General features: G+C 73.3%; 52 protein-coding genes and 2 pseudogenes. 26 read left to right on the forward strand and 28 right to left on the reverse strand.

Going from position 1 to position 49,899, the window contains the following annotated elements:
- Window positions 1-89: 89 nt before the first annotated feature.
- The 5 genes from IF89_RS0125025 to rpmB form a co-directional block, all read right to left on the reverse strand.
- On the reverse strand, window positions 90-698 hold the full coding sequence (locus IF89_RS0125025) for a phosphatase PAP2 family protein (protein ID WP_324605358.1): 609 nt from the start codon (window positions 696-698) through the stop codon (window positions 90-92).
- Between the two features lie 41 nt (window positions 699-739).
- On the reverse strand, window positions 740-1,780 hold the full coding sequence (locus tag IF89_RS0125030; RefSeq protein ID WP_030772329.1) for a YihY/virulence factor BrkB family protein: 1,041 nt from the start codon (window positions 1,778-1,780) through the stop codon (window positions 740-742).
- A 75-nt stretch (window positions 1,781-1,855) separates the two neighbouring features.
- Window positions 1,856-3,976 (reverse strand): SpoIIE family protein phosphatase, encoded by a 2,121-nt coding sequence (locus IF89_RS0125035; RefSeq protein WP_030772331.1) that lies wholly within the window; start codon window positions 3,974-3,976, stop codon window positions 1,856-1,858.
- A gap of 220 nt (window positions 3,977-4,196) precedes the next feature.
- Complete coding sequence (rpsN, locus tag IF89_RS0125040) at window positions 4,197-4,502, reverse strand: 30S ribosomal protein S14 (protein ID WP_030772334.1); 306 nt, start codon at window positions 4,500-4,502, stop codon at window positions 4,197-4,199.
- Window positions 4,502-4,738: a 50S ribosomal protein L28 gene (gene rpmB, locus IF89_RS0125045; protein WP_030772337.1), complete on the reverse strand. Its 237-nt coding sequence runs from the start codon at window positions 4,736-4,738 to the stop codon at window positions 4,502-4,504. The genes rpsN and rpmB overlap by 1 nt, the downstream gene beginning before the upstream one ends.
- A gap of 66 nt (window positions 4,739-4,804) precedes the next feature.
- Between rpmB and rpmG the strand changes: the two genes are divergently transcribed.
- From rpmG to rpsR, 4 genes are all read left to right on the forward strand, one after another.
- The gene (rpmG, locus tag IF89_RS0125050) at window positions 4,805-4,969 is read left to right on the forward strand and encodes a 50S ribosomal protein L33 (RefSeq protein WP_030772340.1); all 165 of its coding nucleotides are present in this window, start codon (window positions 4,805-4,807) and stop codon (window positions 4,967-4,969) included.
- Between the two features lie 40 nt (window positions 4,970-5,009).
- Window positions 5,010-5,258 (forward strand): type B 50S ribosomal protein L31, encoded by a 249-nt coding sequence (locus IF89_RS0125055; protein WP_030772343.1) that lies wholly within the window; start codon window positions 5,010-5,012, stop codon window positions 5,256-5,258.
- Window positions 5,255-6,397 carry a CobW family GTP-binding protein gene (locus tag IF89_RS0125060; RefSeq protein ID WP_030772346.1) on the forward strand — a complete coding sequence of 381 codons (1,143 nt, stop codon included), beginning with the start codon at window positions 5,255-5,257 and terminating at the stop codon, window positions 6,395-6,397. Before IF89_RS0125055 ends, IF89_RS0125060 begins: the two co-directional genes overlap by 4 nt.
- Window positions 6,398-6,508: 111 nt before the next feature.
- Window positions 6,509-6,748, forward strand: coding sequence for a 30S ribosomal protein S18 (rpsR, locus tag IF89_RS0125065; protein ID WP_030772349.1), 240 nt, complete (start codon window positions 6,509-6,511; stop codon window positions 6,746-6,748).
- 374 nt (window positions 6,749-7,122) lie between these two features.
- Here rpsR and IF89_RS0125070 read toward each other — a convergent pair whose 3' ends face one another.
- Entirely contained in the window at window positions 7,123-7,539 is a 417-nt protein-coding gene (locus IF89_RS0125070) for a hypothetical protein (RefSeq protein WP_030772353.1), read from the reverse strand.
- A gap of 334 nt (window positions 7,540-7,873) precedes the next feature.
- On the opposite strand from IF89_RS0125070, the gene IF89_RS0125075 reads away from it, so the two are divergent.
- The 4 genes from IF89_RS0125075 (at window position 7,874) to IF89_RS0125090 (ending at window position 13,097) form a co-directional block, all read left to right on the forward strand.
- A complete protein-coding gene (locus IF89_RS0125075; protein ID WP_051807576.1) occupies window positions 7,874-10,504 on the forward strand; it encodes a helix-turn-helix domain-containing protein in 2,631 nt (876 codons plus the stop codon).
- A gap of 189 nt (window positions 10,505-10,693) precedes the next feature.
- On the forward strand, window positions 10,694-11,830 hold the full coding sequence (locus IF89_RS0125080) for an alpha/beta hydrolase (RefSeq protein ID WP_030772358.1): 1,137 nt from the start codon (window positions 10,694-10,696) through the stop codon (window positions 11,828-11,830).
- A 93-nt stretch (window positions 11,831-11,923) separates the two neighbouring features.
- Window positions 11,924-12,604, forward strand: a complete 681-nt coding sequence (locus IF89_RS0125085) for a DUF6585 family protein (protein ID WP_030772362.1) — start codon at window positions 11,924-11,926, stop codon at window positions 12,602-12,604.
- A 151-nt stretch (window positions 12,605-12,755) separates the two neighbouring features.
- Window positions 12,756-13,097: a HopJ type III effector protein gene (locus IF89_RS0125090; protein ID WP_030772365.1), complete on the forward strand. Its 342-nt coding sequence runs from the start codon at window positions 12,756-12,758 to the stop codon at window positions 13,095-13,097.
- Between the two features lie 49 nt (window positions 13,098-13,146).
- Here the strand turns inward: IF89_RS0125090 and IF89_RS46120 are convergent, their stop codons facing one another.
- Together IF89_RS46120 and IF89_RS0125100 are read right to left on the reverse strand one after the other, a co-directional pair.
- Complete coding sequence (locus IF89_RS46120) at window positions 13,147-13,299, reverse strand: hypothetical protein (protein ID WP_158717921.1); 153 nt, start codon at window positions 13,297-13,299, stop codon at window positions 13,147-13,149.
- Between the two features lie 195 nt (window positions 13,300-13,494).
- The gene (locus IF89_RS0125100) at window positions 13,495-13,944 is read right to left on the reverse strand and encodes an SRPBCC family protein (protein ID WP_030772367.1); all 450 of its coding nucleotides are present in this window, start codon (window positions 13,942-13,944) and stop codon (window positions 13,495-13,497) included.
- Between the two features lie 291 nt (window positions 13,945-14,235).
- Here IF89_RS0125100 and IF89_RS0125105 point away from each other — a divergent pair, with 291 nt between their 5' ends.
- Window positions 14,236-14,685 carry an iron chaperone gene (locus IF89_RS0125105; RefSeq protein ID WP_030772370.1) on the forward strand — a complete coding sequence of 150 codons (450 nt, stop codon included), beginning with the start codon at window positions 14,236-14,238 and terminating at the stop codon, window positions 14,683-14,685.
- A gap of 1,876 nt (window positions 14,686-16,561) precedes the next feature.
- Here IF89_RS0125105 and IF89_RS47835 read toward each other — a convergent pair.
- On the reverse strand, window positions 16,562-17,482 hold the full coding sequence (locus IF89_RS47835) for a LuxR C-terminal-related transcriptional regulator (protein ID WP_234327862.1): 921 nt from the start codon (window positions 17,480-17,482) through the stop codon (window positions 16,562-16,564).
- Between the two features lie 172 nt (window positions 17,483-17,654).
- Here IF89_RS47835 and IF89_RS47840 point away from each other — a divergent pair.
- The 3 genes and pseudogenes from IF89_RS47840 to bla form a co-directional block, all read left to right on the forward strand.
- Window positions 17,655-18,017 (forward strand): annotated as a pseudogene (locus IF89_RS47840) (VOC family protein); the annotation flags it as partial.
- Entirely contained in the window at window positions 18,006-18,479 is a 474-nt protein-coding gene (locus IF89_RS0125115) for a pyridoxamine 5'-phosphate oxidase family protein (protein ID WP_030772373.1), read from the forward strand. The pseudogene IF89_RS47840 and the gene IF89_RS0125115, both read left to right, overlap by 12 nt.
- Window positions 18,480-18,686: 207 nt before the next feature.
- Complete coding sequence (gene bla / locus IF89_RS0125120) at window positions 18,687-19,637, forward strand: class A beta-lactamase (RefSeq protein ID WP_030772376.1); 951 nt, start codon at window positions 18,687-18,689, stop codon at window positions 19,635-19,637.
- A 116-nt stretch (window positions 19,638-19,753) separates the two neighbouring features.
- Here bla and IF89_RS0125125 read toward each other — a convergent pair whose 3' ends face one another.
- Both IF89_RS0125125 and IF89_RS0125130 read right to left on the reverse strand, forming a co-directional pair.
- Complete coding sequence (locus tag IF89_RS0125125; protein ID WP_030772378.1) at window positions 19,754-20,080, reverse strand: GYD domain-containing protein; 327 nt, start codon at window positions 20,078-20,080, stop codon at window positions 19,754-19,756.
- A 174-nt stretch (window positions 20,081-20,254) separates the two neighbouring features.
- The gene (locus IF89_RS0125130) at window positions 20,255-21,070 is read right to left on the reverse strand and encodes an alpha/beta fold hydrolase (RefSeq protein ID WP_051807579.1); all 816 of its coding nucleotides are present in this window, start codon (window positions 21,068-21,070) and stop codon (window positions 20,255-20,257) included.
- A gap of 377 nt (window positions 21,071-21,447) precedes the next feature.
- On the opposite strand from IF89_RS0125130, the gene IF89_RS46125 reads away from it, so the two are divergent.
- Window positions 21,448-21,849 (forward strand): SsgA family sporulation/cell division regulator, encoded by a 402-nt coding sequence (locus IF89_RS46125; RefSeq protein WP_158717922.1) that lies wholly within the window; start codon window positions 21,448-21,450, stop codon window positions 21,847-21,849.
- A gap of 18 nt (window positions 21,850-21,867) precedes the next feature.
- Window positions 21,868-22,218, forward strand: coding sequence for a hypothetical protein (locus IF89_RS0125140; RefSeq protein WP_030772388.1), 351 nt, complete (start codon window positions 21,868-21,870; stop codon window positions 22,216-22,218).
- A 19-nt stretch (window positions 22,219-22,237) separates the two neighbouring features.
- On the opposite strand, the gene IF89_RS38280 is transcribed toward IF89_RS0125140, so the two are convergent.
- Window positions 22,238-23,191 carry a helix-turn-helix transcriptional regulator gene (locus IF89_RS38280; protein WP_158717923.1) on the reverse strand — a complete coding sequence of 318 codons (954 nt, stop codon included), beginning with the start codon at window positions 23,189-23,191 and terminating at the stop codon, window positions 22,238-22,240.
- A 170-nt stretch (window positions 23,192-23,361) separates the two neighbouring features.
- Here IF89_RS38280 and IF89_RS0125150 point away from each other — a divergent pair, with 170 nt between their 5' ends.
- The gene (locus IF89_RS0125150; RefSeq protein ID WP_030772392.1) at window positions 23,362-24,627 is read left to right on the forward strand and encodes a cation:proton antiporter; all 1,266 of its coding nucleotides are present in this window, start codon (window positions 23,362-23,364) and stop codon (window positions 24,625-24,627) included.
- 98 nt (window positions 24,628-24,725) lie between these two features.
- On the opposite strand, the gene IF89_RS0125155 is transcribed toward IF89_RS0125150, so the two are convergent.
- The 3 genes from IF89_RS0125155 to IF89_RS0125165 form a co-directional block, all read right to left on the reverse strand.
- Window positions 24,726-25,133: a hypothetical protein gene (locus IF89_RS0125155; protein WP_030772396.1), complete on the reverse strand. Its 408-nt coding sequence runs from the start codon at window positions 25,131-25,133 to the stop codon at window positions 24,726-24,728.
- 151 nt (window positions 25,134-25,284) lie between these two features.
- Window positions 25,285-25,701, reverse strand: coding sequence for a hypothetical protein (locus tag IF89_RS0125160; RefSeq protein WP_030772399.1), 417 nt, complete (start codon window positions 25,699-25,701; stop codon window positions 25,285-25,287).
- A gap of 86 nt (window positions 25,702-25,787) precedes the next feature.
- The gene (locus tag IF89_RS0125165) at window positions 25,788-26,045 is read right to left on the reverse strand and encodes a hypothetical protein (RefSeq protein WP_030772401.1); all 258 of its coding nucleotides are present in this window, start codon (window positions 26,043-26,045) and stop codon (window positions 25,788-25,790) included.
- A 283-nt stretch (window positions 26,046-26,328) separates the two neighbouring features.
- Between IF89_RS0125165 and IF89_RS38285 the strand changes: the two are divergent.
- The 3 genes and pseudogenes from IF89_RS38285 to IF89_RS0125180 all read left to right on the forward strand — a co-directional run bounded on the left by IF89_RS38285 (window position 26,329) and on the right by IF89_RS0125180 (window position 29,091).
- A pseudogene (locus tag IF89_RS38285) lies at window positions 26,329-27,161 on the forward strand (S1 family peptidase).
- A 95-nt stretch (window positions 27,162-27,256) separates the two neighbouring features.
- Window positions 27,257-28,234, forward strand: coding sequence for a GlxA family transcriptional regulator (locus tag IF89_RS0125175; RefSeq protein ID WP_030772405.1), 978 nt, complete (start codon window positions 27,257-27,259; stop codon window positions 28,232-28,234).
- 77 nt (window positions 28,235-28,311) lie between these two features.
- Window positions 28,312-29,091: an MBL fold metallo-hydrolase gene (locus IF89_RS0125180; protein ID WP_043194371.1), complete on the forward strand. Its 780-nt coding sequence runs from the start codon at window positions 28,312-28,314 to the stop codon at window positions 29,089-29,091.
- A 221-nt stretch (window positions 29,092-29,312) separates the two neighbouring features.
- Here the strand turns inward: IF89_RS0125180 and IF89_RS0125185 are convergent, their stop codons facing one another.
- Both IF89_RS0125185 and IF89_RS0125190 read right to left on the reverse strand, forming a co-directional pair.
- Window positions 29,313-30,131 carry a barstar family protein gene (locus IF89_RS0125185; protein ID WP_030772411.1) on the reverse strand — a complete coding sequence of 273 codons (819 nt, stop codon included), beginning with the start codon at window positions 30,129-30,131 and terminating at the stop codon, window positions 29,313-29,315.
- A 122-nt stretch (window positions 30,132-30,253) separates the two neighbouring features.
- Entirely contained in the window at window positions 30,254-30,487 is a 234-nt protein-coding gene (locus IF89_RS0125190; RefSeq protein ID WP_030772427.1) for a DUF6479 family protein, read from the reverse strand.
- A 150-nt stretch (window positions 30,488-30,637) separates the two neighbouring features.
- On the opposite strand from IF89_RS0125190, the gene IF89_RS0125195 reads away from it, so the two are divergent.
- Window positions 30,638-30,976 carry a hypothetical protein gene (locus IF89_RS0125195; protein WP_030772430.1) on the forward strand — a complete coding sequence of 113 codons (339 nt, stop codon included), beginning with the start codon at window positions 30,638-30,640 and terminating at the stop codon, window positions 30,974-30,976.
- A 67-nt stretch (window positions 30,977-31,043) separates the two neighbouring features.
- On the opposite strand, the gene IF89_RS0125200 is transcribed toward IF89_RS0125195, so the two are convergent.
- Together IF89_RS0125200 and IF89_RS0125205 are read right to left on the reverse strand one after the other, a co-directional pair.
- A complete protein-coding gene (locus IF89_RS0125200; RefSeq protein ID WP_030772432.1) occupies window positions 31,044-31,424 on the reverse strand; it encodes a hypothetical protein in 381 nt (126 codons plus the stop codon).
- An 85-nt stretch (window positions 31,425-31,509) separates the two neighbouring features.
- Entirely contained in the window at window positions 31,510-32,412 is a 903-nt protein-coding gene (locus tag IF89_RS0125205) for a C40 family peptidase (RefSeq protein WP_030772433.1), read from the reverse strand.
- A 301-nt stretch (window positions 32,413-32,713) separates the two neighbouring features.
- Here IF89_RS0125205 and IF89_RS40985 point away from each other — a divergent pair, with 301 nt between their 5' ends.
- On the forward strand, window positions 32,714-33,922 hold the full coding sequence (locus tag IF89_RS40985; RefSeq protein WP_051807599.1) for a rhomboid-like protein: 1,209 nt from the start codon (window positions 32,714-32,716) through the stop codon (window positions 33,920-33,922).
- A gap of 60 nt (window positions 33,923-33,982) precedes the next feature.
- On the opposite strand, the gene IF89_RS0125215 is transcribed toward IF89_RS40985, so the two are convergent.
- The 4 genes from IF89_RS0125215 to IF89_RS0125235 form a co-directional block, all read right to left on the reverse strand.
- Entirely contained in the window at window positions 33,983-34,489 is a 507-nt protein-coding gene (locus tag IF89_RS0125215; RefSeq protein WP_030772437.1) for a hypothetical protein, read from the reverse strand.
- A gap of 1,413 nt (window positions 34,490-35,902) precedes the next feature.
- Window positions 35,903-36,643 (reverse strand): ferritin-like domain-containing protein, encoded by a 741-nt coding sequence (locus tag IF89_RS0125225; RefSeq protein WP_051807600.1) that lies wholly within the window; start codon window positions 36,641-36,643, stop codon window positions 35,903-35,905.
- Window positions 36,644-36,826: 183 nt separating this feature from the next.
- The gene (locus IF89_RS0125230) at window positions 36,827-38,023 is read right to left on the reverse strand and encodes an acyltransferase family protein (RefSeq protein ID WP_078628493.1); all 1,197 of its coding nucleotides are present in this window, start codon (window positions 38,021-38,023) and stop codon (window positions 36,827-36,829) included.
- Window positions 38,024-38,127: 104 nt separating this feature from the next.
- The gene (locus tag IF89_RS0125235; protein WP_030772447.1) at window positions 38,128-38,805 is read right to left on the reverse strand and encodes a deoxynucleoside kinase; all 678 of its coding nucleotides are present in this window, start codon (window positions 38,803-38,805) and stop codon (window positions 38,128-38,130) included.
- A 467-nt stretch (window positions 38,806-39,272) separates the two neighbouring features.
- Between IF89_RS0125235 and IF89_RS0125240 the strand changes: the two genes are divergently transcribed.
- Complete coding sequence (locus IF89_RS0125240; protein ID WP_043194372.1) at window positions 39,273-40,742, forward strand: amino acid permease; 1,470 nt, start codon at window positions 39,273-39,275, stop codon at window positions 40,740-40,742.
- A gap of 104 nt (window positions 40,743-40,846) precedes the next feature.
- On the opposite strand, the gene IF89_RS0125245 is transcribed toward IF89_RS0125240, so the two are convergent.
- From IF89_RS0125245 to IF89_RS0125255, 3 genes are all read right to left on the reverse strand, one after another.
- Window positions 40,847-41,293 carry a DUF2267 domain-containing protein gene (locus IF89_RS0125245; protein WP_030772452.1) on the reverse strand — a complete coding sequence of 149 codons (447 nt, stop codon included), beginning with the start codon at window positions 41,291-41,293 and terminating at the stop codon, window positions 40,847-40,849.
- A 103-nt stretch (window positions 41,294-41,396) separates the two neighbouring features.
- A complete protein-coding gene (locus IF89_RS0125250; protein WP_030772455.1) occupies window positions 41,397-41,792 on the reverse strand; it encodes a DUF2267 domain-containing protein in 396 nt (131 codons plus the stop codon).
- 134 nt (window positions 41,793-41,926) lie between these two features.
- Entirely contained in the window at window positions 41,927-42,361 is a 435-nt protein-coding gene (locus IF89_RS0125255; RefSeq protein WP_030772458.1) for an Hsp20/alpha crystallin family protein, read from the reverse strand.
- A gap of 162 nt (window positions 42,362-42,523) precedes the next feature.
- Here IF89_RS0125255 and IF89_RS0125260 point away from each other — a divergent pair, with 162 nt between their 5' ends.
- Complete coding sequence (locus IF89_RS0125260) at window positions 42,524-43,186, forward strand: hypothetical protein (protein WP_030772462.1); 663 nt, start codon at window positions 42,524-42,526, stop codon at window positions 43,184-43,186.
- Window positions 43,187-43,239: 53 nt separating this feature from the next.
- A complete protein-coding gene (locus tag IF89_RS40990) occupies window positions 43,240-43,689 on the forward strand; it encodes an STAS domain-containing protein (protein ID WP_051807604.1) in 450 nt (149 codons plus the stop codon).
- Between the two features lie 15 nt (window positions 43,690-43,704).
- On the opposite strand, the gene IF89_RS0125270 is transcribed toward IF89_RS40990, so the two are convergent.
- On the reverse strand, window positions 43,705-44,490 hold the full coding sequence (locus tag IF89_RS0125270; RefSeq protein ID WP_030772466.1) for a helix-turn-helix domain-containing protein: 786 nt from the start codon (window positions 44,488-44,490) through the stop codon (window positions 43,705-43,707).
- A gap of 230 nt (window positions 44,491-44,720) precedes the next feature.
- Here IF89_RS0125270 and IF89_RS0125275 point away from each other — a divergent pair, with 230 nt between their 5' ends.
- The 3 genes from IF89_RS0125275 to IF89_RS0125285 all read left to right on the forward strand — a co-directional run bounded on the left by IF89_RS0125275 (window position 44,721) and on the right by IF89_RS0125285 (window position 48,744).
- On the forward strand, window positions 44,721-45,392 hold the full coding sequence (locus IF89_RS0125275) for a DUF4097 family beta strand repeat-containing protein (protein WP_030772470.1): 672 nt from the start codon (window positions 44,721-44,723) through the stop codon (window positions 45,390-45,392).
- Between the two features lie 368 nt (window positions 45,393-45,760).
- Window positions 45,761-48,058, forward strand: a complete 2,298-nt coding sequence (locus tag IF89_RS0125280; protein WP_043194373.1) for a molybdopterin-dependent oxidoreductase — start codon at window positions 45,761-45,763, stop codon at window positions 48,056-48,058.
- A gap of 134 nt (window positions 48,059-48,192) precedes the next feature.
- On the forward strand, window positions 48,193-48,744 hold the full coding sequence (locus tag IF89_RS0125285; protein ID WP_030772476.1) for an EF-hand domain-containing protein: 552 nt from the start codon (window positions 48,193-48,195) through the stop codon (window positions 48,742-48,744).
- 99 nt (window positions 48,745-48,843) lie between these two features.
- Here IF89_RS0125285 and IF89_RS47845 read toward each other — a convergent pair whose 3' ends face one another.
- The gene (locus tag IF89_RS47845; RefSeq protein ID WP_030772478.1) at window positions 48,844-49,314 is read right to left on the reverse strand and encodes an NUDIX domain-containing protein; all 471 of its coding nucleotides are present in this window, start codon (window positions 49,312-49,314) and stop codon (window positions 48,844-48,846) included.
- Window positions 49,315-49,899 lie beyond the last annotated feature (585 nt).

Raw genomic sequence — 49,899 nt, forward strand, 5'->3', positions numbered from 1 at the left:
GGCCCGGCCTGCCGGTCCTCTTCTTGCTTCCCGCTCCTGCGTCGGCGCGCATACCCCCCGAGCAGCCGATCACCCGCCCGGCCGCCGGGTCATCGCAGACGGCGCAGGAACGGACGGGGCGGGAGCAGGCGGGGCAGGAGCAGGCGGGGCAGGAGCAGGCGGCGCAGGAGCAGGCGGGGCGCGGCCCGGACCAGGGCGGCCGCGGTCAGGCCGATGGCTGCGCCGGCTGCGACGTCGGAGGGGTAGTGCGCGCCGCTGTGGACCCGCTCGATCGCCACCATCACGGCCGGTACGCAGCATGCGGCGGCGGCCCCCGGCCGGGTGGGCGCGACGGCCGCGGTGAACGCCACGGCTGCGGCGGTGTGGCCGGAGGGGAAGGAGGAGCTGTCGGGGCGGTCCTGCACGTCGGGGTGCGGGATCCACTCCTTGGGGGGCCGGCGTCGCTCGACGAGGGGTTTCGCCACCCCGTTGGCCAGCAGCTCGGCGACCGCCATGGCCGTGATCCCGGTGGCGGCCGCCTTGCGGCCGCGCCGGCCCCCGCCGGCCGCCATGAGCACCGCGGCCGCCCACCACAGTTTGGTGTGCTCGGCCGCCTCCTCGACCGGCGGGAGGAGGCGCCGCGCCCAGGCGGAGTCCCATGCGGCCATTCGCCGGACCAGCCGGTGATCGCGGCTGCGCAGCAGGGCCAGGACGTCCATGCTCCGCACACCTCCTCGTCCCGTGCCGTGGTGCGCCCGGCTCATTCCAGGCGGCGGCGGTCCTCGTCGCTCCACTTACGGGTGTCCCGGGGTTCGACGTAGGGTTCCTCGTCCTCGGGGTGGCCGCCGGCGATGGCGCGCTGGCGGACCATTTCGGCGTCGAACTCCAGGCCGAGGAGGATGGCGAGGTTGGTGATCCACAACCAGATCAGGAAGACGATGACGCCGGCGAGGGTGCCGTACGTCTTGTTGTACGAGCCGAAGTTCGCGACGTAGAACGCGAAGCCGGCCGAGGCGATCAGCCAGATCAGCAGCGCCAGGAAGCTCCCGGGGGTGATCCACTTGAAGCCGCGGCCCTTGGCGTTCGGTGCCGCCCAGTACAGGATCGCGATCATGATCGTGACGAGCAGGACCAGGACGGGCCACTTCGCGATCGACCACACCGTCATGGCGGTGTCCCCGACGCCGAGAGCGGCGCCCGCCTGCCGGGCCAGGCCGCCGGTGAACACCACGATCAGGGCGCTGACCACGGCCAGGACCATCAGGGTGATGGTCAGGGCCAGGCGCAGGGGCAGGATCTTCCACACCGGGCGGCCCTCGGGCATGTCGTAGACGGCGTTGGAGGTGCGGATGAAGGCGGCGACGTATCCGGAGGCCGACCAGATGGCGACGGCCAGGCCGACGATCGCCACGAGGGATCCGATGCCGGCGTTGCCCTGGAGCTGCTGGACCGCCTGGGTGATCACGTCGCGCGCGGAGCCGGGTGTCAGCTTCTGCAGGTTGGCCAGTACCTGTTCGGTCGCTGATTTCCCGGCGATGCCCAGCAGGGAGACCAGCACCAGCAGGGCCGGGAAGAGTGCCAGCACCCCGTAGTAGGTCAGGGCTGCGGCCCGGTCGGCGAGCTCGTCGTCCTGGAACTCCTTCAGCGTGCCGCGCAGCACCGCCGTCCACGACCGTTTCGGCATCTGCGAGAGCCGGTCCGGGGCCCGCTCCTCGACCTGTTCGTCGGGGCCCACGCGGTCGGGTCCGGGCGGGGCGGGCTGCGGGGCGGCGCCGTGCTCTGGTTTCGGGGCGTGTGTCATACCCAGCGGCTTTCCTCTCACGGGGGTCTCATGCACCGCCCCACGCCGCTGTCGTTGGTGCCGGCGCTCCCGTGGTCAGTCGGTGTCGGGGCGCGTGGCGGGGGCCGCGGGGGGAGTCTGTTCGGTCCAGATGGTCTTGCCGTGATCGCCGTGGCGCACGCCCCAGCCGTCGGCGAGTTCGCCGACGATGAAGAGGCCGCGGCCGCCCTCGTCGGCCGGGCCGGCGTGGCGCAGGTGCGGGGCGGCGACGCCGGCGTCGCGGATTTCGCAGGCGAGGGTGCGGTCGTCGTTGATGAGTCGCAGCTCCAGAGGGGGTTTGCCGTAGCGGACGGCGTTGGCGACCAGCTCGCTGACGATGAGTTCGGTGGTGAAGGCCGTCTCCTCCGGCACGTTCCAGATGCTGAGCTGTCGGCGCACATGGCGGCGGGCGGCCGCCGCGGCCGTGGGCGCGGCCTGCAGCTGCCAGGTGGCGACGTTCTCGGCGGGGAAGGCGCGCGTACGGGCGAACAGGACGGCGGCGGGTGTGGCGCGGTTCTCGGCAGGGAGGGCGTAGAGGACGTCGTCGCGCAGGGCGGCGAGGGACCGGCCGGCCCGGGTGGCGAGGGGGCCGGTGCCGGGGAGACGGCCGATCGCTTCCAGGGCGGGGACCGGGCGGGTGGAGAGGATCACCAGGCTCTCGTCGGGGACGTCGAAGCGGGAGGCGGCGAAGGGGGTGCGCTCCGGCCTGCCCAGCGGCGGACCGGAGGAGAGTTCCCGGACGCGGGCGCTGCCGTCCGGCAGGACCAGGGTGAGGGCCGGGGAGCCGGCGCCCGCGACGGTGAGGGTCCTGTTGAGCGGGTCGTGGACGGCGTAGGCGCAGGCGGCTGCGAGCGCCTGGTGGTGCAGGGGGTCGGAGGGCGGCAGGCCGGCGCGCTCGGCGGCCAGGGAGGCGACGGTGGCGTGCAGTCGTGCCAGGAGTTCGTCGGGGTGCAGGTCGAAGGCGGACAGGGAGTTGATGACGGTGCGCAGCTGCCCCATGAGGGTGGCGGTGTGGATGCCGCTGCCGGCGACCGTGCCGACGACCAGTGCGGTGCGGGCTCCGGACAGGGCGATGGTGTCGTACCACTGGCCGACTCCTTCGGCGGGTACGAGGAGGTGCTCGGTCTCCAGCGCGGTGCGGGAGAGGGGGCGTCGTGGGAGCAGGCTGCGCTGGACCGTCGCGGCGATGGTGTGTTCTCGGGTGTAGCGGCGGGCGTTGTCGATGCACAGGGCCGTATGGTCGGCCAGTTGCAGCACGAGGTCGGCGTCGGACTCGTCGTAGGGGGCCGGCTGCCGCGTGCGGTACAGGCTGATCAGCCCCAGTACGGTGCCGCGTACGGTCAGGGGGGCGGTGATGAGGGTGTGGGCGCCCGACCGGCGGATCGCCTCGGTCCGCTCGGGGGCGGCTGCGAGCCAGGGCAGGTCGCCGTCCAGTGCCACCACCCGGGGCCGCAGGTCCGAGAGCGCCTGGGTGTACGGGGTGGGGAAGGGAAGGCCGCGTACGTCGCCGAGGGGGTGGGCCTGCGGCTCCTTCGCTTCCCCGTCGCCGCTGCTGCGGAACGCGGCGCGGCGCAGGGGCACGCCGGGGGCGAGGGGGGACGGCGGGGGCTCCTCGCCGCGCACCACGGCGTCCACCACTTCGACGACCGCGACGTCGGCGAAGGCCGGTACGAGGGTGTCGACCAGTTCCTGGCAGGTGGTCACCACGTCGAGGGACCGTCCCACTCCCTGGCGTACGGCGTTCAGGACCGCCGCGCGGGCCCGTCCCCTCTCGCGTTCGCTGACGTCCACCACGGTGAGGGCGACGCCCAGGACCTCTCCGCCCGGTGTCTGGAGACGGAAGACGGACACCTCGTAGAAGTGCCCCCGGCCGGGGTCGGCGCTGGTGTGGGCCTGCACGACGTGGCCGACGACGGGGTGGCCGGTGTCCAGCACCCCGCGGACGAGGGACGCGACGGCGGCCGCGTCGGTGAGGAGCGGGAGGTAGACCTCCTGGAAAGGGCGCCCCACCAGGTCCTGGGTCCGCAACGCCCGCATGGCGGGCGTGGCGGAGTTGACCCGTACGATGCGCAGCTCGGTGTCCAGGACGTGCAGGCCGATCGGGGACTGGCCGAAGAGGGCCTCCAGCAGGGCCGCCTCCGGGCCGTCCACGGCCCCGGTCGAGTCACCCCGGCCCATCGTCACCCTCCTCCGTCGCCCCGGATCCGCCGCCGGTGGGGCCGTCGACGGGCACCGACCGCTCCCGCTCGTCCCCACATGTAGACCAGCCCGCCGGTACGGGCCCCGCGCCACGCCGGGCGGGGCCCGTACCGGTGGCCGGCGCCCGCCCGCACGCGGGCGCCGACGGCCGGGTGCGGGTGTGCCCGGGCGTCCGGCGCCGCTGTGCCCGGGCCGGCTGCTACCAGGACGACTTGGTGACTCCGGGGAGGAATCCGGCGTGGGCCTGCTGCCGCATCCTCATCCGGGACAGGCCGAATGTCCGCAGGTGTCCGCGGGGCCGCCCGTCGACGCTGTCGCGGTTGCGCACCCTGGTCGCGCTGGCGTTGCGCGGTTGCCTGCGCAGCTGCGCCGTGGCCGCCTGCCGTTCGGCCGCGGTGGAGGACGGCTTGCGGAGGGTTTCCTTCAGCTCCGCCCGCCGGGCGGCGTGGCGCTCGACGGTGGCCTTGCGCTTCTCGTTCTGCGCGATCTTGCTCGCTCTGGCCATCAGACCTTCTGTCCCCGTGCGCGGATGCGTGCCACGGCGGCCTCGATGCCGATGGTGTCGATGGTCTTGACGGCCCGGGCGCTGAGCGTGAGGCGGACGTGTCGGCCCTCGCTGGGCAGCCAGTACCTCTTGCTCTGGATGTTGGGGTCGAAGCGGCGGGGGGTGCGCCGGTGCGAGTGGGAGATGGTGTTGCCGAATCCCGGCTGGGCGCCGGTCAGTTGGCAGCGTGCGGCCACGAGCCTGCCTGCCTCTCCACCGCCGGGGCGGTATTGGTAATGGAAATCATTCCCATATAGTACGGCATGGCACGCAACGAAGTACGCCCCGTCATCAAGCTCCGCTCCACCGCGGGCACCGGCTACACCTACGTCACCCGCAAGAACCGCCGCAACGACCCGGACCGGATGGTGCTGCGGAAGTTCGACCCGGTGATCCGCCGGCACGTCGACTTCCGCGAAGAGCGCTGAACCGCACCCCATCGGCCACTCCCAGAAGGACAGCAGCACCATGAAGCCCGCAATCCACCCCGCGTACGGCCCCGTCGTCTTCCGCGACAAGGCCGCCGACTTCGCCTTCCTCACCCGCTCCACCGCCACCAGCGAGAAGACGATCGAGTGGGAGGACGGCCGCACCTACCCCGTGATCGACGTGGAGATCTCCTCGCAGAGCCACCCCTTCTACACCGGCACCGCCCGCGTCCTGGACACCGCCGGCCGCGTGGAGCGCTTCCAGCGCCGCTACGGGAGCAAGCCGTGACCCTGCCCGTCGCCCTCGTCGGCGGGCTCCACGGCGACGCCCGCAGGGAGGTCGTGGAGCAGCTGCTGCGCTCCGTACCCGGCAGCGTCGTGCTCCACCACGACCTGGCCGCCGCACGCGACGGCACGGTGCTGCGCGTGGTCCGCGACGCCTGCGGCGAGCTCTCCCGCGACGAGGCCCCGCTCGTCAACGACTGCGCCTGCTGCGCCCTGCGCGAGGACCTGGTCCCCGAGCTGGAACGACTGGCCGGCAGCGCCATGACGCGCCTGGCCGTCGTGGAGCTGTGGGACTCCGTCGAGCCCAGGGCGATGGCCGAGGTCGTCGCCGCGCACGGCAGGGGGGTGTTCGACCTCACCGCCGTGATCACCGCGGTGGACCCCGCCCTCGTACTCCCCTGCCTCGCCGACGGGAACGACCTGGCCGACGTCGGGCTCGCGGCGGCCGCCACCGACCGGCGCACGGTCGCCGACACCTGGGCCCGGCAGCTCGAATACGCCCCCGTCCTCGCCCTCGTCGACAGCGAGGGCGCCGACGCCGAGGACCGCGCCCTGCTCTCCCAGCTCCATCCGACCGCCCGCCACGTGCCGGCCGGGTCCGGAGAACTGGCCCGGGTCGTGTTCGCCGGCTTCGACGTGGAGACGGCAGCGGCGGCGCAGCACCCCGCGTGCGCCCTGCTGCCGCAGGAGGCGCAGGAGGCGGGAGTGACGACCTTCGTCTGGCACCGCCGCCGGCCGTTCCACCCCGAGCGCCTCTACGACGCCCTGGAGGACCTGTGCTGTGCCGCTGCCCGCAGCCGGGGCCGGTTCTGGCTCGCCGACCGTCCCGACACCCTGCTGGCCTGGGACGCCGCCGGCGGAGCCCTGGGCGTGGAGAACGCCGGCCCCTGGCTGGCCTCCTTGCCTGACGCCGCCTGGGAGATGGTGCCGCCGATGCGCAGGGCAGCCGCCGCCCTCGACTGGCATCCCGAACACGGCGACTGCTGCCAGCACCTGGTCTTCACCTCCCCCGGCCTCGACCGCGACGGGCTGGAACGGCTCCTGGACTCCTGCCTGCTCACCGACGCCGAGTACGCCGCAGGGCGCGCGGCATGGCGCCGCCTGCCGGCCGCCTTCGACGCCCTCCTCGACCCCGTCTCCTGACCCCGCCCGGCCCCGCCGGCCCATCCCCGTCTCCCGAACCGGCCCGCGCCCCGCCGGCCCGACCCCGCCCTTCCGCCCCGCGTACGTCCACCCCGGCCCCGAGGAGTTCCCATGGCCCGTCGTCCAACCCCCCACAAGCCCCTGAAGTCCCGCCCCAACCCACTCGACACGGCCGGGATCACCTTCATCGACTACAAGGACACCGACCTCCTGCGGAAGTTCCTCTCCGACCGCGGCAAGATCCGCAGCCGCCGCGTCACCCGGGTCACCGCGCAGCAGCAGCGACAGCTCGCCGCGGCGATCAAGAACGCCCGCGAGATGGCCCTCCTCCCCCACGTCGGCGGCCGCTAGCGGCCGGTGTGACAGTCCTGGTCGCGCCAGGTGTGGTATCCGCGAGGGGCGTCGTTGTCCGTGGTTAAGCGGCGTGTGCCGCGTCCGGAGACGCGGCGCACCGGCCGCCGCGTTCAGCCGGGGCCCCGGGGAGGCTGCGTCCGGTCCCCGAAGTGCGGGTTCGTCGTCCGGCGCCATCGCCGCCGTCGCCGTGCCCAGGAGTTCCCCGCCCGAAGTGACCCACGCACTGACCGTCCGGCTCGTCGCCCCGGTCTGGCGCACAGCCCCGGTCCGCCGACGCCGGGTCGCCGCACACGGAGTCGGCAGCTTGTTGCAGCGGGGTCGGAAGAGCTTGTCGACGGCGGCCTCGCAGCGGTGGTGGGGGCGGGGCGGGCTCAGTACTCGCCCAGGTAGTGCTTCGTCTCCGGGCGGCCGCACAAGGTGATGAGGACGACCGAGAGGAGGAACGTCGTGACGAATCCAGCCAGTTGGGCGAAGGTGCCGTCGCGGTCCCAGTCGGCTCCGGCGAGCATGCCGCCGATGGCCAGGCCGGAGACGCTCGCCGGGATGAGGGCCAGTCGGCTCAGGCGGTCGCCCGCCTGGGTCCTGCCGGCGAGCACCCGGACGCCGTTGCGCAGCAGGCCCGCCCCGAGGGCGAGGACGGGCAGGCCGAACAGGCCGAAGCCGTTGCCGTCCGTGAGGAGCAGCAGGAGGACCACCGCGAAGGCGGTGACGGCGGCGCCGGCCGCGATGCCCATGGCGCCCGCACCGGTCGCCGCCGCCGGTCGCGGCCTGTGGGGGGAATGGTTCATGGCTCGTACTCCTTGGGGTGTCGTTCGCACGGCCCGGGCGCCCCTGCGTGTCTCGATGTGGCCGCCGGGGGCGGTTGCGGGATGTCTGAGGGCGTAGTGCTCGGCGAGGCGGCCGAGTCCCCCGGGCCCGTCGAGCCAGGGGGTCTTGAAGCTGCACTCCGCGCACCAGTAGCGGTGGGGCACGTGGGCTCCTCGCCTTCGGTCGGGGTGGTGCCGTTCACGACGGTGCCCCGGGGCGCGGCTGGCGCACAGGTCAGTGACCCGGCCATGGGTGACCGGCGGCCATGGGTAGGCTCAACGGCCGGTCCTACCGGCGGGTAAGGGGAGTTGAGGGATGGCAGAGGACGTCGGCGCGCTGTTACGGCGGCTGCGCGAGCGGGCGGGCCTGACGCAGGAGCAGGTCGCCGAGCGGTCGGGGGTGAGCGTCCGCACCATCCGGCGGCTGGAGAACGACCGGTCCACCAACCACCGGGTGGCCACGCTGAACCTGCTCGCGGACGCGCTCGGCCTGGAGGAGGGGGATCGTCGGCTGGTGGCGGCCGCCCTCGCCGGCTCCCCCGCCACGACGGGCACGGCGGGGGCGGGGGGCGGGGCGGGCCGCCCTGCCGGTGCGGACCACCCTGCCGGGCGCGGACTGCCGGCGCAGGCGGCGACCGCCGCCGTACCCGGCGGGGCGGACGGCCCGGTGCGCGGAACCGTGTACGACGCGGCGCAGGACCCGGCGCGCGCCCCCGTGCGCGACCCGGTCGACGCAACCGTGCACGGCCCGGCGCCCGTTCGGGCGGCCGTCCACGGGAGGCTGGCCGACGCGGCCGAGGAACTGGCCGTCGAGGTCCGGCGCCGCTGGCGGCGGGAGGAGGCGCAGCGACGCGTGCACGACCCCTTTCCCCTGCCCGTACGGTGGACGCCCGCGCCCGCCGCCCTGACCGACCGGGCGGAGAACATCCAGCGCCTGGGACCGGGAGAACGGCCGCGTACGGTGGACCTGGAAGGGGACCTGCGCAGCCTCGCCGAGGTGTACCTGAGGATCCCCTCCGGACGGCTGGTCGTCCTGGGGCGGGCGGGCTCGGGGAAGTCCGTCCTGACCATCAGGCTGGTACTGGACCTCCTGCAGGCGCGTGGGGCGTCGGCCGAGGAGCGCCGCGTGCCGGTCGTCTTCAGCGTCGGGTCCTGGGACCCGTCGGCGACCGCGCTGCGGGACTGGCTGGTCGGCCGGCTGCTGCGCGACCACCCCCATCTGGCCCGCCGGGGCCCGGGCGGGGCGACGCTGGCCGCCGCGCTGGTCGACGGCGACTTCGTCCTTCCGGTCCTGGACGGGTTCGACGAGATGGCCGAGGGGCTGCGGCGCGAGGCCCTGGACGCGCTGAACGCGACCGCCGCGCCGCTCGTACTGACCAGCCGGCACGACGAGTACGCCGAGGCCGTCCGGGCCGCGCACGCACCGCTCGTCTGGGCGGGCTGCATCGAGCTGTCCGACCTCACCCTGGAGGACCTCGCCGACTACCTGCCCCGTACGGCGCGCGCCGTTGCCCCGGCCCGGACCGGCGGCGCGGCCGTATCGGGCTCGACGTGGGACGCGGTCCTCGCGGAGCTGCGCACCCGGCCGGAATCCGCCGCGCACCGCAATCTGGCCGCGGTCCTGACCACCCCGCTCATGGTCGTCCTCGCCCGCACGCTCTACAGCGAGTCCTCGGACCGCGATCCGGCCGAGCTCCTGGACGGCGAGCGGTTCCCCTCGCAGAAGAGTCTGAGCGAGCACCTGCTGGCGGGCTTCGTGCCCGCGGTCTACCGCCGCCGCACCCCGGAACGGGACGCGGGCGGCCCGCGGCCGGGGGCTCCGTACGCGGACGCCGCCCGCGCCGAGCGCTGGCTGGGCCACCTCGCCCACCACCTGGTCCGCGCGGACCGCGAGCGGCACGACCTCGCGTGGTGGCAGCTCGGCCATGCGCTGTCCCGTACGGCACGAACGGTGGCCCTGGTGCTGGCGACCGCCCTGGCCGTCGCCGTGGCGGACTGGTCGGTCGGCCTTCTGCTCGCGCCGCTTCCTCCTGGGGAGATCCTGCTGCAGGGGGCTCTCATGGGGCCGGCCGCGGGTCTCGGCTTCGGAGCGGTCCATGCGATGGCGGACCGCTCCGGCGGGGCGGCCTTCGAGCCGACCCGGGTCCGGCTGACGCTGCGCACCGCCCGCGCCGGCCTGCCCCGCCGGTCCCTGCGTACGTTCCTCTCGCGGGTCGGGCAGGGTCTGATCGGCGGGACCGTCATGGGCATCGGGTGCGCCGTGGCGCTCACCCTCCAGCGGGCGCTGGCCGCCGGGACGCCGCTGGCCGACCCGGACGTCGTCTCGGGCACGTTGATCAACATGCTGGTCTTCGTGCTGATCTTCGGGCCGGCCGCCGGGCTCGTCTTCGCACTGATGGCCGCGCTCGAAGCGCCCGTGGACGTCTCCACGGCGGCCACGCCGGTCAGTCTGCTGGCCTCGAACCGTGCGACGGCGGGCCGTCAGTTCCTCATCCTGGCCGTGGCGCTCTGCCTGGCCGTCGCCTTCGGCGGGTACCTGGTCGTCGCTGCGCTGCGCACCGTGATGGGACCGCTCAACTGGGGCATCGGGGACAGCCTGTTCATCGGTACGGTCGGCGGGCTGGGCGGAGCGGCCGCCTACGTGCTCGCCTTCACGGCCTGGGGGCAGTGGATCGTCCTGGCGCGCGTCTGTCTCCCGCTGGCCGGGCGGCTGCCCGCGGACCCGGCCGGGTTCCTCGACGACGCCTACCGGCGCGGGGTGCTGCGCCAGACGGGGGCCGTCTACCAGTTCCGCCACGAGCGGCTGCAGCACCACCTCGGCCGCGCCCACCGGGGCGCGCACCGGGACTTCGCACCGGCGGCGTTCGAGCCGGCCTCCCCCGACGGGCGCCTGGGCGCCGACCGCGCGGACGGGCGTTGCGGCGCCGTGGAGGGGAAGGGCGACTGACCCGGGGCGGGCCGGGGTGGGGCGGGGCGGTCACCGTACCGGCCGGGCCCCAGGGGGGACGGCCGGTCATCGATGGCCGGTCGTATGGCCTGGTGGCCGGGGCGGGCGGGAGGCCAGCATCGGGACGTCCGGCTCGCGGCGGGTCGTCCCGCGGCGCGAGCGTTCCCTCTCCCCGATGAAGGGTCCCTGATGACGTCCCGTCGCATCAGCGCACTGGGCGCGGCCTTCGCGCTCACCGCTCTGCTCGGCCCCGGCGCGGCACTCGCCGCCGCGGCGCCGGCCACCGCCGCACCGGCCCCGGTGGCCGCCGCAACTCCCCCGGCCGCCGCGGCTTCCGCCGCCGCCGGGATCCCCGTCTTCACGAACGGCCACGGTCTGACGCTGGTCCCCGAGGACACGCAGGTGCACGGCCCCACCGACTTCACCCTCACCGTCACCACCCCGCAGGTGTCCGGGAAGCACCGGATCCGCATCCTGCTGCCCACCGCCTACGGCGCCGACCCCGGCCGGCGCTGGCCGGTCACGTACTTCCTGCACGGCGGCGGCGGCAACGTGAACGACGTCGCGGCGGCGCCCGCGCTGCACTCGGACTCGATGATCACCGTGGTGCCGGACGGCGGGCTCAAGGGCTGGTACGCCGACTGGGTGATGCAGAACACCGCCGAAGGAGCCGCCAACTGGCAGACCTTCCACCTCTCCCAGGTCGTCCCGTTCATCGACGCGAACCTGCGCACCCGGACCGACCGGGCCCACCGGGCGGTCGTCGGACTGTCGATGGGAGGCTTCGGCGCCCTGCACTACGCGCAGGCCCGCCCCGACCTGTTCGGACACGTGGCCGCCCTCTCGGGAGGCATCGACTTCGGCATGTGGCAGGTCCGCGCGGCCGTCCTGGCCACCGAGCTGAACGCCACGGGAGCCTGGTGCGCGAGCACCACCTCCGGTTCGGCCGGCTCCGGCCGGTGCACCGGTTTCGGTCCGGTCGTGGACAGCGACGCGATCTTCGGCTCCCCGTACCCGGTGTTCGGCGCCGACCGGGTGTGGAACGCGGTCGACCCGGCCGCGCCGGCCAACCTGGCCCGACTGTCGGGCACCGGCATCACGCTCTACACCGGCGACAACGACCTCATCGACGTCCACACCGCAGCCGCCTCGCAGACGGTCAAGGGGCGCCTGGACCGGCTGGGCATCCCCAGCCGCCTCGTCGACTACGGCAACGGTGCGTCGCTCGCCCCGACCTGCAACGGCGGACACAACTACGGCTGTTGGGGCCCGGCCTTCGCCGACTACGTGCCGCGCCTGGAGGCCGCCTTCGCCGCGGCCGGATGACCTGCGGCCACGCCCCGGGCACGGGCGCGGGCACCCGCAGGTACGCAGACAGGTGAGACGCACGTACGCAGCGCGATGTGAGGGACGGCGGACATGGACGAGCGGGACACCTACGAGCAGCCGACCGGCGAGGCCGCGGCGCTGGCGGCCCGGCGCGGCCTCGGACCGTGGCAGCGGACCTTCCGGATGAAGCAGAGCCGCGTGTTCGGCAAGCACAACGCCTCGCGGCTCCACCTCCACGAGGGCGGCACGGTGGTGACGGGCCCCGCGGGGTTCCGGGCCGCGTACGCCTGGGACACGGTGCGGGTGCTGCGGTACCTGAGCACCCGCAACGGCGTGCCGTGGGACGCCCGGTACACCCTGCTGGACCCGCAGGGCGCGGCGGTGAACATCGGTCCGGGCACCCGGGTGTTCCTCAAGGAGGAGAAGCGGGCGCTGGGCATCACCTCGGTGGTGCAGGGGGCTCTCTTCCTGTGGCCGGACGTGTGGGGTGAGCACATCGTGCGGGCCGTCACGCGCGCCCAGCTGCCGAAGGCGCTCGCGGCCCTCGAACGCGGTCAGACCCTGGACTTCGGGGCGTACCGGGTCGACCGGCACGTCCTGGCGGGGCGCAAGCACTCCGCCCCCTGGTCGCAGATCACGGAGATCTCCTCGCACAGCGGCTCGCTGATCTTCAACGGGAGCCTGAGGCGGACGACGGTGGACAGCGCGGAGCTGCAGAGCATCGCCAATGCGGACCTCTTCCTGCGGCTGTGCCGGCATCTACGGGGGTGATGCCGGCCGGAACCGTCCCTCTCGTCGTGACCTGCGCAGATGCGGGTTGTTCGACGGGTGGGACGGTTTCTGCCGGGCGGTGTGGAGGCGGGTATGGTCGTCCGGTCACGGACGCGGCATCGGATCGTCCGTTCAATCCAGGGGAAGCGACATGACTGATCTGGAAGCGCTCCGGGCGAGCCTCGCGTCGGGCGAGCACGAGTTCGCCGACACCTTGGCCTTCGCCGCTTCGCACTACGCGTACCGGCCGCAGGCGTTCCGCAACGGGGATCTGGAGAACGCCGCGGGCGAGAACGAGGGCTCCTGCAAGACGCTGGGGCTCGCCCTGCTGGAGGGGCTGAGCGACCAGGAGGCGCTGCTGGCGTTCGGCGAGCACTACCGCAGCGTGCTGGCGACGCCGGACGGCACCGACCACGCCAACATCCGCAATCTGATGGCCCACGGCCTGGCCGGGGTGCGCTTCGCCGACCAGCCGCTGACCCGCAGGCCCTGACCCGCCGCAGGCGGGCCCGGCAGGCCCAGGCCCGTGCGGCGCGGGCCGGTCAGGCGCCGAGGTCGACGTCGAAGGCCGTCTGCACGGTCACCCGGACCATCGCCCCGGACGCCGACCGGCCCACCCACGCCGGGTAGGTCCCGTCGCCGCCGGTGGCGACGACCGCCAGGTCCGCGCCGAGGCTCCCGCCGTCGAGGTGCATTCCGGTGGCGGAGTCCGTGAGGCGGTCGTGGTCCGGGGACCCCGGACCGCCACGTCACCACTCCTCCGCCGAGCGGCACTTCGCTGCCGGGTGCGTGCCGCGTCGGCGGACAGCACCCGGCCGGCGGTACGGGACGCCGGGTCCCACGACTCGGCGTAGCGCACGCCGTACGCCGGGGTCGGCCGGTGGGGTCGCTCAGACCTCGCCCCGCCAGGCGCCGGTCTCGCGGCCGCGGTCCTCGATGTACTCCTTGAACCGCTTCAGGTCGCCGGTGATCTGTCGTTCGACGAGGCCGAGCTTGTCGCCGACGTTCTCCGTGAAGCCCTCCGGGTCGTAGTCGAGCTGCAGCATCACCTTGGTCCTGCTGTCGGCGAGGCGGTGGAAGGTGACGACGCCGGCCTGCTTGACGTCGCCTCCCAGGGTGGTCCAGGCGACCCTCTCGTCGGGGATCTGCTCGGTGATCTCCGCCTCGAACTCCTTCCTCACCCCGCCGATCTTGGCCACCCAGTGCGTCATCGTGTCGGTGCGCTGCTCGATACGCTCCACGCCCTCCATGAAGTGCGGGAACGACTCGAACTGCGTCCACTGGTTGTACGCGGTGCGCACCGGGACATCGACCTCGACGGACTTCTCGACCTGCGACACAGGAGCATCCTTTCCTCTGGGCCGGCCGCGTGGTGCCCGGCCGTACGCGGGGAGCTCTTCCCCTGTGCGCGCCTGTGCCCGCGATCGCTGCTTTCATCACACCCGAACCGCGTCGCAGGGCCCCGCGGGGCACCCGGGTGCCGGCCGGACCCGGTACGCAGTGCGTGGTCCGTGGTGGTCTCCGTGGTCGGCACGGAGGCGGTACGCGGCCCGGGGGCGGCAGTCTGGGGGCACGGTGATCGGGCCGGCAGCGGGCCGGGCGGATCACGACAGGCGAGCGAGGGAGCGACCATGGCCGGCACCGCCAGCAGCACGTACGAGGGGTTCACCGCGGATGAGCGGGCCGCGATGAAGGCGCACGCCCTGGAGCAGAAGAAGGCGGCACGCCGGGTGTCGGCCGTGGAGAAGGCGGCGGAGGCGGAGCGGGACGTGCTGGCGAAGATCGCCGAGATGCAGGACTCGGACCGCGTCATGGCCGAGCGCGTCCATGCCGTCGTCATCGCCAACGCCCCGGTCCTCGCCCCGAAGCTCTGGTACGGGATGCCCGCCTACGCGCTGGACGGCAAGGTCGTCTGTTTCTTCCAGAGCGCGGAGAAGTTCAAGGCGCGCTACGCGACGCTCGGTTTCAGCGACCTGGCGAAGCTGGACGAGGGCCCCATGTGGGCGGCCGGTTTCGCGTTGACCGAGGTGACGCCCGAGGTGGAGGCGCGGATCGCCGGGCTCGTGCAGCGGGCGGTGTGAGGTCGCGCCGTGCCGGCCCGGCGCGGCTACCGGGCGGCCATCGGGGCGAGGCCGAGGTCGGCGAGCGCACGCGCGCCGCGGGCGGCGTGCTCGCCGCCCGCGAGGATCAGGGTGCGCGCCGACTGGTAGCGGCAGCCGGCGGCGTCGAACGCGTCCGCGGCGGCGGTCAGCCGGTCCCCGTCGCCGTCGAGCAGGGCCGCCGCGCGTTCCACGAGGGCGGTGGCGACGGGGTTGCCGGCCACGGCGGTCCGGGCTTCCACCAGGCGGGCGGCGGCGTCGGGAGCGGCGGCGAGCACGGAGGCCTCGGCGCGCAGGGCCACGTACCAGTGCAGCCAGATCCAGGTGGTCCACTGCCGTACCTGTGCGGGTTCGGGGGCCGTGCGTTCGAGCGCTGCTCGGGGCCGCCCCTGGTGGAGCATGAGGATCGCGTCGAAGACCGCCCCGTACCCGCAGGTGTTCCACGGCGAGGGGTCGACCTGTGCGAGCAGTGCGCTCCACTCGCGGTGGGCTTCCTTGTCGTCGCGCAGTCCGTGGATCGTCGCCATCGCTGCCGCGGGCGGACCGAGGACCGCCCGGGCGGGGCTGCCGGCCCGCTGCCAGGCGTCGCGGAAGCGGAGGCCGGTGGTGAGTGCCTCCTCGGCATCGCCCGTCAGCGCGGCGGCGACGAGGAGCCGGCCGGTGGCGCGGTGGCCGACCTCGGCCAGCTGCGGGTGTTGTGCCAGTCGCCGCGCCCACCGGCGGGCGCCCGGCAGGTCCCCCACGCCGAGGGCGGCCTCGGCGGCTTCACCCAGCGCTTCGATCAACTCGTGGGTGGCGGCCGGGCCGTCGGGGGCGGACACAACCAGCTCGACCCGGCGCCGCGCCGTCGCCGCCGCGGCGAAGGCGTCCCCGGCCCAGCTCAACGCGCCGGCGAGGGTGTCGAGGGCGGCGGACTCGGCGAGCCGATCCCGGGTGAGGTGGGCGAGTTCGACGGCTCGTTCGGCGGAGGCGATCGCCTCCTGGACGGTCGTGCCGCCGCAGCCGCCGGCCGCGCGCGCCGCTTCGGGGGAAGCCTCTCCCGCACTCCCCGCGCTCCCCGTGTCGCCCGCGTCGCCCGTGCCGGGTGCGGCGCCGATGGCGCTGGTGAGGGCGCGTCCGGCCTCGGCCAGTGCGACCGCGGCCCGGGCGGCGGGGTCGGCACCGGCCCGTTCCTGCGCCTCGGTGATGAGTGCGTCGGCTTCCTGCGGTGGGAGCGTGCGTACGAACTTGCTGGAGAACCGGTAGGCGTTGCTGACGGCGGCGGCCAGGTCACGGGCGGCCGCGGCGGTGTCGCCGGCTCGGCGTGCGACGTCCGCGGCCTCGCGGTGGAGGCGGTACAGGTCGTCACCGTGCAGGCGGCACGCGGCGACGGCTGCGGCGTGCCGGAGCATCGACGCCGTGTCGGCCGGGGTGTCGGCGAGCGCGGCGGCCTGCTCGTAGCGCTGCTGGGATTCCCCGATCAGATGCCGGGTGAAGGCCAGTTCGGCCGTGTCGCGGGCGAGGCGGTGGGCGTCGGCGCGCTGTTCCGGTCGGCTCTGCGCCCATGCGAGGGCGGCGCGCAGCTCGTCGGCCACCCGGTCGAACCGGGCCCGCCAGTCGTCCGCTCCCGGCCTTTGGAGGTCGGCGCTGCGGTCGAGGCACCAGTGGAGGTGCCGGGCCCGGGTGTCGTCGAGTTCGCCGGCCTCGGTGAGGCGGTCGGCGCCGTACTGGCGCAGCGTTTTCAGCGCGCGGTAGCGGGTGCCGTCCGGGGAGAGCGTGACGGCGAGCAGGCTCTGTTCGGCGAGTCGGGCCAGCCCGTCGGCGGCGGTCGCCGCGTCGAGTGCGGCGACGTGTGCCGCCGCCGGGGCGGTGAACGGTGTCACGAACACCGACACCCGGCGCAGCAGCGCCCGGTCGGCCGGGTCCAGCAGGTGGTGGCTCCAGTCCAGCGCCGCCCGTACGGAGCGGTGCCGGTCCTGTGCCCGGGAGCCGCCGGTGAGCATGCGCAGCGGGTGGGCCAGGGCGGCGGTGATGCCGTCCAGGCCGAGCGTGGGGTAGCGGGCGGCGGCCAGTTCGATCGCCAGGGCCATGCCGTCCAACCGTGCGCAGATCTCGGCGATCCGGTCGTGCAGGGAGGGGTCCAGCGGCCGGCCCATCGACGTCGCCCTGTCACCCGTGGACAGGCGGCCAGCAGGCGTTCGAGGAACAGCGCGGCCCCGTCGACGACGTGCTCGCAGTTGTCCAGGACCAGCAGGGCGTGGCGGTCGGCGAGCGCGGCGGTCACGGACCGGTCCATGTCGTGGCCGGGTTGCTCGCCGAGGCCGAGGGCTTCGGCGACCGCGGTCGCGATCATGGCGGGGTCGGTGACGGGGACCAGGTCGACGAACCACACCCCGTCGGCGAACTCGTCGGCGGCGTCCGAGGCCACCGCCAGCGCGAGCCGGGTCTTGCCGACCCCGCCGGGGCCGACGGCGCTCACCTGTCGGTACTCCCCCAGCATCGCGGTCAGGGCGGCCCGCTCACTCGCCCGGCCGATGAACGAGGTCAGCCGCGCCGGCAGCGTGGGGGCCGGGCGCGAACCCCCGGTGCGCGAGCGGTCGGTGCGCGGGCGTTCGGACGCGCGGCGGGCCAGCGCCCGCCGGTCCGGCACCTGCAACTTGCGCAGCAGCGAGGAGACATGGGTCTCCACCGTACGTACCGAGATGTACAGCCGTGCTCCGATCTCGGCGTTGCTGAGATGGTCTCCGACCAGCTCCAGCACCTCGCTCTCGCGAGGCGAGACATCCGCTGCCTGTGCCATGGCCCCATTCTGTCGCACGCCCGTTCGCGCTCCTGTTTTCCGTGGGCGTCCGGGCCGGCGGCCGGCCGGGGCGGCTGCGTGACCGGCTCCGTGGTCACCACGGATGCGGGCCGGCCGTGCCGGGCGGGACGCTGTGACGGCACACGACGTCCCCATCACTCCAGGAGCGCCCATGTCCGGCTCGTCCACCTCGGGAACCTCGGGAATCAAGACCGTGCTCCACCCGGTGTCCGATCTGGGCCGGGCCAAGGCGGTGTACGCGGCGCTGCTCGGCGTGCCCCCGCGCAACGACGCCCCGTACTACGTCGGCTTCGAGGCCGCGGGACAGCACATCGGGCTGGTGCCGGGCGGCGGGCCGCAGGCGATGACCTCGCCGGTGGCGTACTGGCACGTGCCGGACCTCGGGGCGACGCTGGCCGCCGCGGTCGCGGCGGGCGCGACCGTGACCGAGCCCGCGCACGAGGTCGGCGGCGGACGCCTGGTGGCCACGGTCGCCGACCCCGACGGCAACGTCCTCGGCCTCCTGCAGGACCGGCAGGAGGCGGCGGACACCACGGCCCGCTCCCGTGCCCGGCGCCGTCTGGACACCGAGCACCGGCTCGCCCACGACGTCGACGTCTGGGTGGCCACCGCCTGCGCCGACGGGACGCCGTACCTGGTGCCGCTGTCCTTCGACTGGGACGGCCGGGCGCTGCGGGTGGCCACCCCGGCGGACAGCCCGACCGGCAGGAACCTGGCCGCCGCCGGGACCGTCCGCCTGGCACTCGGCCCCACCCGCGACGTCACCATGATCGACGGCACCGTCGAGGTCCACGCCATCGATGCCCTCCCCGAGGAGGAGGGGGACCGCTTCGCCGAGCGCGCCGGCTTCGACCCGCGCGCCCTCACCACGGTCTACCGCTGGTTCCGCATCACCCCGCACCGTATCCAGGCGTGGCGGGAGGAGAACGAGCTGGCCGACCGCGACCTGATGCGGGAGGGCCGCTGGCTGGCCTGACGCGCACCGGCCGCCTGCCGCCGGGTCCACGGTGCGGCGCAGTTTCTGAGTACGGGTACTCATGCCGCCGTGCAGGCGGTGGGTGAAGGTGGCAGGGAGCCGGGCGGCAGGGGACACGCAGCGCACACCTGCCGCGCCTGCCGTCGCAGCCCGCCCGTGCAGGCATCTTTGACGGAGCATCACACACCGTCCCGGAAAGGGGAGACCTTGCCCACTGCACCACGATCGCACCCGTCCCGCCGTACCGCGCTCGCCCTCGGCGCCGGCGCGGCATGGTCCGCCGTTCTGCCGCTCGGCGCGCAGGCGCACGCCTCGGACTCGACCTCGGACTCGGGCTCGGGCTCGGCCGGTGCGGACGGCCTTGCTGCACGGCTGAGGGAGTTGGAGCAGCGGCACTCCGCCCGTCTGGGCGTGTTCGCCCGCAACATGCGCACCGGCAGGACGGCGGCGTACCGCGCGGACGAACGCTTCCCGATGTGCTCCCTGTTCAAGACGGTCGCCGCGGCAGCGGTCCTGCGCGACCTCGACCGCGACGGCGACTTCCTGGCCGAGCGCATCCGCTACACCGCGCAGTACGTCAAGAGGTCGGGCTACTCACCGTGCACGGGGAAGGCCGGCAACATCGAGAACGGCATGACGGTCGCCGAGCTGTGCGCGGCCACCATCTGCTACAGCGACAACACCGCGGGGAACCTGCTGCTGCGGGAGTTGGGCGGGCCGACGGCCGTCACCCGTTTCTGCCGTTCGATCGGCGACGGCAGAACCCGGCTCGACCGGTGGGAGCCCGAGCTCAACTCGGCAGAACCCTGGCGGGTGACCGACACCACCACTGCCCGCGCCATCGGCGGGACGTACGCGCGCCTGGTACTCGGTGACGTGCTTGCCCCTGCCGACCGGGAACGGCTCACCGGCTGGCTGCTGGCCAACACCACCAGCGACGAGAGGTTCCGTGCGGGGCTGCCCGCCGACTGGATCCTCGCGGACAAGACCGGCGGCGGGAGCTACGGGGGCAACAACGACGTGGGCATCGCCTGGCCGCCGGACGGCGCACCGATCTTGATGGCCGTCCTGACGGCCAAGCAGGAACGGGACGCGCCCGCCGACCATCCGCTGGTGGCCGCGACGGCCGCACTGCTGGCGGCGGAACTCGTGCGGTGAGGGCCCGCGGGAGGGGGCCCGCTGCGGTGGGCGCGCCGTAGCGCGGCCCCGGCCGGGGACGGCGGTGGCGGACGCGGCGCACCCGGCCGGGCCGGCCGGAAGCGAGGGGGCGGGTGTCAGGCGCCGGGAGGGCGGTAGCCGACCTGTTCCACCCGGTTGAGGGCGTCCAGGGTTTCCTCGACCGTCAGCAGGACGGTCGTCTCGAAGGAGCGGAGTGCGCCACCGCGGCTGATCGCCAGTGCCACTGCCGCCATCGACACGTTGTCCGGGGCCTCCCACAGGTTGTAGCCGTCGTGCGTGCCGAAGGCGTACCAGAAGCCGTGGAGCCGTCCTCCGACGGACTCGATGTACGCCCGGGCGGCCTCGGAGCGGTCCTCGGGATGGCCGGTCAGCCTCGCCCAGGTCTCGGGCGTGTAGCTGAAACGCGACAGATACAGTGGCATCGCTGCTCCTTTTCGTCCCGTCTTCGTCCCGTCGAAGAGTGCCCGTGCCGCGGGCGGGAACCGTCCGCGGCGCACCGGGCATCCCCCTGACGGGCGGAGCGGATGGCCGCTCCCGCACACCGCCCGGAGGGCCGCTGCTCCTGTCCGTGCCGGGGCCGCTGGAGGGGGTCGGCGTCAGGGGCGGGGGCCTGTGAGGAAGTCCGCGATGCGCAGTCCCCAGGTCCTTACGTCGGCACGGGTGCGGGAGAGGTGGAACTCGGCCCGGGGCAGGTGCCCGGCCAGGGCGGCCGCCGTCGACACGGGGTGGCCGGGGTCGTCCACCCAGGTCATGACCAGGGCCGGGCGGTGGAGGGAGCCGAGCGCGGCCGGCGGGGGCAGGTCGGAGCGGGCCAGGCCGCGCAGGATGAACGGCAGGAGCGGCTCCGGCGGCGTGGGAGGGAACGCGGGGACGTCTGCGACGACGGCGGGGCGGGGCGCCCGGTCCCGGCCGGCGATCCAGTCCTGCGGGCCGTCCCGCTCGATGGTTGCGGCGGCGGCCCGGTTGGCCCGCGCGTACTCCTCCCGGCTCGTCCAGGCGGTCGGCGGGAGGAGCAGCACCAGGCGGGAGAAGCGGTCCGGCGCCCGGACTGCGGCGTGCAGGCAGGTGCCGCAGCCCATGGACATGCCGATCGCGTCGACCGGCTCCGCGGCGGGCAGGTGGTCGAGCAGGCCGAGGAGGTCGTCGGCGTGCGAGGCGTAGGTGTAGTCCTCGTCCACGGGCCGGCCGGTGGACCGGCCGTGGCCCCGTGCGTCGTAGCGGACCAGGCGCCGACCCGCCCGCAGGACCGGCGTCCAGTCGAAGAGGTCCATGCGCTGCTCCACGGCCTGGCTGACGAAGCCGCCGTGCGCGTAGACCGCCACCGGCCCCGAGCCGGTGTCGTCGTACACCAGCTCGGCCCCGCGGTGGCGCAACCGGCCTTCGGCCGTCGGCCGCATCTGCGATGCCCCCATGGTCGAGCGTCCTCCCGCTGCGCGCCCGGTCACCCCGCCGTGCCCCGTGTTCGCCGGTATCGGGGATGCGGGAGCGTTCGGGGCCCGCAGGGCGCCGAAAGGGGGAGGGGTGGGAGCGCCGCTGCGGGCTGTCAGGCGGCCGGGCCGCTCGGCTGCCGCCTTGTTTCCACCGTACGACGCGGACCGGGTCGGCGCCGAGGCCGCCGGGTGCACTCCCCCGGCGGCGGCGGTCGGGGCGCTGCACGGGACGGATCATCACCGGGCGGGATGCGGGCAGACGGGCGATCGTGGCCGTTGCCGCGGGTGAGCGCGGCAGGACGGGGCACACGAGGGGCGCGCCGTGCCGCCGATCCGGAGAGGCTTCCCCCATGTCCTGCGTGTCCAGTCTGATCGCTGTCCGCCTTGAGACGGGTGAGGGTGCTGTGCCGCTCCTCACCCGCTTCTCGTACTCCGCCGAGGAGCCGTATGCGGTCCGGGCGGACTTCTTCGACGGTGTGGCCGTCCTGGCTTCCTGGCAGTTCGACCGGGAGATGCTGGTGGAGGGGTTGAGTCGGCCGGTGGGTGAAGGTGATGTCACCTTCCGCCCCTGCAGCGGGGACGGTGGCGACGAGGTCCGTATCGGATTGCGCAATCATGCGGAGGGTCTGGAGGGGCAGGCGGTGCTCTTCGTGGGTGTCGGGGCGCTGACGGGATTCCTGGACCGGACGTACGACCTGGTCGGTGAGGGGGAGGAGTTCCTCGATCTCGACGCGCTCCTCCAGGAGTTCCTGGCCCGCTGAAGCAGAGGAGTGTCGGTCATGGCGGAAGAGCCGTGGAGCTTCCGGCCGGCGTGCGATCCGCCGGCCGGTGTCGACCTGACCGGATGGCGGGTGCAGGCCGTGGACGGGCCCGTCGGGGAGGTGGACGAGCATTCCGAGGAGACGGGCAACGCGTTCCTGGTGGTGGACGCGGGCGGATGGATCTTCGGGAAGCTGCTGATTCCGGCGGGCGCGGTGAGGCGGATCGACCGTGAGGGGCGCACGCTCCATCTGAGCCTGCGCAGGGGTCAGGTGGAGGACGCGCCGCAGTACCTGCCGGACCTGCACCGTGCCGACCGGGAGTACCGGGAGGACATCGTGGACTACTACTGGAAGGCCGGCCCCTGCTAGAAGGCCCTGTCGGGCCGGCTCAGGACGGGGGCGGGTCGTGCAGGACGGCCGAGGGGCCGACTCCGTACGCCTGCCGGTGGAGGCCGGCGAACCGGCCGGGGTGCGCGAAGCCCCATTTCGCCGCGATGGCGGTGACGCTCTGGGTGCGGGGGTCGGCGGCCTGGAGGTCGGCGTGGGCGCGGGCCAGGCGTACGCGGCGCAGGTGGGCCAGGGGTGTGGTGTCCGCGTGGCGGGCGAAGGCGTACTGGACCGCCCGCGGGGTGCAGGGGATGGACGATGCGATGTCGGCGAGGGAGATGTCGCGGTGGGCGTTGTCCTCGATGAATTCGATCGCGCGGCGGAGGGTGTCGCTGGTGGCGTCGCCGCGGTCGGCGGGCCGGGGCGCGGGGCCGCGGCTGTGGGGGAAGACCGCGAGGGCGGTCGCGGCAACGAGCCGGGACAGCTCTGCCGACACCAGCGGGGTGGGGGCGGCCGGGCCGGAGAGGACGGAGCGCACGTAGGCGGAGGTCTGCAGCCAGCGGCGGGCCTCGGTGGGGTTGACGGGTCCGGTGCCGGTGAAGGTGACCTTCTCCCGGGGGGCGTCGGCGGGCACCAGGGCGACCTGCGTGATGATGCGGGGATCGAGCGTGATCGCCTGGGTGGTCAGGGCGCTCGACGCGCCCCGGAACGAGGCGCCGGGCGTGTTCACGATGACATCGCCACGGCCGACCCGGTTGTCCTGCCCCGCGATCTCCAGGTCGAGGCGGCCTCGGCGGGGCATGGAGAACACGATCCGCTCCAGCGGATCGCAGGTGTAGGACAACTCGCCCGGGACGACGAGTTCCTCCCACGTCAGTGCCCCCGCCGACATCCGCTCGTGGCTCAGGAGCTGTCCTGCCAGCTCTCCCCGGGCCCGCAGGCTCGTCCCGTAGGCGCGGTCCAGGAACGCCCTGGCCTCCTCGTGGTCCCGTGTGGCGAAACGGGTTCGCGTCACCTCGCGCCCCACCTGCGGCTCCTTTCCGTCGGTGAACCCTGTGACGACCGACCGTACGCGCCCGTCGCCGGGGGGATCACCGCGCCCTCGGCGTACCCGCCGGGCCGAAACACCCGAACGCCTTGGCCGCCGGCCGTGTGAAGGGGGACGGCCGGGACAGGATGGGACGGGTGACGCTTTCCGATGCGGTGTATCTGGCCCTGGGGATCGGTGCGCTCGGTGCGGCGGTGCTGCCCCGGCTCGTCTTCCGCCGGCCGCTGTCCATGCCGATGGTGTTCCTCGCGGCCGGCGCCCTGGTGGCGATGCTGCCGGTGTCGGTGCCGGTGGTGGATCCGCAGCGGCAGCGGCTGTGGGTGGAGCACGCGACCGAGGTGTGCGTGATCGTGTCCCTGATGGGGGCCGGGCTGGCCCTCAACCGGCGGGTCGGGTGGCGCGGCTGGAGCGGCACGTGGCGGTTGCTCGGGATCAGCCTGCCGCTGACGATCGCGGGGATGGCCGTGGTCGCGGCGTTCGTGCTCGGCTGGCCGGCGGCGCCGGCGCTGCTGCTGGCGGCGGTCCTGTCGCCGACGGACCCGGTGCTGGCGGCGGAGGTGCGGGTGGGTGAGCCGACCGACGCGGACGACGACGAGGACGAGGTCCGCTTCTGCCTCACCTCCGAAGCGGGCCTCAACGACGGACTCGCCTTCCCGTTCGTCCTCGCCGCCCTCGCCCTGGCCGCCGTCCCCGCGGGGCAGTCGGGGACCTCCTGGATCACGCACTGGGTCCTCGTCGACGTCCTGGCCCGGATCGCGGTCGGCGTGGGGATGGGCGTCGTGACCGGGTGGCTGCTGGGGCGGATGTTCTTCCGGGCCCGCCCGTCGGCCCTGCGGCTCTCCGAGCACATGGAGGGGTTCGTCGCCCTCGGTGCCACCTTCACGGCGTACGGGGCGACCGAGCTGCTGCAGGGCTACGGATTCCTGGCCGTCTTCGTCACCGCCTGCACGATCCGCGCCGCCGAACGCAGCCACGGCTACCACAAGGTCCTGCACGAGTTCACCGAACAGATCGAACGGCTGCTGACCGCCTTCCTGCTCTTCCTCCTCGGCGGCTACCTCGTCACGGCCGCGCTGCCCGCGCTCACCTGGCGGGAAGCGCTCGTGGCACTGGTGCTCGTCCTGGTCGTCCGGCCCGCCGCAGGCTGGGCGGGCCTGCTGGGCGGCGCGGTCGGCCGCCGTGAACGCATCGTCACGGCCGTGTTCGGGATCCGCGGCATCGGCTCCTTGTTCTACCTCGCCTACGCCCTCGGACACAGCGACCACTTCGGCTCTCACGAAGAGCAGCTGTGGACCGTGGTCACCTTCACCGTCATGCTGTCCGTCCTCCTGCACGGGGCCACCGCCACCCCCGTCATCCGCCGCCTCGACCGGCTCCGCGACGCCTCCCCCACACCGCCCTGAGCGGCCCGGTGGGGGCGCGGGGTGGGGTGGGGTGCCGGATGCCGCGGTCGACGCCCGCCGCGCGGGCGGGCGCCGACCGTGAGAGGTGCGGCTGCCGGTCAGAGCAGGCTGGGGCCGTCGTCGAGGGTGAGGTTTTGGCTGTTGTCGAGGCGCCGGCTGTTGTCGACGCGCGTGCTGACGTCGAGGTCCGAGCTCGCCCCGCAGCGGTTGTTGTTCGCCGACTGGGAGGCGTCGCCGCCGACGGCGGTACCGCCCTCACCCGTCATGACTCCGGAGGCGGAGCTGCCTTCGTTGGTGGTGTCCCCTTCGGAGACGAGCGAGAGCAGCTGCCTCAGCAGGGAGTCCCCGCCGGAAGCGTCCACGAGGGAAACGTTCGTCGGGTTGTTGCACCGGATGATCACCGGGAGGTCGCCCGAAGCGGGCGCCGCGACTGCGGCGCCGTTACCGCATACCGCGGTCCCCAGGGCGAGCACGATGACCGAAACGGCCCGAACGACAGACTTCACGATTTTTCCTTTCCGAAAGGACGCCGCCCACATTCGGCGCAGCGAACAGCCGCTCCCCCGTTCCGGGGTGAAAAGGGCGGGCGCCGCAAAAGTTCTTGCGTGACGGGCCGGCCGGCGGTGCCGGCGCACGCGGCACGAACGCCGGGGCGGGTCAGAGCAGGCTGGGGCCGCTGTCGAGGGTGAGGTTGCGGCTGTTGTCGACGCGCTGGCTGTTGTCGATGCGCGTGCTCGCGTCGACGTCCGAGCTCAGGCCGCAGCGGTTGTTGTTCGCGGACTGGGAGGCGTCGCCGCCGACGGCGATGCCGCCGGCGCCCGTGTCGACCGCGGAGGCATTGTTTCCGTCGTTCGTACCGGTGCCTCCGTTGTCGGTGATGAGCTCGATCAACTGGCTCACCAGGGAGTCGCCGCCGGAGGCGTCGACGAGGGAAAGGTTCGTCGGGTTGTTGCACTGGATGATGACCGGGAGGTCGTCCGAAGAAGCGGGTGCAGCGACTGCGGCGCCGTTACCGAATACCGCGGAGCCGAGGGCGAGCACGAGGACCGAAACGGCGCGAATGACAGACTTCACGAGTTTTCCTTTCCGACGGGCGCCCCATTTGGCGCTGTGAGGTCAACCACCTCGCGCCGATATCGGTTTCGGGCCGCGCTTCCGGTTCAGATCTCGTCGCCCTCGGGAACCGGTTCGGCGGGCGGGCCGGCGGCCAGCAGGCGTTCGACGGCGGCGGTGACGTGGGCGGCGAGGGCGGCGGGGTCCGGGGCCGGCTGCGCCTCCGTCTCCGTTTCCGTTTTCGGCTCCGCTTCTGCTTCTGTTTCTGCTTCTGCGGCACCGTCGAGGTAGTTCACGATGGCGGCTTCGATGACCGCGCGCAGGGCTTCGCTGTCGGGAGCGGTCGCGGGGACGGGGTGGTTCATGGGCTGCTCCTGGCGGGGGTCGGGGGCGGATCGGGGGGCCGGTCGGGGTTCGGGGCGGGCAACGCCCATCCTCCCCTCGGTCAAGAAGGGTGCCCGGACTACCCGGACGGATTCCCCCGCCCCGGTACCGGGCCCGCAGCGGGAGGGCAGGGGCGGGGCCTGTGCCGTGGTGGGGCTCTCCCCACCACGGCGGTGCCGCTGCCCGGTGCGCGTGGTGTCCCGGTGACCCGATGGGCCGGTGGATCGTGAGCAGGCACGCTGGACGCGTCCGAATCCCCCAGGAATGGAATGCTCTGTGTCTCCTGTGCACTCGATGCGGGTCCGCGCCGTACGTGCCGCGGTCGTCATTGCTCTCGCGACCGCGGTCTGCGGCACGCTGATGGCCGGCAGCGCCGGGGCGATCGTCAACGGCACCGGTGCCGGCGAGCGTTACCCCTTCATGGCCACGATCCCGTTGTCGGCGCCCGCGTCCGGGGTGCACGACGGCACCTGCGGGGCGTCGCTGATCGATCCGCAGTGGGTGCTGACGGCGGCCCACTGCGTGCGGGGCAACGGCATCGTGCTCGACGGCATCGTCCGCGTCGGCAGCGACCGGCGCACCTCCGGTGGAACCGTGCGGGCCATCGACCGGATCGTCGTCCACCCGGGCTACGTCAACGGCGAGGACGCGGACGCCAACCAGGACGACATCGCCCTGGTCCGCCTCGACCGCCCCGTCGCCCAGCAGCCGGTCCCCCTCGCGCAGCGGGCCGGGCGGCCGGGCACCCCGACCCGGATCCTGGGGTTCGGCACCACCTCCGATACGGAGCTGCGGTTCGCGGATCGCCTGCGGGAGCTGGAGACCCGCAGGGGTGCCGTCACCGAGTGCGCCCCCGGCTACGCCGACCGGACCCGGCTGTGCACCGTCAGCCGCGTCCGCGACGCCATGGCCTGCCACGGCGACTCCGGCGGACCGCAGCTGCACAGGGACAGGCAGGGGCGGTGGGAACTGCTCGGCGTCACCTCGGGGCCCGGCGCCCCGGCGTCGCCTGCTCGCAGGGGCCGGGCCTGTACAGCAGCGTCCCCGCCCACGCCGGCTGGATCCGTCAGACCCTCGCCGTCGGGCACGGCGCCTGACGGCGCAGGGCACCGCTCGACGGGGACGGCGGTGTGGCCGGATGTGACAGAACATTGTCATTGCGGCCTTCGGGGTGGGGCGGAATGATCGGGGCATGCAGTCACCGCACAGGGTCGTCCTCGCCGCCTTCCCCGGCGTCGAGCTCCTCAACGTCACCGGGCCGGCCGAGGTGTTCTCGGTCGCCACGCGGGTCGCCGGCACCGGGCGGGCCGGGTACTGCGTCCGTATCGCGACCGCCGGAGGGGAGCCGGTGGCCACCGCCGGCGGGGTGCGGCTGATGGCCGACATGACGCTGGAGGAGGTGCACGGCGACGTGGACACCCTGCTGGTGTCGGGGGCGGTGCGGGTGGAGGGCCACGCGGTGGAGCCGGTGCTCGACGACGCGATCGTCGACTGGCTGCGGGAAGCGGCGCCCGGAACCCACCGGCTGGCCTCCGTCTGCTCGGGCGCGCACCTGCTGGCGGCGGCGGGGCTGCTGGACGGCCGGTCCGCGACCACGCACTGGCGGACGGCTGCACGGCTGGCCGCCGACCATCCACAGGTCAGCGTCGACCCGGACCCGATCTTCATCCGGGAGGGCCGGCTGTGGACCTGTGCGGGGATCGCCGCGGGCATGGACATGGCGCTGGCCATGGTCACCGAGGATTACGGGCCCCGTCTTGCGCGGGCGACCGCCCGCACGATGGTCATGTACGTCAACCGCGCGGGCGGCCAGAGCCAGTTCAGTGTTCCGCTGGCCGTGCCGGCGGAGCCCGGTGACCCGGTCGACGAGCTGCGGATGTGGATCGGCGACCATCTGGCCGAGGACCTGTCCGCCGAGGCGCTGGCCGGGCGGATGCACCTGAGCGTGCGTCATTTCTCCCGGTTGTTCGCGCGGCGGACGGGGACCACCCCGGCCGTCTACGTCGAGTCGGCGCGGCTGGAGGCGGCGCGTCGCCTGCTCCAGGACAGCAGCCACGGGCTGCCCGAGGTCGCCGCTCTCAGCGGGCTGGGGTCCGTGGAGAGCCTGCACCGCGCCTTCCGCCGGCGTCTGGGCACCACCCCGGCCGAGTACCGGCGCCGCTTCCGCTAGGGCGTTTCCCTGTTGCTTCCCCGCCGTCCGCGGACCACCGCGCGACGGAGATCCGTCATGCCCTGAAGGAGAGAACGGTGTCCCGAACGAAGGTCGTCCCCATTCCGGTCATGGGCCGGCACACCATCAACGCGTACCTGGTGCTGGGCCGCCGGCCCGTCATCGTCGACGCGGGGACCCCGGGCAGCGGCCGCAGGATCGTCGAACAGGTCGCCGCGCACGGGGTGGACCCCGCCGATGTCTCCCTGATCGTCGTCACGCACGGCCACATCGACCACTTCGGGTCCGCCGCCGAGCTGCACCGCCTGACCGGGGCGCCGGTGGCGGGGCACGTCGCCGACCTGGGCCCGTTCCGTGCGGGCAGGGCGCGCGAGCCGTACCTGCCCACGGGGCGGATGGGCCGTCTGATGGCCAGGAGGAGGGAGCTGCACGTGCGGGTCGAGCCGTTCGAGCCGGGCGTACTCGTCACCGGCGAGACGGACCTGGAGGACTTCGGGGTCGCGGCGCGCATCATGCCCACGCCCGGGCACACCGCCGGATCGGTGTCCGTGCTGACCGGTCAGGGAGACCTCGTCGCCGGTGATCTGGTCGCCAACGCGTTGTTCGGCCTCGTACCCGGCCGGCCGGCCAATCCCCCCTTCCACGACGATCCGCTGCAGAACCTGGCCAGTCTGCGCAGGATGCTCGACATGGATCCCGTCCGGCTCCATGTCGGGCACGGCACGCCGCTCGATCCCGACCGCGTCCGCCGGTGGGCGGCCCGGGAGCAGCGGCGGCTGGCGCGGCTCGATGCTGCCGGGCGGATCCGGGCCCGGGGGCCGGACGAGCCGGCGGGGAGGGCGGGGCAGGCGGGCTGAGCCCGGCGGGCGAACGGCCCGGCTCCTGGCGGAGGGCTCGGCCTTCGAACGTACGGTCCGGCGCATCCGGCCGGTGTGCTGCATTGCCGCCATTCCCCGCCAAACCGCTCACGTTGCCGCGGGCCTGCCGTCCCCCGCGTCGGCGGCGCGTGGGCGCCCGTCGGCGGCCCGGGCGGAGCCTGGGCCTGCCCCGGGTTCGTCGCCCGAGGACTGCTCAAACTTCACCGAAGGATGACGCTCACGCCCTGTTCTTCGAAGATCTCCAGGAGCAGGTCGAACAGCGCTACTTCGGATTCTGCGGAGGGCACACGCTCTTGCAGCCGCGCCTTGGCCCGGGCTGAGGAATCCCAGTGCACGGTGAACGGCGTGGTGGCACCCCAGCCGCCTCTGAGGCAGTCGTGCAGAGCGTCGAGGTTCCAGCCGAAGTGTCCGCCGGGGCCGTTGATGGCTTCACCGATCGCGCAGTAGAAGCTGTCTCGGTCAACGATGTGCCGGCCGTCCAAGGTGAACACCTGGCCTGCAGGAGCGTCGGCCTTCCCGTGGCGTTGGTACTCCTGGGACCACAGCGTCACCGACAACCACGCTCGTCTGTCCTCGGGGGCGAGCTCGTGCCACATGCCCGTGCGGTTCAGACGACCCGTGCGGATCAGATCCCATACTCGTTCCGCTCCGCCCACGGCGTTCTCGCACCACAGCGTCATCGTGAGGTCGACGAGGCCGGCCCAGCGGGCGGAGGGCTTGATGTCGGTGACGGTGACCTCATTGACGAAGTAGGACCCCATGGTGGCACCGTCACCGTCGAGGAGCTCGAACCAGGCATTCCCCGCCAAGGCGCGACGACTGCCGACCCGGCCAACGCTCTTCAGGAGGCCGCCCTGCGGGAGACAGCCCGTGAGGTGCACTCGGCGTGCTCCCTCTTCGTCCGGCAGCGGCGTGAACAACCCCTCGGCCTCATGAGCAAAGCCCCAGAAGTCAGCGTCGTCCTCATCCGAGGTCAGCGCGTACTTCTGACCCTCACTGCCCCGCCCTGATGTTCGCATTGCACTCCCCATGAGAGCGCTGACCCTACCGGCGGCCCGGCCGTGTCGGTGCTGGGGGCGCGTGGGATGCTCCCGCCCGGTCGCTTCCGGAAGGGTGCGGCGAGGCCGCCGGGGCCGCCGGCTCAGGGGCCCCGGGGGGCGTCCGGGTCGGTTGGGGCGTCGTCGGGGGTCTGCCAGGACGTGCGGCGGGCGGTAGGGGCGGGGCCCTGGTCCAGGGGGCCGGGGTCCATGCCGGCCTTCGCCCGCCTGCTGCCGTACCAGAACGCGCCGATCAGCAGCGCGACGACGACCAGCCCCGCGAGGATCAGGAGCAGGGAGGGGAAGGCGGAGGCGGCGAGGGTGACGGATTCGGTCATGGGCCGCACCTACCCGCTGGTGCCTGCTTGCCACATCGCCCGGTACGCCGGTTCGCCGCCGCACCGGGGCCGACGCCTCGACCCGGTGCCTGACCTGGTGGTCGGCCCGGCGGTGGGCTTGGTGGGTGGTGCTGCGGGTAGGCGTCTGCGATGACGTCGAAACCTCGCCCCGTCCCCACGGCCGACGGGCACCACGTCGTCATCGGCGACCGCCGCTGGCGCGCCACCGATCCGTCGGTCCCCGAAGCGGCCGGTGCCCGTCTGCGCGTGCACCTGATGGCGGCGCGGCGGGCGGTGGCCGCCGCCCGGCGGGCGCAGGACCTGCAGGCCGAGCGGGCCGCCCGGGCGCGGGTGCAGGCGGCCAAGGTGGCGCTCGGGGAACGGGGCACGCCGTGGTGGGAGCAGAGTGCCGACGCGCGGCGGGCGCGGTGGAGCGACGGCCTGGCCGCGCTCGACGCGCAGCAGGAAGCGCAGCACGACTCCCCGTGAGCCGATCCCCTGCCCCTGTGCCCCCGCCGGCGGGCCGGCGGGGGCACAGGGGGCTGTCTTCAGGTCGTCAGCACTCGCGCAGGCCCGGCGCGGGGTCGACGGAGGTGTGGAGGTCGACGGCGGCGACGTTGCCCCACTGGCCGTTGTCCAGCTGGGTCCAGTACCAGACGTTGTTGCCGCCGGCGTGCTGGTCGCCTCGGCCCCAGCACTGGAACCAGCTGGGGCTGGTGTTCAGCGGCCCGCGCACCGCGGAGTTGTAGCGGCGGTGCTCGTAGCCCTTGGCGCCGATCCGGTTGCCGCACCACAGCTTGCCGTCGGCGCGGACGCCGCATTCGGCGGCCGCGCTCTGCCCGGTGGCGGGCGTGGCCGCGGCGGTGTTCACGGTGGCCGTGCCGCCCGCGAGTGCGGCGACGGCGAGGCCCAGGGCGATCTTCCTGCCTGCGTACATGGTTCCTCCTCGAAAGGGCTCCCTGGTCGCGGGAGCCGGGGTGATGGGTGGGTGGATGGGGTGCGGTGGGGGGTGTGGTGGGGTTTCAGGGGCAGGTGCGTACGCCGTCCAGCCAGGCGGGGCCCTTGATGTAGATGTTGGTGATCCACGCCCCGTACTCGGGCAGGTAGGACCAGGCGTCGTTGGTGTAGCCCTCGGCGGTCACCGGTTCGGCGTGCTTCTGGCACTCGATGCGCACCGTGGTCGGGCCGGGGAACTTGTGGACCCGGGGGCTGGCGGTGGACGGTTCCCGGTGGGTCCACACGTCGGTGCCCCAGGTGCTGAAGGTTCCGGGGGCCGCCGCCGGTGGGGCGATGCGGACCGCTCCCGCGTAGTCGCCGCCCAGGCGTACGTCGCTGACGGTGATCCGGGTGCCCGATTCGCGGGCCTCGACCATCTTTCCCGCACCGAGGTAGAGGGCGATGTGGTGGATCGAACCGCCCGAACCCCAGGCCAGGAGGTCGCCCGGGAGCAGCGGACCGGTGCCCTGGGCGGCGGTGAACCGCTGTTGTACGTGCGGGGAGTGGAACTGGTGGTGGGCGTTGCCGGACAGCGGGTCGCCGCCGGCCGCGCGGTGGTAGGCGTAGCGGACCAGTCCCGAGCAGTCGAAGCCGAGCCGCTCGGGGTCGTGCGCGCTGTCCGGGTCGCTCGGGTCGACCTGGCCGTAGGTCGGGCCCGGTCGGGGGCCGTGGCCGCCGCCCCAGGTGTACCAGACGCCGATCTGTTCGCATGCGGCTGCCACGGCCTTCTCGGCGACCGCGGAGGCGCCGGGGGCGAGTACGGCGCACTCCCCCGCCGCCTTCACCGCCTTGACCGTCTTCGCTGCCTCGGCCGTCTTCGCTGCCTCGGCCGTCTTGGGCGGGGCGGCCGCCGCCGTGTGGGTGCCTGCCCATGCGGCCGTCAGGGTGAGGGCGGTGACCGCCGCCAGGGCCGTTCTGCGCATCGTCATGTCTGGTCCCCCGTGTTCGCCGCGCGGTGTCGCCGCGGACCGCTGTCGCCCGGCTCTCGGGCACTTCGAGACTGTTCCCCGCCGCCCCTGCGTGTCGAGGAGGCACGGGTCGCCCACTGCATCGGGCAACGGGAAACCTTCGGGAAACCCCGTTCCACCTGGGGTTTTTGAGGCTGCGTCAACAGGCCCTGCCGGGCGGGTGGAACCTGGGCGCGGCGCACCGCATCCCCCTGGAGGGATCGCCGGGGCGACTGCCGCCGCTCTCGGGCTCCCTTTCAACTCGACCTGGAGAATGCCCGGTATGAATTCCCAGCCGCCGGCGGGCGCCCTGGACAGGGCGCTTCGCGCCCTGCGGCGGTACCCGCGCCGTGCTCCGCTGACCCTGGCCTATGTCTGCCTGCTGCTGGCCACCCACGGCTGGGTCGGTCACGGGCTGTCCGCCGAGGCGGCGGACCGTGTGCTGGGGCACGTCAGCACCAACCTGGACAACCTGCGGGAGCACCCGGTGTCCGCGCTGCTGGGCAGCGTGCTGTTCTTCGACGGGACGCTCACGGATGTCGCCTCCCCCGGCTTCGCGGGCACCTTGATCACCCTGGGTCTCGGGGTGGGCTGCTTCCTCGCCCGGGCGGAGCGCCGGTGGGGAGCGGCGCGGGCCGTGGCCGTGTTCCTCGGCGGGCACGTGGTGGCCACCCTGCTGACCGCGGGGGTCGTCATCGTCGCGTTGCGGCAGGGCTGGTATCCGGTGGAGGTGCGGCAGGCGATGGACTTCGGGGTCAGTTACGGTGCGCAGACGGTACTGGCGACCGGCACGCCCGCCGTGCCGCGCCGGGGTCGCCCGCTGTGGGTCGTCTTCGTGCTGGGCTGGCCGCTCGGTGGTGCCGAATGGACGACGGCCGGGCCGTTGCCGGACTTCACCACGGTCGGCCATCTCCTGGCGGCGGTCCTGGGCTTCGCCCTGCTGGGAGTCCTGGCGGCCGGGCGGCGGGCCCGCGCCGTCGGGACGCGCCGGTGCGGGCGGCGTCGAGCCGCAGGGGGCCGGGGCTCCGCAGTCGGCGTCGTCGGATGCGAATGCGGAGGCGCCGGCGGGCACGGCGGGGTCCGGGGCGGATCCGGTTTCTTCGCCGGCCACCTGAGGGCGCAGCACCGCGGGCCGGTGGGCCGGTGTGCGCCGGCTCCTGCCGTCCAGGCGGGCACGAGGCCCGGTCGCCCACCTGCCCGGTGGCGAGCGGACCCCGCCGCGCCCGGCCCGGCCGGGGTGGAGGTGCGTGACCGGCAGACGGTACTCGGCGCGCAGCCCCCTCGGTGCGGTGGCCCTGGCCATGGTGACCGCAGCCTGCACCTGCCCGGCACGCCGAGGGCGGCAACGCGCCCGCCCGGGGTCCGCCCAGACCCGGTCCCCTGCGCGACGGGCCGTATGGGCGACGGACGGAAGGGAACGTACCGCGAGGGACGCGCCGGTCGGGGACGTGCCGAAGGGCCGCCGGCCCTGGGGGTGGCGGCCCTTCGGTGACGGCGGGCGCCCGTCTATGGTGCGGTGGATCGACGCACCGTGCCGATGCGGGCGGTCACGTCAGTTGACGGGGGTGTAGGACAGGGGGGTGAATCCCACGCCGCAGGCGCCCGGAAGGTTCGCCGGGGTGAAGGGGATTCCCGATGCGGTGTTGCAGACGGCCTGGCGGATGACTCCGTTGCTGGCCAGGAGGGTGACGTAGAGGTGCCCGGGGTCTTCATCGGTGACCGCGACGGCGGTGCCCGACACGCACCGGGGGGCACCGGCCAGGAGCCCGAGGTTGATCCACACGCCGGGGTTGCGGCTGTCGTTGAGGAAGGCGTGGCCCTTCCGGTCGGTCGCGACGCGGAAGACGGTTTCGAACAGGCCGCCGGCCCCGGAGTAGTCGACGACGGCGGAACTCACGTCCCGTGCCACCGAGCATTCCTTCGACGTGTCGGCCTGGGCCTGGGTGTCCTTGGGGGTGGGGTCGTCGTACGCGAGCGCGGACGGGGCCGTGAGCGCCCCGGCGAGCAGGGCGGCGGCGACCGCGGTGGTGCCCCGTGCGGCCCAAGCGAGCTTCCTCATGTGCGTCCTTCCGTGGTGGGCGCGCCGGTCCGCGTCGACGGGCGGGGCCCGGGGCGACTTCGCGCACCGCGGGTCGCGTGGCGTCATGTCCGCGTGTGCTCGGCCGGCTCGCCGATGGGTGGAGCCGCCGCGCGTCCGTGACGGCCTCCGTTTTCGGGATCGAACATTCCGCGCCCGCCCCCCGTACACACGTAGAGCTATCGCCCGTCACTCTAAGGAAGGGGGCTGGGTTCCGTCCGTGTGGGGTGCCGTGGGCGGCCCCGGGGGTGTCGTGTGGGTCGGGCCGGATCAGGGGCGGGGCCGGTGCCGTGCCTCGCAGGGTGGACGGAGGGGCGGCGCGGGGCTTCGCCGGGTGCGCAGGCCGGTGTCCGGTGCGATGCGCCATGCGGGGGTGGGCGCCGGGGTGGAGGCGTAGGGGTTGCCGGCCGTCCCGCTTCGGCGCGGTGCGGTCCGTCTGCCGGAGGCGGAGGCCGAGGCGGATCGGCCCAGGGGGCCGCCCCCTTTCAGGCTCCGGCGGCCGGCCTGCCCTGCCGGTCGCACTGCTGGGTGTTGGGCGTGCGGTCACCGCCCGGTCCGCGGGGGACAAAAACTGCAACGTTGCTGGCCAGACCCCGTCTCCGGGCCATGGCGTGACGGCTGCTCAAAATCCTTCGGAACAAGGGGGTTTGAGGGCGGAAGGTCCGGACAGACGCGTGGATACCGGAAGCGGCACTCTGCCGGTGGCGCTTTTCCGGAGCGGGCCCCGCCGCACGGCGTCCTTCCCCCTGGCGTTGTGCGGCAGGCCCGCCCGCACGACGGGCTGCCGTCCGGATCCGTCCGGCACCCGGGCACCCTCCGTCCCGGCCTCCTCCCCGGCCGGGGAGCGGGAGCGTCCGGGGAACCCCCGGCGTCGGCGCTCAGACCGCCGTCCCCGGGCACGGACCCGGCGGCTGCAGCCCGCCGCCCCGTCATCACAGGACGAAGTGCAGAGTGCAGGTGACGGCCGCGCCTCGCAACCCCGGCCAGGCGCACGAGCGGCCCGAACGGGCCTGCCGGACGGTGGCGTTGATCCCGGCCGGTCCGCCCCGGCCGTCCCCCACATCGACGGTGACACCGGTACTGCCGGTACTGCCGGTACTGCCGGTACTGCCGGCGCGGGCGATGCCCTCCCCGACCGCTCGCAGGCGCTCGAAGCGGAGTGCGGACGGCGACAGCGAACCCCAGGGAAAGCAACAGCCGCGCACCCTGCCGAGGCAACCCGAACACCGCCGGCGACCGTTCACGGTGCGATACCGAGGCCGACGGCACCGAACTCGCGCCCGCCCGGGGCGGGCTCGCGCAGGTCCCGACCGCCTCTCCCCCGCCGCCGCACCTCTGCCCGCGGGCATCGTCGCCCTCGCCGTCGACGAAGTGCAGGGCCGGGGCCCGGGCCGGTCAGACCCGTACGGCCGGGCCCGCCGGGGCGGGGACCGGGCCGCCCGACATGGCGCGGGCCATCCAGGCGGAGGAGCGCAGGGCCTGCGCGACGAAGGCGCCGCGGCCAACCCCCAGGATCCGCAGGGCGGGGCCGTGGTCCACCGCGACCAGGGCGGCGGCGCCGGCCAGCAGCCCGCGCCAGGCCACCGTCACGGCCCGGCGGGCCGGCCGGGGCAGGGGTGCGAGGCCCTCGCGCAGCCGCAGGCAGTGGAAGGGCACGTGCCGCTCCTCGTCGGCCAGGATCCGGCCCGCGACCTCGCACACCAGCGCGTCCCCCGCACCGTCGCGCAGCGCCCGGTAGTACCCCAGCGCCACCACCTCGGCGATCATCAGCACCAGCAGCTCCACCCGCAGCCCCAGCAGCCGCCGCACCCGGACGAAGGCGGCGTCGCTCCAGTGCCCGTCGAGGGTGCCGGCCCCGCCGGCCGCCAGCAGCAGCTCCAGCATCCGCGCGTGGTTCTGCTCCTCGGCGATGAAGAGCCGCACCGCCTCGGAGTAGACCGGATCCCCCGCGCGATCGGCCTTGCCGCACAGCGCGGAGCCGTCACCGTCCTCGCCGACCTGGAACTTCTGGATGCTGCGCACGATCTCGACGGGCAGTTGCGCACCCCTGCCCCAGTCGGGATCGCCGAGCGCGGTCCGCCGCTCCCGCTCGGACTCGAACTCCCGCACCCACGCCCCGTACCCAGTTTTGATCATGTTCAAGAATCTACCGACCGTTGAGCGTGTTCAAAAGTGCCGGGATGTCATGGCCCCGTAACAGAACCCCGCTCACCGCACCCGCCACGGAACGAAGGAGCCCGCCCCGGTCCTTGCGCGCCCGGGACGGGCTTTCGAAGTACTGCACGGCCGCGGGCCTTCCGCCGGGGCCGGGCCGTTCCGCTACTGGGCGGCGAGCTTCGGGGACTGCTCGGCCCGCGGCGCCATCGCCCGGCGCAGCAGTGGGGTGAGCGGCCGTTCGACCAGCCGGTGCATGAGCCAGGCGACCACCGCCATGGCCGCGGTCACGCCCACCAGGGTCGGCCAGGCGCCCCACTGCTCGTTCCACCGCCAGATCACCCGCACGCCCAGCGACTGGTGCACGAGGTAGAGGGGATAGGAGATGACACCCGCGATCGGCAGCCAGCGCCACTGGATCCGGTCCAGTTTTCCGAGCGCGATCAGACCCATCACCGCGTACATCACCGTGATCGCCGACAGGCAGACCTTCCAGTCGATCCCGTGTCCCTCGCCCGCCATGATCTCCGGCAGGCGGTGCTGCACCAGCAGCCACGACAGCGCCAGCAGCCCCGCCGTCTCCCCTTCGAGCCGGCCGGCCCGGCGGACCAGGTAGAAGGCGATGCCCGCGATGAAGAAGGGCGCCCAGCGGGGCATCAGGAGCTGCTCCAGCAGCGGGATGCCCGACGCGGGTGCCAGGACCGAGCCCAGCGCCCAGAGCCAACAGAAGGTAGCGACCCGGCGGTAGCTGCTCCCGATCAGGACGACCAGCGAGAACAGCAGGTAGAAGCGGAGCTCGACCCAGAGTGTCCAGTAGACGTTGTCCACGTGGTGGACGCCGAGGGGCTCGTTCAGCATCGTGAGGTTGGTGAGCATCTGGCCGAGGGTGACCCTCGGCTCACCCGGAACGTGCGGGCCCAGCCGGGCGGCCGCCGAGGACAGCACGACCGCCGCCCAGTACAGCGGGAACAGTCGCAGGATGCGGCCCTGCCAGAAGTGCTGGAGCGACTTGCCCCAGCCCGACATGCAGATGACGAACCCGCTGATCATGAAGAAGAGAGCCACGCCCAGCCAGCCGAACTGGGCTGCCTGGTGCAGCACGGGGAACAGTTCGCCCGCGGTCCGCTGCCACGGGATCGTCCCGTAGCCGGCCAAGTAGTGGAACAGGACCACCGACAGCGCGGCGAGCAGCCGCAGGCCGTCCAGCACCAGGATGCGCGGCGCCCGCCCGTCCCCGGTCTCGCCGGTCCTGCGGAACACCTTCACCGACCGTGCCCAGCCGGGGGCCCGGTCGGGGGTTTCCCGCGGTGCTTGGACGGTCACCGGGGCACGGCCCCCGGCAAGGGCATACCTGTCGGACATGACACCTCTGATCGATCCTGCGGTGTCGTGACACCGGGTACGTTCCTGACGGCAGAACCAGCGATCCTAACGACGCCGTGCCGCCCGGGGTGGGGCCGCGTCGGTCAGGGTGCGGCCGGGGTGGTGGGCTGCCGGATCGCGGTCAGGGCGTTCTTGACGTCCCGTGCCACGCGGGCCGCGTCGTCGGGGTTGTGCACCACGTCGGTGTTGTTCATGTCGACGACCAGGACCTCGCTGGCCGAGTAGTGCCGGTGCACCCAGTCGTCGTAGCCGGACCACAGCGTCCGGTAGTACTCCACCAGGCTCTCGTCCTGCTCGAAGTCGCGGCCCCGCAGGCCGATCCGGTGCAGCACCGTCTCGAAGTCCGCCTTGAGGTAGACCATGAGGTCGGGTGCCTTGCGGTACGGCAGGCCGTCGATCTCGCGCATCATCTCCCCGAGCAGCCCCTCGTACACCTGCATCTCGAGGGAGCTGATCCGGCCCAGGTCGTGGTTGACCTTCGCGAAGTACCAGTCCTCGTAGATGGACCGGTCCAGGACGTTGTCGCCCTGCTTGTACGCCTCCTTGATCGCGGCGAACCGCGTCTGGAGGAAGTAGAGCTGCAGCAGGAAGGGGTAGCGCCGGGCCTGGATCTCCTCGGGGCTCGCCGTGTAGAAGAGCGGGAGGATCGGATTGTCGTCCACGCTCTCGTAGAAGACGTCGCTGCCCAGCTCCTTGGCGAGCAGCTCGGCCACGCTCGTCTTCCCGATCCCGATCATGCCTCCGACGCAGATCACTGCCATACCTCACTTCTCCCCGGCGGTCTTATGTGCGTGGGCGTGCGGGCAGGGCATCTCACACCACGCAGACGCATGCCGACGGCACGCGATTCCCCGGGAGCTTCGTGATCTGCGTCAGACGGTCCTCCGCCCGCAACGGACCGGACGCGACCCCTGACGCGGGCCGCTCTCATCGACCGGCCGGCCTGGCCCTTCCGCGGCCGCCGCGCCGACGGTGAGCCGCGGCCCCGCGGCCAGCCTGAATCTTAGATGACGATCAGCCCCGCCCTCCCCCACCCGTGTCGTGCCGCCTCGTCCGGCCCGTTGCCGGCCGTTTCGGGGGCCGGCAGGAGGGTGGGGGTGCGACGGTGACGTGGTGCCGGGCGCCCGTCACCGCCGGGAACTGCGCCGGACGGGGCGCCTCGTTCCGTATGACGGTCCGCGCCGCGATGATGACTTTCCGTCACCATCTTCGCGGGAAGGACGTGCGCATGGCCAGGTTGGGCACGGGGCAGGGAGTGCTGCGCCGCAAACCGATCGAGCAGATCGAAGAACCGGAAGGGGCCCTCAGCGAGCAGCTCACGCGCACCCTCGGCCTGTGGCAGCTGACCGCGATCGGGGTGGGCGGCATCATCGGCGCCGGGATCTTCACCCTGGCCGGGACGGTCGCCAACGGGGTCGCCGGACCCGCGGTGCTGGTCTCGTTCCTGATCGCCGGTGTGGCCAGTGCCGCGGCCGCGTTCTCCTACGCGGAGTTCGCCGGGCTGATCCCGAAGGCGGGTTCCGCCTACACCTACGGGTACGCCGTCCTGGGCGAGCTGGTGGGCTGGTTCATCGGCTGGGACCTGCTGCTGGAGTACACGGCCATCGTGGCGGTCGTGGGCATCGGGATCTCGGGGTACTTCAACTTCCTGCTGGTCGAGACGGGTGCGGCGCTGCCGACGTGGATGCTGGGGGCGCCGGGTACCGGTGAGGGGCATCGCTTCGACCTGATCGCCGCCGTCCTGTGCCTGTTCACGGCGTACATGCTGAGCCTGGGGATCAAGAGCGCCGCGCGGTTCGAGACGGTCGTCGTCGTGCTGAAGGTCCTGGTCGTCCTCCTGGTCATCGTCGTGGGCTTCTTCCACATCGACACCTCCAACTACACGCCCTTCTTCCCCTACGGGGTGGGGGGTGCCTTCACCGGCGCGGCGACGGTGTTCTTCGCGGTCTTCGGCTACGACGCGATGAGCACGGCGGCGGAGGAGTCCAAGGACGCGCAGCGTCACATGCCGCGGGCGATCCTGTACTCCCTGGCCATCGCCATGGTCCTGTACGTGCTCGCCTGCCTGGTCCTGACGGGTATGCAGAAGTACACGGAGATCGACCCGGAGAGCGGTTTCTCCAGCGCGTTCAAGGCGGTCGGGCTGGACGTGGTCGCGGACATCATCGCGGTCGGGGCGATCATCGGCATCCTCACCGTGATGTTCACGTTCATGCTGGGTGTGACGCGCGTGTGGTTCTCCATGAGCCGTGACGGGCTGTTGCCGCGCTGGTTCGCCAAGACGCATCCGACCCGGCACGTGCCGACGCGGGTCACGTGGATCGCCGGTGTGGCCTCCGCGGCCATCGCCGGTTTCGTCCCGATCGGGGAGGCGGCGGAGCTGACGAACATCGGCATCCTGCTCGCCTTCGCCGTCGTGTGCACCGCGGTCATCGTGCTGCGCTACCGGCGCCCCGACCTGCCGCGCACCTTCCGCACCCCGCTCATGCCCCTCACTCCCGCGATCGGTGTGGTCGCCTCGATCTGGCTCATCACCTACCTGCGGGTGGAGACCTGGCTCCGCTTCGCGGTGTGGTTCCTGCTCGGGCTGGTCATCTACTTCGCCTACTCCTACCGCCACTCCAAGCTGGCCGGGACCACCCCGGACGGGCCGGCGGGCCCGGAGGGGCCCGCGGACCGGGCGGGGACCGGGAGCTGACGGGGGCACGCCCGGGCCCGGCCGTTCCCGGCGACCGCGCGCGGGCGCCGGGGCGTTCGCGGGCGGTCGCAGCGCGGGCCGGCAGCGGGATCCGGGCGGCGGGCTCAGGCGGCGGCGGGCTCGGGCCGGCGCAGTTGCGCCTGACCGAAGAGGAGGGCGTAGCCGTCGGGGAGGTGGTGCAGGGTGCGGGTGAGAAGGTCGGGGCCGGCGAGTCGGGCGACGACGGCGAGGACTGCTCCGGTGTCCCAGCGGGCGACGGCGGGGGTGGTGCCGGTGCGGGCGGCCAGGTCCTTGACGAAGCCCCAGCCGGTGAGCCGTTCGGTGTCGGGGACCTGGGCGGTCAGGGCCAGGGCGGCCTCGACGGGCAGGGCCTGGGCGAGGTCGACGCGTTCGTCTCCGGTGATCTGCCGGCCGAGGGCGGCCAGGACGGCGCGAACGGCTTCCTCTGCGCGTTCGGCGGTGGGGTAGGCGCCTTCGTAGCGCACGCGCTCCAGCATCCGGTCGAACGTCATGGCGGGCGGGGCCTGGTCCGGGCGAGGCTGGTCGTACATGGTGCTGCGGTTGCCCTTTCTCTTCGGAAGGTCCGGCTTCGGGACGGCGGCGGCAGGGGTGGCGGGCGGTCGGGGGCGGATCGGGTGGCGGAGGGGCCGGGGGTCAGGTGGGCTGGGGGTGGCCGAAGAGGACGTCGTATCCGGCCGGGAGCTGGAGCAGGACCTCGCGGGTGAGGGTGTCGCCGGCCGCGGCGGCGACGGTGGAGAGGACCGCGCCGATGTCCCACAGGGCGGTGGTCTCGGTGGCGCCCTCGATCCAGGCCGCGGTGGCGCGGACGAAGCGTTCGGGGGAGAGCGGTTCGGCGGCCTGCAGCGGGTTCAGCAGGATCAGGGCGTAGGTCTCGGGGAGCCGGGCGGCCAGTTCGGCCCGTACGGTGCCCACCAGGTGGGCGCCCAGCAGGGCCAGGACGACGCGGGCGGCCCGCTCGGCTTCGGCCCGGGTCCGGTACTCGCCGCGTTCACGGACGTGCTCCAGGAACGCTTCGGGACGCATCGGCATTCACGTCACCTCCGGTCAGGGGCAGGGGTGAGGTGCGAGGGTGGGGTGCGAGGGGTGGGGTGGCGTGCGGAGCGCGGAGGACGGGGTGCCGGAGGGGGTCGGTCCTGCCCGTCCTCCGCCGCTGGTGCGGGTGCTCAGCCGGAGATCTGCTTGCGGCCGGACTCGCCGCCGATGGCGATCTTGCGGGGCTTGGCGCGCTCGGCGATCGGGATTCGCAGGGTCAGCACACCTGCGTCGTAGTCGGCTTCGATGCGCTCGGTGTCGAGGGTGTCGGCCAGCATGACCTGGCGGGAGAAGACACCCAGGGGCCGCTCGGAGAGCTCCATCTGCACGGTGTCGCCCTTGGCGGCCGGCCGGCGCTCCGCCTTGACGGTCAGCATGTTCCGCTCGACGTCGATGTCGATCGCCTCGGTGCTCACGCCGGGCAGGTCGAAGGCGATCACGTACACGTCGCCCTCGCGGTAGGCGTCCATCGGCATGACGGACGGCTTCGACCATGTTCCGGACGTACCCGACAGCTGCTGGACGATCCGGTCCATCTCGCGGAACGGGTCGGTGCGCATCAACATCGCGAAACACCTCCAGTCGGTTCAGGCAGGAACTGCCAATGCGCTTCAACGTGCTCCCGTTGTAACATGTCATCGAAGCGATGACAAGTAGAATGTCGCCCGATGGATGACACGCAGGGAGCGTGTCGGGACGATGCTGTCGGACGACCCTTCGGAGGTGCCGTGAACGAGACTTCTCCCCCCGTCCCACCGGTGCGTGCCCCGCGGGCCGCCGAGGCGCTGGAGGCCATCCACCGGACCGTCGAGGACGCGCACCGGTCCTCCGCCGGGGCGGTGGCGGCCCCGGCGGCGGACGGCTCCGGTCCGGAGCGGTCCCTGGACGCCCTGCGGATGCTCCGCGAGGTCCGGGAGCGGCTCACCGGCTGGGAGAGCGTCCTGATCGAAACGGCCCGCGGTCAGGGCGCGAGCTGGGCCGAGCTCGCCGGGCCCCTCGGGGTGGCCAGCCGGCAGGCCGCGGAACGCCGCTACCTGCGGCTGCGTCCCGGCGCGGCGGGCAGCACCGGTGAACAGCGGGTGCAGGCCACCCGGGATGCGCGGGCCGCGGACCGTACCGTCACCGCCTGGGCCCGCGACAACGCGGCCGACCTGCGCCGCCTGGCGGGCCAGGTCACCTCCCTGACCGACCTGCCCGCGGCCGCGGAGGGAGCCGTCGGGGAACTCAACGTGGCCCTGGGCGGTGACGATGCGGCCCGCCTGGTCGGGCTCCTGGCCGGTACCCGGCCGCATCTGGGGCCCGGCGACGCCGAACTCGCCGACCGCATCGACGCGGTGACCCGCCACACCGACCGGCTCCGCCAGGACAGCAACGACCAGCGCAACTCCTGAGCCCGCGTGCGCACCACCGTCGCCCGCGGGGCGGGACCCGAGGAGGAGATCCCATGGCCGAACACCCCGACCGGGGGAACGGCGCAGAGCCCGTCGTCGAGATCGTCGGCCGGGTGGCCGCGGTCCGGCCGGCCGGCGAGATCGACATCGTCACCGCGCCGTCCCTGAGCCGCGCCCTGGCACGGGCCCTCGCCCACGTCGACGCCGCGCAGGCCGACCGCATCGTCACGGACTGCAGCCGCGTCACCTTCTGCGACTCCTCGGGGCTCAACGTGCTCCTGGCCGCCCGGCTCCGGGCGGTCGAGGCCGGCACCGCGATCCACCTGGCGGACCCGGCTCCCCAGCTCCAGCGCCTGCTGCAGATGACCGGCGCGGCCCCGCTCTTCCCGCGGGAGGACGGACCGCCCGGCGCCCCCGACCCCTCCGGCACCCCCGGAGCCTCCGGCGCCTCCGGTCCTCCCGGCTCGCGTACGGCCGGTCCGCATCCGCCGACCGCCCGCTGAGGCCCGCACCCACCGTTATCCGTCGGACCGTACGGCCGCCCCCTCGCCCGAGCGGGGTTCGAGTCCTTCGGAGTGGGGCGCGGGTTCGGGTTCGGGCTGGGCGTGGAGGATGGCTCGGGCCTGTTCGGCGGCGCGGGTGATGCTTTCGGAGACGAAGTCGGCGAAGCGGGCGATGTTCTCCAGGCGGGTGGCGGCCGGTGTGCGGGGGCCGAGGACGCCGACGCCCTCGCGGGCGATCTCGACGAGGTGGGCGATGGCGCGGGCGCTGGCCATCATCGACTGGTACCAGACGTCGCTGTCGACGACGTAGCGCTCGCGGCGGCGTGCGTCGCGTTCCCGGCGGACCAGGCCCTGGCTGTCGAGGAACGCGACCGCCTTGGAGATGGACGCCGGGCTGACCTGGAGGTGCCGGGCGAGTTCCGACGCGGTGAGGCTGCCGCTGTCGGTGAGGGTGAGGCAGGCCATGACCCGGGCCGTCATCTTGGGCATGCCCGAGGCCATCAGGACGGTGGTGAAGGTCTCCTCGTACGCGCGCACGGACTCGGCGTCGCGGCCGTGGGGCTGCGGGGAGGCCTCGGGGCCGCGCGGGGCGGGCTGCCGGCGGCGCCGGGCGCGGTGTTCGGTGGCGCGGTGGGCCAGGTCGGCGCGGTAGGCGGTGGGGCCGCCGTTGCGCAGCACCTCGCGCGTGACGGTGGAGGTGGGGCGCTCCAGGCGTCTGGCGATCTCGGCGTAGGCGAGGCCGTCGGCCAGACCCAGGGCGATCTGCTGGCGTTCGGGCTGGGTGAGCCTGCCTCCGGGCATCGCGTGCTCCTTCTTTCCCGCTTCGGGCGACCTGCTGCCCAGCTTAGCGTTCACCTCCATTTCATTGCAACGTGACGGCGGTCGGTGTTGCGTTAAGCGAGAGAACGCTTGCAACGATTCCTCTGCTGTGACCTGCTGAAATCGAGTCGAGACGCAATGAAGTTGTTGAAGAGATTTGGAACGCAACGTAGCGTTCAGGTCATCAGAAACGACAAGTCGAGGAGTGCACGATGCAGGAGTTCTCCACCCCCACCGCGATCGCCGCCGTCGTGGACGTTCCCGCGGGACGCGTGCGGTTCATCGCCGCCGACCGGGCCGACACCGTCGTCGAGGTCCTCCCCGCGGACGCCGCCAAGGGCCGCGACGTGAAGGCCGCGGAGCAGATCGCGGTCGCCTACCGCGACGGCGTGCTGCGGATCGAGGCCGCACCGGCGAAGAACCGGCTCCTGGGCAGCTCCGGCTCCGTGGAGGTGACCGTCCAGCTGCCCGCCGGCTCCCGCGTCGAGGCCAGGACGGCGGCCGCCGAGTTCCGCGGCGTCGGCCGGCTCGGCGAGGTCGCCTTCGAGGGCGCGCAGGGGTCGGTCAAGCTCGACGAGACCGCGGGGGCCCGCCTCACCCTCCTCGCGGGCGACATCACCGTCGGCCGGCTCGGCGGCCCCGCGCAGATCAGCACGCAGAAGGGCGACCTGCGCATCGCCGAGGCCGTGCGCGGGGCGGTCGTCCTGCACACCGAGGCCGGCGACATCACGGTCGGCGCCGCCCGCGGGGTCAGCGCCTGCCTCGACGCCGGCACCTCCCACGGCCGGATCCACAACGCCCTCCACAGCACCGGGGACGCGGCCGACCGCCTGGAGATCCGCGCGACCACCTCCTACGGCGACATCACCGCCCGCAGCCTCTGACCGCACCGCCGCCCCTCCCCTCCCCCGGCCGCAGCCTTCACCAGGAGCAGTTGCGTCACGACGGACACCCTCCGCGAGAACGCCGGAGCCCTCGGGGCCGGGGCGGAGCGTCCGGACGAGCGCGGCCGCTGCTCAGCGTCCGGCTCGGTGGCGGGCACGGTGTCGGTCTTTGGATGCCATCGCGGTGGGAAGGCCGCTGTCCCTGCTGCCGGGAAGGGTTCGTGTGCCTTCAGGGTTGGGCCGGGGGCCGTGAGGGGAGCCTGTGGGCTGCGGCCTGTCGACCGAGGTGGTGCCCTGTGGAGTGTGAGCGGCCGCTGTCCGGGAGCTGGGGTCTTCGGTGATGGGGGTGGGTGCTCGTGGAGCGGCGTATGTCGGTGGCGACGCACTGGGGCAGTTTCGTCGCGGTGGTGGAGTCGGGTCGGCTGGTGCGTATCGAGCCGAGGGGTGATGACCCGGCGCCGTCGCCGATCGGGCCCGGGATGGTGACGGCCGCCGACGACGGCGCCCGCGTGCTGCGTCCCGCGGTGCGCAAGGGCTGGATGGAGGGGTTGCCGCGCACCGGTGAGGCGGCGAGGGGCACGGACGCGTTCGTGGAGGTGAGCTGGGACGACGCGCTCACGCTGGTGAGCGAGGAACTGCTCCGGGTGCGTTCCCGGTACGGGGACAGTGCGGTGTTCGGCGGGTCCTACGGCTGGGCGAGCGCGGGCATGTTCCACAATCCGCAGAGTCAGCTCCAGCGGTTCCTGGCGTTGGGCGGGGGGTACACCGATTCGCGCAACACCTACAGCACCGCGGCGCTGGAGGTGATCCTGCCGCATGTGATCGGTGGGGCTCCGTGGAGCTATCAGTCCCGGATGCCGGTGTGGGAGGAGATCGCCGGGCACTGCGAGCTGGTGGTGGCGTTCGGGGGACTGGCTTTGAAGAACAGCCAGATCAACCCCGGCGGGCTGGCCAGGCACCAGACGCGGGACTGGCAGCGCAAGTGCCGTGAGGCCGGGGTGCGGTTCTTCAACGTCAGCCCCATCCGCAGCGATGCCGCCGGTTTCCTCGATGCCCAGTGGCTGCCCGTCGTCCCCAATACCGACACCGCCTTGATGCTCGGTATCGCACACACGATGCTGGTCAACGGCTGGCACGATCAGGATTTCCTCGACCGGTGCTGCACCGGGTTCGACCGCTTCGCCGCCTACCTGACGGGTGAGTCGGACGGCATCGTCAAGGACGCCGACTGGGCCGCTCGGATCACCGGCATCAGCCGGGGCACCATTACCGATCTCGCGCGGCGCCTGACCTCGCAGCATTCCCTGATCATGGTCAACTACGCCATCCAGCGGGCGGACCACGGCGAACAGCCGATCTGGATGTCGGTCGTGCTGGCGGCGATGGCGGGCTCGATGGGCCGGCCGGGTGGCGGCTGGGGCGCGGGCTACGCGACGATGGACGCCACCGGCGTCGCCCCGGGCCGCCCTGCCGTGGCGTCGGTCCCCCGGGTGGACAATCCGGTCGCGGATTTCATTCCGGTCGCGCGGATCGCCGACACCCTGCTGCACCCGGGCCGGAGCATCGACTACGACGGCCGGCGCCTGACGCTTCCCGAGCTGCGCCTGGTCTACTGGTGCGGAGGCAACCCCTTCCACCACCACCAGGACCTCCACCGGCTGACCCGAGCCTGGCAGATGCCGGACACGGTGGTGGTGCACGAGGCATGGTGGAACACCACGGCCAAGTTCGCCGACATCGTCCTTCCCGTCGCCACCAGCCTGGAACGCGACGACTTCGCCGCCGGGTTCTCCGACCCGCACCTCACCGCGATGCCGAAAGTCCGCGAGCCGGCGGGCCAGGCACGTACCGACCACCACATCTTCGCCGCCCTGGCCGACCGCCTTGGGTATGAGCGCGAGTTCACCCGGTCGCGCACCGAGATGGAATGGGTCCGGCACCTGTACGAGCAGACGAGAGCCGGCCTCGGCGACGGGGCGGCCCTGCCGGACTTCGACGTTTTCTGGCGCGAGTCCACCGCCGAGCTGCCCGTCCTGAACGGACCGTTCCCCGGAGACTTCGCGGCGCTGCGCGCAGACCCGCGGCGCTCCCCCCTGGCGACGCCGTCGGGCCGGATCGAGATCTTCTCCGAGGAGATCGACTCCTTCGGCTACGACGACTGCGCCGGGCACCCGACGTGGTTCGAACCGGTCGAGTGGCTCCACGCCGAGGCGTCGCAACGGTTTCCGCTGCACCTGATCTCCAACCAGCCGGCCTCGCGGCTGCACAGCCAGTACGACAACGGCGGCCACAGCCTCAGCTCGAAGATCCACGGCCGCGAACCTGTGACGATCAACCGGCTGGACGCCGCGGCCCGCGGCATCGAGGACGGCATGATCGTGCGCGTCCACAACGACCGGGGCAGCTGCCTGGCGGGTGCGATTCTGTCGGACGACGTGATGCCGGGCGTCATCCAGCTGTCCACCGGAGCGTGGTGGGACCCGGCCCAGCCCGGACAGAGCGGAACCATGGACGGCCACGGCAACCCCAACACCCTCACCGCCGACCGGCCGTGCTCACGCCTCTCCCAAGGACCCAGCGCCCACAGCGCACTCGTCGACGTCGAGATCTACAGCGACCCTCTCCCTCAGGTACGCGCCTTCACCCCACCACACCTCGAACACTGACACGAGGACTGCCCGCTCTGCCGGGAACATGCCGTGGGTCCGCCGTCGCCGAGGGAGCGGCCGCCGGTCCGGGCGGGTGAGGAGCCTCTCAGCCCGTTTGCATCTTTGTGACCGCATGGCTACTTTGCGTGGCCATGACTGCGTTTCAGGATCTCAAGTACGCCCAGTGGTTTCGGGGCGCCGATGTCGACGGCGACGGGTTCATCACCCAGAAGGACGTCCGGCTGATGAGCGGGCGCTACATTGCCGCCCGCGACACCGCCCCGGACTCTGCGACCGGCCGCCGACTCACCGAGGCGATGGACGACTTCTGGGCGCACGTGATCGCCCCGATGGACCAGGACGGCGACGGAAAGGTCGACCTGCGGGAGATGACCGAGGGGTTCAAGCGGGCCCTGACCGACCGCGCGCTCGCCCCGCAGCAGACCGGCCCGGCCACCGACCTCTTCTTCGACCTCGCCGACCTCAACGCCGACGGCGTCATCGACCAGGCCGAGTTCCAGCAGATGTTCGGCCGGGTCGCCGACGTTCCCGGCGAAGACTGCGCCGCGGTCTTCGCCGCCCTGGACCGCAACGGCTCCGGCGGCCTGGACCGCGCCGAATTCCACCAGGCGCTCCAGGAGTTCTTCTACGGCACCGACCCCGACGCACCTGCCACCCACCTCTTCGGCCGGGTCGACGCCTGACAGCCCCGGTTGGTCACCCGGCGGTACTTCGGTGGGTCACCAGCGGGCTGGGTTCCCCGGGGAGCCGGCGACCGTTGAAAAAAAGGGGGTGGCCGCACCTCATGCACGATCACACCACGGGCCGTCCGGCACGAGGGCGTCGAGCACGGTCAGCAACTGCGGCGGCTCAACCGGGTCCGGCAGCGAGTCCAGATCCGGCCATGCGATCCAGGCATGCGTGTCCAGGTTGGCCTGCTCTTCGGGGAGCAGGCCGGTACGCACCAGGGATGGCTGCTCGTCGGCAAACTGAGCCACGAAGAAATACTCCGTCCCGATGTGCCGCTTGCCGTTCCACCGCACATCACGGTCTACGAGTACCGACCGGTCGAGGACGGCAGCCGGGTCGAGTCCGGTTTCCTCGGCCAGTTCACGTCGTGCCGCCACCAGCGGTGTCTCGCCAGGCTCGATGCCGCCCCCGGGAGGCTCCCAGAGCCATGTCCCGTCGAACGGATCCCGCCAGTGCAGAAGAAGCAGGTGGTGGGCAGCGTCCAGGCAGATGACCCGGGCGGCGGGCCGGTGCGTTGTTTCCACCGTCCTGACGCTATGCGGTGCTCTGGCCGCGGGGCGCTCGGGCCGGAGGATGCGGTGGCCGACCACCTGCCCGCCCTGCCGGACCGGCGGATCGCGGTCCGGATGCTGTAGCGGTACACCCGTGGGATCTTCCACTGCACCGGCCGGTGAAGTCGAGGGCGGGACGGGACCGCCGGTGAGCGTCCGGCAGGGCCGGGGACGGGGAGGGGCCGGTTCCGGACCCGTCGGCCGCAGGGGCCGGGTGCGGCCGGCGCTGTCGAGGCCCGGCCAGGCTGCTGATCGAGCAGGCCACCGGGCGCCCGCTGCCCGCACGCAGGAGGCGCCCGCCGGCTGCGGGCCGGGGGTGGCGACGCGGCGGCCGGTGGTTCTGCCCGCCCCGGCGCGGCGGCCCGGCGGGTGCGGCGGGCGGAGCCGGTGCATGACGAAGGACGCCCCGGCCGGGAGGTCCCGGCCGGGGCGTCTTCGTCACGGCTACCGGCTGCCGGTGCAGGCGGCCTAGTACCAGTGGTTGGCCTGCCAGAACTTCCAGGCGCCGACGGGGCTGCCGTAGCGCTCGTTCATGTAGTCCAGGCCCCACTTGATCTG

Source organism: Streptomyces sp. NRRL F-2664 (genome assembly GCF_000719345.1).
Taxonomy (GTDB): domain Bacteria; phylum Actinomycetota; class Actinomycetes; order Streptomycetales; family Streptomycetaceae; genus Streptomyces.

Bases quoted from the DNA above. Each gene is read 5' to 3' on its own strand.
- IF89_RS0125025 (WP_324605358.1), bottom strand. From the start codon at position 698: ATGGACGTCCTGGCCCTGCTGCGCAGCCGCGATCACCGGCTGGTCCGG.
- IF89_RS0125030 (WP_030772329.1), bottom strand. From the start codon at position 1,780: ATGACACACGCCCCGAAACCAGAGCACGGCGCCGCCCCGCAGCCCGCC.
- IF89_RS0125035 (WP_030772331.1), bottom strand. From the start codon at position 3,976: ATGGGCCGGGGTGACTCGACCGGGGCCGTGGACGGCCCGGAGGCGGCC.
- rpsN (WP_030772334.1), bottom strand. From the start codon at position 4,502: ATGGCCAGAGCGAGCAAGATCGCGCAGAACGAGAAGCGCAAGGCCACC.
- rpmG (WP_030772340.1), top strand. From the start codon at position 4,805: ATGGCACGCAACGAAGTACGCCCCGTCATCAAGCTCCGCTCCACCGCG.
- IF89_RS0125055 (WP_030772343.1), top strand. From the start codon at position 5,010: ATGAAGCCCGCAATCCACCCCGCGTACGGCCCCGTCGTCTTCCGCGAC.
- rpsR (WP_030772349.1), top strand. From the start codon at position 6,509: ATGGCCCGTCGTCCAACCCCCCACAAGCCCCTGAAGTCCCGCCCCAAC.
- IF89_RS0125070 (WP_030772353.1), bottom strand. From the start codon at position 7,539: ATGAACCATTCCCCCCACAGGCCGCGACCGGCGGCGGCGACCGGTGCG.
- IF89_RS0125075 (WP_051807576.1), top strand. From the start codon at position 7,874: ATGGCAGAGGACGTCGGCGCGCTGTTACGGCGGCTGCGCGAGCGGGCG.
- IF89_RS0125080 (WP_030772358.1), top strand. From the start codon at position 10,694: ATGACGTCCCGTCGCATCAGCGCACTGGGCGCGGCCTTCGCGCTCACC.
- IF89_RS0125085 (WP_030772362.1), top strand. From the start codon at position 11,924: ATGGACGAGCGGGACACCTACGAGCAGCCGACCGGCGAGGCCGCGGCG.
- IF89_RS0125090 (WP_030772365.1), top strand. From the start codon at position 12,756: ATGACTGATCTGGAAGCGCTCCGGGCGAGCCTCGCGTCGGGCGAGCAC.
- IF89_RS46120 (WP_158717921.1), bottom strand. From the start codon at position 13,299: ATGCACCTCGACGGCGGGAGCCTCGGCGCGGACCTGGCGGTCGTCGCC.
- IF89_RS0125105 (WP_030772370.1), top strand. From the start codon at position 14,236: ATGGCCGGCACCGCCAGCAGCACGTACGAGGGGTTCACCGCGGATGAG.
- IF89_RS47835 (WP_234327862.1), bottom strand. From the start codon at position 17,482: ATGGCACAGGCAGCGGATGTCTCGCCTCGCGAGAGCGAGGTGCTGGAG.
- IF89_RS0125125 (WP_030772378.1), bottom strand. From the start codon at position 20,080: ATGCCACTGTATCTGTCGCGTTTCAGCTACACGCCCGAGACCTGGGCG.
- IF89_RS0125130 (WP_051807579.1), bottom strand. From the start codon at position 21,070: ATGGGGGCATCGCAGATGCGGCCGACGGCCGAAGGCCGGTTGCGCCAC.
- IF89_RS0125140 (WP_030772388.1), top strand. From the start codon at position 21,868: ATGGCGGAAGAGCCGTGGAGCTTCCGGCCGGCGTGCGATCCGCCGGCC.
- IF89_RS0125165 (WP_030772401.1), bottom strand. From the start codon at position 26,045: ATGAACCACCCCGTCCCCGCGACCGCTCCCGACAGCGAAGCCCTGCGC.
- IF89_RS0125175 (WP_030772405.1), top strand. From the start codon at position 27,257: ATGCAGTCACCGCACAGGGTCGTCCTCGCCGCCTTCCCCGGCGTCGAG.
- IF89_RS0125185 (WP_030772411.1), bottom strand. From the start codon at position 30,131: ATGCGAACATCAGGGCGGGGCAGTGAGGGTCAGAAGTACGCGCTGACC.
- IF89_RS0125190 (WP_030772427.1), bottom strand. From the start codon at position 30,487: ATGACCGAATCCGTCACCCTCGCCGCCTCCGCCTTCCCCTCCCTGCTC.
- IF89_RS0125195 (WP_030772430.1), top strand. From the start codon at position 30,638: ATGACGTCGAAACCTCGCCCCGTCCCCACGGCCGACGGGCACCACGTC.
- IF89_RS0125200 (WP_030772432.1), bottom strand. From the start codon at position 31,424: ATGTACGCAGGCAGGAAGATCGCCCTGGGCCTCGCCGTCGCCGCACTC.
- IF89_RS0125205 (WP_030772433.1), bottom strand. From the start codon at position 32,412: ATGACGATGCGCAGAACGGCCCTGGCGGCGGTCACCGCCCTCACCCTG.
- IF89_RS40985 (WP_051807599.1), top strand. From the start codon at position 32,714: ATGAATTCCCAGCCGCCGGCGGGCGCCCTGGACAGGGCGCTTCGCGCC.
- IF89_RS0125215 (WP_030772437.1), bottom strand. From the start codon at position 34,489: ATGAGGAAGCTCGCTTGGGCCGCACGGGGCACCACCGCGGTCGCCGCC.
- IF89_RS0125225 (WP_051807600.1), bottom strand. From the start codon at position 36,643: ATGATCAAAACTGGGTACGGGGCGTGGGTGCGGGAGTTCGAGTCCGAG.
- IF89_RS0125230 (WP_078628493.1), bottom strand. From the start codon at position 38,023: ATGTCCGACAGGTATGCCCTTGCCGGGGGCCGTGCCCCGGTGACCGTC.
- IF89_RS0125235 (WP_030772447.1), bottom strand. From the start codon at position 38,805: ATGGCAGTGATCTGCGTCGGAGGCATGATCGGGATCGGGAAGACGAGC.
- IF89_RS0125240 (WP_043194372.1), top strand. From the start codon at position 39,273: ATGGCCAGGTTGGGCACGGGGCAGGGAGTGCTGCGCCGCAAACCGATC.
- IF89_RS0125245 (WP_030772452.1), bottom strand. From the start codon at position 41,293: ATGTACGACCAGCCTCGCCCGGACCAGGCCCCGCCCGCCATGACGTTC.
- IF89_RS0125250 (WP_030772455.1), bottom strand. From the start codon at position 41,792: ATGCCGATGCGTCCCGAAGCGTTCCTGGAGCACGTCCGTGAACGCGGC.
- IF89_RS0125255 (WP_030772458.1), bottom strand. From the start codon at position 42,361: ATGTTGATGCGCACCGACCCGTTCCGCGAGATGGACCGGATCGTCCAG.
- IF89_RS40990 (WP_051807604.1), top strand. From the start codon at position 43,240: ATGGCCGAACACCCCGACCGGGGGAACGGCGCAGAGCCCGTCGTCGAG.
- IF89_RS0125270 (WP_030772466.1), bottom strand. From the start codon at position 44,490: ATGCCCGGAGGCAGGCTCACCCAGCCCGAACGCCAGCAGATCGCCCTG.
- IF89_RS0125275 (WP_030772470.1), top strand. From the start codon at position 44,721: ATGCAGGAGTTCTCCACCCCCACCGCGATCGCCGCCGTCGTGGACGTT.
- IF89_RS0125280 (WP_043194373.1), top strand. From the start codon at position 45,761: ATGTCGGTGGCGACGCACTGGGGCAGTTTCGTCGCGGTGGTGGAGTCG.
- IF89_RS0125285 (WP_030772476.1), top strand. From the start codon at position 48,193: ATGACTGCGTTTCAGGATCTCAAGTACGCCCAGTGGTTTCGGGGCGCC.